The following is a 56,600-nucleotide window of genomic DNA, read 5'->3' on the forward strand; positions in this document are numbered from 1 at the left end:
CCGGCCAACGAAGCCGACATCCTCGTCCACGACGCGCACTCCGCGTCCCCGACGACGGCCTTCGCCCTCTCCCGCCTCGCCGACCCCGACACCCTCCACCAAACCCCCATCGGCGTCTTCCGCAGCATCGAGCGACCCGTCTACGACACCCAGATGGCCGACCAACTCGAAACCGCGATCGAGCAGAAAGGCAAGGGCGACCTGTCCGCCCTCCTCACCGGCGGCGACACCTGGACCGTCGTCCCGTAACGCCACGCCGTCGTCCCGTACGCCAGCATCCCGTAAACGAGCTGGTCAGGGGGCTCCAACCCTTCTCCCCCGTTTCTTCAGCGGCCTGGGCCATGATGCAAGCAGTCAGCCGTCCCCGCCGCAGAGGAATCCGCCATGGGAACTGAGACCGCCCCCACCGCTCCGGCCCCCGCCACCTCGCCCTTTCTGGGCCCGCACCACCTGGTGCACCGGCCGGACACGCCCGAGGCCTTCGCCTTGGACTCCGCGTCGCCCGTACGGCAGGACTTCGTCTTCGCGGCCGAACTGCCGGAGGATCACCCGCTGTTCTCCGACCATTCGGCTCCCTTCCACGATCTCCTCTTCCCCGTCGAGGCGCTGCGGCAGGCGGCGCTGTTCGCCGCCCGGCACTACTTCGGGGTGCCGGCGCACCGCCGGATCGCGGTCGCCTCCTGCGGGGTGGAGGTCGGTGACATCCGGCCGTGGCGGCGTACGGGCGGGGCCGCGGCGTTCTCGCTGGGGCTCGCGCTGACGCCGCACGACGTCGTGGGCGGGGTGCCCCGGCGCATGGTGTGCCGGGGCACGATGGCGGTCGACGGCGTGCCCTGCGGTACCGCCGAGGCCACGCTGCTCTTCGTGATGCCGGGCGTCTACCGCAAGCACCGGGCGCAGGGCCGGCGCGACAGCGACCGGGTTCCGGCGTCGCTGCCGGTGGCGTCCGGGGCGCCTGCGCCGGGGCAGGTGGGGCGGCGTTCGGCGCGCAATGTGGTGATCGGGCGGCCGCTGGCCCGGCGGGAACAGGGGCTGGTGCTGCCCGTTGACGCGCTCGCGGCCCGCGCTGCCCTGCCGGGCGAGCCCGGTGAGGTACCGCCCGCGCTCTTCCTGGAGGCGTCCCGGCAGTCGGCGCTGCTCGCCGCGGCCGCGATCTACGGGTTCTCGCCGGATCATGCGCTGGTGACGCGCTGGGACGCGTCGTTCCGCGGGTTCGCGGAGCCGGATCTGCCGCTGGCGTGCACGGTGAGCCGGACGGCCCGGCGCGGGGTCCGGCCGGTCCGGGACGAGGCGGGCAGGCCGGTCGTGGACCTGCGGATCGGCTTCGTGCAGGGCGGCCGGAGTGTGGCGCGGGCCTCCGCGACGGTCCTCCAGGACTGCTGAGGCCTGGCCGGTCGGTCGGAGCCGGAAGTGCCACGGGGGAGTGGTCGGCTGACGGCGACGCGGCGGGATCCGTCCCGCTGCGGAGCGCTGATGTCACTACGGGCAGGCGAGCCCGGCAAGGATCGATCGGTCAGACCGGGGTCTGCGGCGTGTGCCGCGGGCCTCTGGAGGGAGTACCACCGTGCGTTTCCGCGTTCTCGGGCCCGTCCGGATGAGCCCGCGCACTCCGTCGGCCACCAAGCCCCGTGCCGTGCTGGCCACCCTGCTCGTCCAGTTCAACTCGGTGGTGTCCACGCACACCCTGATCGACGAGCTGTGGAGCAGTGATCCGCCGCGTACCGCCGCCACGACGCTGCAGGTGTACGTGTCGCAGCTGCGCAAGGCGCTGCTCGCGCACTCCGCGGAGCAGCCGCTGGTGACCAGTCCCCCGGGGTATCTCATCCGGGTGGCTCCGCACGAGCTGGATCTGGTCGCCTTCGAGGAGCTGCGGGCGCAGGGCCGTGAGGCGTTCGCCCGGGACCGGTACGAGGAGGCCTCTCCCCTGCTGGCCTCGGCGCTGGAGCTGTGGACCGGACCGGCGCTGTCGGGGGTTCCGCACGGGCCGGTGCTGGAGTCGAGTGCGATACGGCTCGACGAGCTGCGGACCGAGGTGCTGGAGCAGCGGATCGCCGCCGATCTGAAGCTCGGCAGGCATCAGGAGCTCATCGGCGAACTCCTGGCGCTGGCGCACGAGCATCCGCTGCGCGAGACGCTGCACTGCCAGTTGATGGTGGCGCTGTACCGGTCGGGGCGGCAGTCGGATGCCCTGCAGGCGTTCCAGCGGGCCCGGCGTGCGCTGGTCGAGGAGCTGGGGGTCGAGCCGGGGGCGGAGCTCACGCGGCTGCAGCAGCGGGTCCTGGCCTCGGATCCGTCGCTCGTGTGGCGCGGCGGGGCTTCCGCGCGGCGGGCCGCCGCCGCGTCGTCGCGTCCCGCGGGGCCGGTGGTGTGGCTGCCGCCCCAGGTCGCGGACTTCACCGGGCGGGAGGAGGAACTGGAGTCCGGGGAGCGGCTGCTGCTCGGGCGGGCCGGGGTCGCGTCGCGGGTGCTGGCCGTGTCGGGCCGGCCCGGTACGGGGAAGACGGCGCTGGCGGTCCGGCTGGCGCACCGGACCGCCGAGTTCTTCCCGGAGGGGCGCGTCCTGCTGGCGCTGCGCGACGCGGGCGGGCCCGCGGTCGCCCCGGCGGCGGCCATGGCGACGCTGCTGCGGCGTCTGGGCCCGCCGGAGGAGGCCGGGGGCGGGGGTGCGGTCGCCGTCCCGGCGTCCGAGGGGGAGCTGAGCGATCTGCTGCAGTTGCGTACGCGGGGGCGGAAGCTGCTGGTCGTGCTGGACGACGCGGTCTCCGAGGCGCAGGTCAGACCGCTGCTGGGCGCGCTCCCGGACAGCACCGTGCTCGTCACCAGCCGGCAGGCGCTCGGCGCGCTGGAGGGTGTCCGGCATCTGGTGCTGGCCGAGCTCGGGCAGGAGGAGGCCGAAGCGCTCCTCGTCGCGGCGGGCGGTCCGCGGATGGCCGGGGCTCCGGCCGCGGTGCGGGAGATCGCTGCGCTGTGCGGGCGGCTGCCGCTGGCGCTGCGGGTGGCAGCTGCTTCCGTCGCGGCCCGCCCGCACTGGACCGCGGAGGCGTTCGCGCAGCGGCTGCGGGACGAGCGTACCCGGCTGGCCACGCTGTCCTTGGGCGATCTGAACGTACGCGGGAGCTTGCTGACGGCTTATCAGGAAGTGGGGCCCGGGCTGCAGCGCGCCTTCCGGCTGCTGTCGCTGGCGCCGCTGCCCGACTTCCCGCTGTGGGCTGCGGCGGCGCTCCTGGCAGTGGACGAGCCGGCGGCCGAGCGGGACGCGGAGGCGCTGGTGCGGGCCCATCTGCTGGAGGCCCGGCGGTATCCGGACCGGCCGGCGGCCGTACGGTACGGGCATCACTCGCTGCTGCGGACCCTCGCACGCGAACTGCTGGACCAGGACGCGCCGGAGGCCGTGCCCGGGGCGACGTGGCGGCTGGGGCAGGAGCTGCTGGCCCGGGCCCGGCACGCCGATGCGCTGCTCACGCCGGGGCGGGACCTGCTGGCGCGGGGCACGGAGGCGCCGGCGGGTGCGGGCGGTGCCGTGGCGCCGCTGGCCTGGTTCCAGGACGAGGCGGGTGCCGTGGCCGAGACGGTGCGGCGGGCGCATGCGCTCGGGCTGTGGGAGCCGGCCTACGCGCTCGCCTCCGCGGTGGGCGGCTACTTCGAGACGTGCGCCCTCTGGGACGACTGGCAGTCCAGCCACGACCTCGCCGTCGACGCCGCCCGCCGGGCCGCCGCCCCGCACGCCGAAGCGGTACTGGTCCGCTCGCTCGGCGACCTCGCCTGGCAGCGGCGGCAGCCGGGCCGGGCCGTGGACTGCTACCGGCTCGCCCGGATGCTCTTCGAACAGTGCGGTGACCGTACGGGCGCCGCGCGCTGCCTTTCCGGCGAGGCCGACGCGATGCTGGGGCAGGGCCTGGCGGCGCCGGCCGAGCGGGCGTACGCGCAGGCGCTGACCACGGCGATCGAGGAGGGCGACGCGCGGGGCGAGACGGAGGCCCTGCGGGGGCTGGCGCTGGTGTCCCTCCACCGCGGCGAACGTGCGCAGGCCGCCGAGGTCCTGGCCCAGAGCGCGGCGGCGGCCCGGCGCCTGGGCGACCGCCGGCTGCGAAGCCATGTCCTGCGCCTCGCGTCCCGCGCCGCCGCGCCGGACGACCAGTCGGCGACGGTGGAGTCCCGCCCGGGAGTCTGGCTCCTCAACGCCCCGCCGCCCGGCTAGCCGCGGCGCCGCGGTCCGCGCGGCGGGTGCGGAGCATGCGGCGCCATTGTTCGGGGCTGTAGTGGGCCGGGGACGTGGTGGTGATGAAGTCGTGGAGGACGGACAGGAAGCGCTGGGGGTCGGTGCGGAACGGGAAGTGGCCCGCGTCCTCGAAGATCTCCAGGCGGCTGCCGGGCATGGAGACGTGCCCGAACCCGGCGTGCATCGCGGGCACCACCTGGTCCCGCGCGCCCCAGACCAGCATCGTGGGCATGCCCTGGGCGAGGTAGCAGCGGTCGAGCATCGTGCCGACCTGGCCGCGCCAGTCGACGACGGCCCGCAGCGTGCGGACGAAGGCGCTGCGGGCGGTCACGTCCGGCAGGGCGTCGACGACGCGCAGCAGGTCGGGGGCGTCCACGCCGAGGTCCGTGCCGAGCCTCTGCAGCAGCCGGACGGCCGTGGCGAACTGCCAGCGCAGGGGCGGCAGGTTGAGGGCCTGGATGAGCAGCTGTGCGCCGGGCAGGGACGCGGCGCGCAGGAGGGGCGTGACCTCGCGCCCGATGCCGCCCGTGCCGACGAGGACGAGGCGTTCGCAGCGCTCGGGGAACTGGTAGGCGAACTGCATGGCGACGGCGCCGCCCAGCGAGTGCCCGACGAGGGTGGCGCGTTCGATGCCGAGTACGCCCAGGAGGTCGCGCATGCCGTTGGCGTAGGCGGCGAGGGAGTAGTCGGCTCGCGGTTTGGCGGATTCGCCGTGCCCGAGGAGGTCGGGGGCGACGACCCGGTAGTGGCGGGCGAGGTCGGGCAGGACGTCGCGCCAGGTGTCCGAGGAGTCCCCGATGCCGTGGATCAGCAGGACGGCGTCGCCCTTGCCGGCCATGCGGAAGGCCCGCCGGTGGCCGTGGACGGTGCGGTGCCGCAGCCGGATGCCGGGCGCCGGGCCCTTGACGGGGGCGTCATCGGTCGTGGTCACAGTGCTCGTACCTCCGTATGGGCGGGCCGGCGGCGGCCGGTTCGTCTTCCGCGGGTTCCGCCGCCAGGTCGTTCTCGCTGATGCCGAGTGAGGCGAGGGTCTTCCAGGGCCGTACGGTGGCGGCTCCGCGCCGGACGGCGAGGGTGTGGCTCACCGGGCCCTCCCCGCCGCGCCGCGCAGGTGGCGCAGGCCCAGGAGCCGGCCGAACAGCCAGCGCCGCACGGCGCCGAGGTGCGCGGGCGAGCCGTGCACGTCGTCGAAGGTCTTGAACCGGACGTCGTGGCCGTACCGCCGCAGCAGGGCCTGCTCGCGCGGCGGGATGATCTCGTCGCGGCTGCTGGCGACGTAGCGGACGGGGACGGCGGCGGCGCCGATCTGCCCGGGGGTGAGGGCGAACTGCGGGAGCAGCCGGCGCAGTGCGGCGCGGTCCGCGGAGCGGGTCAGCCGGACCAGGGTGGCGGTGGTGATCCCCGGCACGCGCGGCCACCAGAGCTCGTCGGTGAAGAAGTCGGCGACGGGCGCGCCGACGGTGAGGATGCACCGGATGCGCGGGTCGTCGGCCGCGGCGCGCAGGGCGAGGTGCCCGCTGAAGCTGAGGGCCAGCAAGGAGGCGTCGGTGACGTCGGCGCGCCCGGCGAGCCGGTCGAAGAGGTGCGGCAGCATCCGCCAGGAGCCGGGGCGGTACGGGAGGGTGTTCTCGCCGACGCCCGGGAGTTCGGTGACGACGGCCGCGAAGCCGAGCCGCGCGAGCTTGGGCAGGAGGGGCGCCCACTGTTCCTTGACGCTGACGATGCCGCCCATGACGACGACGAGGGGGCGGGGCCGCTCCGCGTCCAGGCCGGCGGCCCAGCAGCCGAACGAGGCCCCCTCGTAGGCGATGTCCAGGCGCTCGATGCCCGGCCGCCCCTCGCTCCAGGTACGGAAGGTGCCGGCGCACAGCCGCTGGGCGAGGGCCCGGCCGGGGTCGCCGTGGTGGGGGAACCGGGCGAGGGCGTAGTGCCGGCAGGCGTCCAGGGGCCGTCCGGCGGCCGCGGCCTCCCGGCCTTCGGCGGTCCAGACGGCGGCCCAGGACCGCGGGTCCCCGGGGGTGTCGTTGGCGATGCGGCGCAGGACGCCGTCGGTGCGGCGGGCGGAGAGGCCTTGGCCGCGGGCGTGCAGCCGGGCGAATTCCTTGAGTTCTTCGAGGTGGTCCATGCTCACCGTCCCGTCGTCGGAGCCGCCTTGGGGCCTGGCTCCCAGTGAAGCCGCGGCCCCTTGCGCGTCCGTGTACGTACGGTTGAGCGCCGCTTGTACGGCGGGTGCGGCGGCCGGGTCACCACCACCCGTCGTCGGGGACCGTCTCCTTCTCCTCCTCGCCGAGCGCTTCCGTGAGGGCGTCGACGATGCCGCCGTCGAGCATGGTCCCGGCGGCGGTGTCGTCGGTGGCCCCGAAGCCGGCGTCGCCGACGGCGACGCTGACGGTGAAGCGGCCGCCGGCGACGAGGTAGGTGCGGAAGGCCCATTCGCTGCCCGTGCCGGGGCTGTCGTCGGGGCCGCGCACGGCCGTGGGCGGGTCGTCCGCGCCGAACCCGAAGTCGGTGAAGCGGAACTGCATGCCGAGCCCGATGGCCTTGCTGTAGGCCTCCTTGAGGGTCCACAGCCGCACGAGCGCGGGGTCCCGCTCGTGCCGGGGCAGGGCCTCGATCCGTTCGACCTCGTGCGGGGTGCACAGGTGGCGGCCGAGCCCGGGGCCGTAGAGGGCGCGGTCGCTGCGCTCGGCGTCCACGCCGATGACCCCGCCGGTGGCCAGGCCCACGAGGAGCAGGTCGTCGGTGTGGCTGAGGCTGATGTGGACGCCGTCGTAGCCGCGCAGATACGGCCGGCCGGTGCCGGTGTAGCCGAGTTCGACGGCCTGGGGCGGTACGCGCAGGGCGACGGCGGCCGCGAACTTCAGCAGCACCCGGGACGAGGCGAAGCGGGTGCGGACGTCGGGGTGGGTGAGGCCCAGGAAGCGCTCCCAGTCCCGGCCGAGGAGCGCGCGCAGCCGCGGGCCGCCCGCCCGTTCCGGACGCCAGTCGTCCAGGCGGGCGTACAGCACCGCGGTCGCGTGCCGGTCGAGGTCAGCGCGTACCCTGCTCCAGTCCCCGCGCGGTCCGGAGATCGCGATCGGCTCCCCGAAGGTGCGGCTCGGGGACGGTTTCCCGGGCGCCGTCATCGAAGCCCTCCAAGGTGTGTCGGAGATCGCCGAGCACATCGGCGGCGGTCGCCCCGTCGATGACCCGGTGGTCGAAGGTGAGGCCGAGCCGCATCACGGGCGCCGGGACGATACGGCCCTCGCGCACCACGGCCCGGTCGGTGATCCGGCCGAGGCAGAGGGTGACGGCGGTGCCGCCGGCGGAGTGGAAGCCGTCGACGGAGCCGTGGCCGAGGGAGCTGACCGAGACGGTGCCGAGGACGGCGGCGCGGCGCCGGGGGGCGTGCAGGGCGGCGGCGAAGGCGGCCCTGCCGAGCGGCACCGGCAGCCGGCCGAGCCTGCGCACGCCCTTGAACTCGTCCAGTCCTGCGGCCTGTTCGCCCCGGTAGCGGTCGATGTGCTGCTGGATCTCGCCGAGGGTCGCGGTCTCCAGGCCGGGGACGAGGGCGGACAGGACGGTGCGCTCGCCGTCGACGCGCCGGTCGAGGGCGAGCTTGGCGGTGACGGTGCCGAAGCGGGCGATCCGGGGCGGGCGCAGCGGCGAGGGCCAGCCGGGGGCCAGCGCGGCGTTGGCCTCGGGGTGCCGGGCGAGGGCGCGGCCCGCCGCGTGCAGGACGTAGCCGACGACGGAGTAGCGGGTGCCGGCGGCGCGGGCGGCGGCGCGGTGTTCCTGGATGCGCGTCATGTCGACGTCGGTGTCGAGGTGGACGGGGCGCTGGGCGGCCGCCCACTCCAGGAAGTAGAGGGTGTGCCGGCGCCGGCGCACCGTGTGCACGGCGGCGCCGGGGGCGGCGGGAGGCCTGGTCACCCGCCCACCGCCAGGGTGTGGATCTCCTGGAGGCTGCGGGTCTGCAGGAGCTTGTCGACGGCGAGGCGCCGTCCTGTGGCGAGTTCGAGGGCGGTGACGAGCTTGAGCAGGTAGAGCGAGTCCCAGGCGGGCAGCTCGTCGAAGTCGCTCGCCAGGCGGTCGGCGGGGACGTCCAGGCCGATCTCGTCGCGCAGGAGGCGCGTGTAGGCGTCGATGCTGAGGGTCTTGTCGGTCATATCTTCTCCAGGGCGAAGCCCGCCTTGATCCATTTGCTGGACTCGATGGCGACGGCCAGCGCCCTCTCCCCCGCGGACATCCGCGTGAGCAGCTGTTCGAGCTGGAGGAAGGGCAGGGCGTTGCCGTTGTTGCCGGTGTCGGCGACGCAGGAGATCTCCCGGGCGCCGGGGACGTCGAGCTGTTCGGTGATGCGCCGGGTCATCCGGCCGGACAGCTGCGGGGGCAGCAGGTAGTCGAGCCGGTCTGCGGACCATTCGAGGTCGTCGAGGAGTTCCCACAGGATCTCGACGGCCATGACGGGGACGGCTTCTTCGATGGCCTTGTAGTCCTCGGTGACGGCCTGGCGGTCGTCGTGCCGGTCGGCGAGGCCGAACCATTCGATGACCTGGCCGGGTGCGCGGCCGAGGCCGGTGAACCGGTTGAGGGTGCGGCGCAGGGCGACGCCGGCGCCGCGGGGTTCGTCGGTGATGACGGCGGCCCCCGCGCCGTCGCCGAAGAGCACGAAGTTGACGAGGTCGCTGGGGGCGGCCGAGGAGAGGTCGCGCTGCAGGTCGAGGTGTTTGCTGCAGACGTCGCCGCCGATGACGAGGCCGGTGCGGTGTTCGCCGGAGGCGACCATGGTGCGGGCGACGCTCAGGGCCTGGACGGCGCCGGCGCAGCCGGACTGGAGCTGGAAGGTGGGCACGTGGTCGAGGCCGAGCCGGTCGGCCACGTGGTTGACGGTGGCGGGCATGAGGGTGTCGGGCGTGGCGGTGCCGAGGACGATGAACTCGATCTCGGACGGGTCGGTTCCGCCGGCGGCGAGAGCCCGTTCCGCGGCCTGGGCGCACAGGTCGGCCAGGGACCAGCGGACGGTTCCGGTGGCGAGGTCGCGGGCGAAGTGCCGGGTCTTCGTGCCGATGAAGACCTCGATCCACTCCTCGTTGACGCCCAGGGCCTTGGCCAGGGCGGCGTTGTCCACGGGGTCGCCGGGCAGGGCGGTGCCGGCGGATGCGAGATAGGTCTGCCGCGGCTGCGGGGCCGGCGGCGCCTGGGGGTGGTCGGTCATGCGGTCCTCTCCTTCGGGGTCCAGCCGCTTCCGGCGGCGGTCTGCCGGCCTTGGGGATTGCATTCGCGCAGGAAGGCGACGAGGTCGCCGAGGGTGGCGAGCCGGGGCAGGAGGTCCTGCACGGTCAGCCCGCCGGTGCCCGGCAGGAGCTCGTCCAGACGGGTCTTGAGTTCCATGACCATGACGGAGTCGAAGCCGAGGTCCTCGTAGAGCCGGAGGTGGGGGGCGAGTTCGCCGGTCTCGTAGCCGCCGACCTGTCCGACGGCCTCCAGGGCCGCGGCCCACACGGGCTCGGACTCCTCGGCCCGCTCCAGCACGAGGACGCCGGGCGGGGCGGCTGTGGGGGCGGGGGCCGGGGCGGCGGCCTGTGGTGCGGGGGCGGCCGGTGCGGTGAGGTGTGCGGTGTTGCGCGTCCAGTAACGGTGCGCGGTCGCGAAGGCGTACGGGGCGAGCCGCTGCGGCACCCGGTCCCCGGGGGCGGCGGCCGCGTCCCAGTCGGGGTCGAGGCCGCCGCGGTAGAGGGCCGCGAGCGCCTCGGCGAGGTCCTCCGCGCCGGATTCCGGGCCGCGGACGGGCAGGACGAACGCGGGCCGGGTGCCGGAGACGGGCGGGCCGAGCTTGCGCGCCAGGGCGGCCAGGACCGGCCGCGGCCCGGCCTCGACCGCGTGGGTGGGCCCGTCGTCGAAGAGCCGGCCGGCGGCATCGGCGAACAGGACGGGGCGGCGCACGTGGTCGGTCCAGTAGGCGGCGTCCATCGGCTCGTCGTCCGCCAGGAGCCGGCCGCGGAGGGTGGAGTACAGCGGGATCCGCGGCACGCCGCCGCCGACCTCGCGCGCGATCTCGGCGAAGGGTTCCAGCATCGGGTCCATGAGGGCCGAGTGGAAGGCGTGCGAGACGTTCAGCGGGCGGGTGCGGATGCGGTGGTCGGTGAGCCGCTTGCCGACGCGCATGAGGGCGCCGGAGTCCCCGGACAGGACCGTGGCCTTGGGGCCGTTGACGACCGCGATGCTCACCTCGGGCTCCTCGGCGGCGAACCCGGCGACCTCGTCGTGCCCGGCGAGGACGGCCAGCATCCCGCCGCCTTCGGGGAGCCGCTGCATGAGGGCCCCGCGCGCGGCGATCAGGCGGGCCGCGGCCTCCAGGGGGAAGACCCCGGCGAGGCAGGCGGCCGCGTACTCGCCGACGCTGTGGCCGAGCACCGCCGCGGGTGCGGCGCCGAGTTCGAGGAGGCTGCGCCCGAGCGCGTAGCCGACGGCGAACAGGGCCGGCTGGGCCTCGGCCGTACGGTTCACGGCCTCGTCTCCGGCCAGGACCAGGTCGCGTACGGAGTGCCCGGTGTGCGGCAGCAGCGCCGCGTCGGCCTCGTCGAAGAAGTGCCGGTAGAGCGCGGACTCCCGGTACAGGCCGGCGGTCATGGCGGGGTACTGCGAGCCCTGGCCGGTGAAGAGGAACGCGAGGCGGGGCCGGCCGGCGGGGGCCTGGGCGAAGCGGGCGAGCACGGCGTCGTCGGTCGCGGCGTCGCGCAGCAGGGCGGCGAGCTCCCCCGTGTCGCGGGCGGGGACCGCGAAGCGGTAGCGGTGGCCGGTCTTGGTCCGGTGGCTGGTCCAGGACAGCGGCCCGGCGGGCACCCGGCGGGCCGCGAGCGCGTCGGCCTGGGTGAGCAGGTTGCGGCGCAGGGCGTCGGCGGTGGGCGCGGTCAGGGTGAGGACGGGGACGCCGAGGCCGGCGGGGCCGGGCCGGGCGGCCGGTTCGGGGCGGGCGGCCCTCGGCGGGGCGGACTCCAGGACGGCATGGGCGTTCGTACCGCCCATCCCGAAGCTGCTGAGCCCGGCGAGAGTGGGTCCGGCGGGCAGCCGCAGGGGCGCCTTGAGAAGCCGGAGGCCCGCTTCTTTAAGCCGCAGCGCGGGGTTCTCCTTGGCCGCGAACCGGCTTGCGGGCACGGTCCGGTGGTGCAGGGACAGGGCCACCTTGATGAGGCCGGCGATGCCGGCGGCGCCCTCGGTGTGGCCGAGGTTGCCCTTGACCGAGCCGAGGGCCATCGGCTTGCCGCGCCCCTTGTGGTGGTGGGCGAGGGCCTTGACCTCCATCATGTCGCCGAGGGCGGTGCCGGTGCCGTGCCCCTCGGTGAAGGCGACGTCGGCGGGGGCGACCCCGGCGCGCCGGTAGGCGGCCGCCAGGACGTCCTGCTGGGCCCAGCGGTTGGGGGCGGTGAGGCCGTTGCTGCGGCCGTCCTGGTTGACGGCGGTGCCGCGGATCACCGCGTAGACGGGCAGGCCCCGCTCGACGGCGTCGGAGAGCCGGCACAGCAGGACGGCGCCGACGCCCTCGCCGCGGCCGATGCCGTCGGCCTCCGCGCTGAACGGCTTGCACCGTCCGTCGGGGGCGGAGAGGCCGGCCTGGGTGTAGAAGATGGACAGGGCGGGGGTGACGGCGACGTTGACGCCGCACGCGAGCGCGTAGTCGCACTCCCCCGACAGCAGCGCGTTGGCCGCGAGGTGCACGGCCACGAGCGACGAGGAGCAGGCGGTGTCGACGGCCAGGCTGGGGCCCTTGAGGTCGAGGTGGTACGAGATGCGGTTGGCGGTCATGCAGTAGCCGTTGCCGGAGCCGGCCTGGGCGGTGACGTGGGGGTAGTCGGTGAGGTGGACCTGGGCCCATTCGTTGCCCATGATCCCGACGTAGACCCCGGTGGCCGTCCCGGCGAGCCGCTGCGGGGCGAGGCCCGCGTCCTCGACCGCGCGCCAGGCGCACTGCAGCAGCAGCCGCTGCTGCGGGTCCATGGCGGCGGCCTCGCGCGGGGAGACGGTGAAGAACTCGTTGTCGAACGCGTCGGGCTCGTCGATGAACCCGCCCTGGGTGGTGTTGCTGTGTCCCGCCTCGCCCGCGGGCGAGTGGAATTCCGCGGCGTTCCAGCGCTGTGCGGGGACCGGCCCGACGCCGTCCCCCGAGCGCATCAGCAGGTCCCAGTAGGCGCCCGTGCCGGGCGCCCCGGGGAACCGGCAGTCGATGCCGACGATGGCGATCCGTTCCATGTCAGGCGGCTCCGCTCGCCGCGGCCTCGAACTCCGCCATCAGGTGGCCGGCGAGCGCCGCCACCGTGGGGTAGTCCCAGGCGGCCGTCGGTTCGAGGACGAGGTCGAAGTCCTCCTCGATGTCGCCGCACAGGCTGAGCGCCGCCACCGAGTCCAGGCCGTACTCGGCGAGCGGCACGGACGGGTCGATCTCGGCGGGGGAACGGCTGAGGTAGAGCGCGAAGCGCTCGGCGAGCCAGGTGGTCAGCGACTCGGTGGTGTGACCGGTGACCGGCACGGACATGGTGCACTCCTCGGCGTGGTGGTCGGTTTCCTGAGGGGCGCCGGCGGTCAGCCGGCCAGCGGGGTGTTGTACAGGTCGTAGCTCCTGCGCTCGTGGAAGCGCCGGAGGACTTCCGCGTGGACGGCCTCCTCGCACCCGCCGGGGAGGTCCGCGGGGCGGTGCCCGAGCCGTGCGGAGAGCCGGTGGAGGGCCGCCGCGGCCCATTCGGGGGCGGCGAGGAAGGGGTCGTCGCCCGCGGCGGCCGCCTGCTGCCAGACGCCGACGACGGAGGCGGCGGCGAGCAGCACCGCATAGCGGTCGGCGAGGGCGAAGCCTGCGGGGCTGGCGAGCGCGGTGCGGTCTTGCGGGGCGAGCGCGAGGCTCTCCTCCTGGACCTGCCGCAGCTCGTCCATCAGGCGCAGGGCCGTGCCGTGCACGGAGCGCTGCGCCGGGGTGCCGCTGGGCAGTTCGTCGATGGCGGCGACGAGGCGGGCGCTGAGCCCGTCGCGGCCGCTGGCCAGGGTGAGCCGGTCGAAGGGGATGCCGGGCAGGTCGCCCCGGAGCCGGAAGAGGGCGTCGGGGGCGGGGGCGTCGCGGAACCAGGCGCGGCGGGCCAGGCGGGGCAGCTGCGGGATGATCGTGGCCTGGCAGGCGGCGGATCCCGCGTGTCCGAGGCTGAGCACCGGCAGGTCGCGCACGTGCTTCTGGAAGATCCCGAACTCGCCCTCGCGGACGTAGAAGCGCGCGCCGAGCACGATGGACAGGTCGTTCATCGCGTCGGTGAGGGTCTTGGGCACGAGGTACTTCGTGGCGGCCGCGTAGACGCTGGTCTCCTCCGGCAGCAGGTGCACCGCCCGGGTGGCCGCGAGGGAGAGGCTGTCGCAGGTGAGCAGGTCGAGGAAGGCGTTGCCGAGGGTGGCCCGGGCGTGCGGGATGTCCATGACGGAGCGGCGGTAGAGCCGCCGGCCGAGGGCGAACCGCACGACGGTGCGCAGGCTGGTGTCGGCTGCGCCGAGCGCCATGCCGGGGACGGCGCTGCGGGTGATCTGGAAGGCGCGCAGGGCGAGTTCGACGCCGCGGCCCTGTTCGCCGACGAGGGAGGAGGCGGGTACGGGGCACCCGTCGAAGTCGAGACCGGAGAGGTGGCAGCCGCGGACGCCCACGGCGTCGTAGCGGGGCAGCACCCGGTAGGTGTCCCGGTCGATGCCGTCGCGCTCGACGAACAGGACGGAGTGGCTGCGGCTGCCGGGGCCGGGGTCGGTGCGGCTGAACAGCACCCAGGCGGCGGCCCGGTCGGCGTTGTTGATGACCTGTTTGGCGCCGTGCAGGACGTATCCGCCCGAGGCGCCGGGCCGGGCCTCGAACTCGTTGCGGACGAAGTCGTTGCCGTGGGCCAGTTCGTGGTACGCGACGGAGACCTTGCCGCCTGCGAGCAGCAGGGCGGCCAGGCGGCGCTGCTGGGCCTCGCTGCCGGACGACCAGACGTTGACGCCCGCCATGAAGGAGGTGACGCCGTAGCCGAGGCCGAGGGCGATGTCGCGGCGGAAGACCTGGCGCATCACCCGGACGAGGGTGTCGATGCGTTCGAGCCTGCCGCCGTGGGCGGCGGGCACGAAATCGGCGTTGAGGGCGAGCTCGTCGAGGAGGCGTTCCCCGGCCTCGGGCAGCTCCCCGGCCTCGTCGGCCTCCAGCAGCCGCGCGTACGTGAGGGCGCCGGCGGTCCCGGTCGGATCGCCGAATCGTTCCTCCAGTTCGGCGACCCGCGCCGCGGCACGATCCTCCTGGCCGCTTCCGGCCTCCGCCGGTCCGTCGTGCGTCCCCTGGGCCGCAGTACCGATCAGCATGGCGTCCTCTCAGCTCTTTCCGGTCGTTCCGGCCACGGTGCGGGGCTGCTGCGGCGCGGGGGCGGGCAGGCGCTGGGGCAGCAGCGAGAACAGCTCCCCCCGGCTGCGGGTCGCGCGCAGGTGCGCGAGCAGCTCCTCGTACGCCTGCGCCTCGTATGCCTGCGTCTCGTGCGCTCCCGTGCCGCCGGTGCCGGGCTCGCCGAGCCGGGCGAAGACCCGGTGCAGCGCCGCGGCGGGCCACAGCCCGTCCCGCCACAGGGCGCCGGTGGGCCCGTCCGCGCACGCATCGGCGCTGCGGGTCCACAGTCCGAGGGCGGCCGCCCCCGCGTAGCACAGGGCGTAGCGGCGGGCGGTGGCGAAGACCGCGGGCGGCACGTCGCCGACGACGTCCTGCTGACGGGCCATGGCGGCGTGCACGTCGCCGGTCACGGCGAGGAGCCGTGCCGCGGCGCCGGCCACGGGGCGCAGGGCGGGGTTGTGCCGGGCCCGCCGCGCGGTTTCCTCGGCGTTCTCCGCGAGCCCGGCGACGATGCCGCTGCCCTTGCGGGCGACGAGGGAGAGCCGGGCGGGGTCGAGCGGCGGCAGGGGGCGCGTCAGGTCGCAGGCGGCCGCGGCGCCCTCGGTGTCCCCGGTGCCGCGGCGGTGGCCGCGCGCCAGGCCGCGGAACTGGTTCACCAGGGAGTTGAGGTTGACGAGGGTGTTGCCGTCGAAGAGGCCGACGATGCGGTGGTCGCGCTCCAGCTTCTGGAAGCGGCCGCCCGCGTAGACGCCCTTGAGGAAGGCGCGGGCGCCGAGCAGGCGGGTGAGGGAGGAGAGGATCTGCTCGGTACCGGTCGGCAGCAGGTATTTGGTGACCGCCGCGGTGATGCTCAGCTCGGCGGTCTGGGTGTGCACGGCGCGCGAGGCGACCAGCGCCAGGGCCTCGTGCAGCAGCACGTCGGCGGCCGCCTCGGCGAGGGTGCGGCGGGCCTGGGGCAGGTCGATGAGCCGGCGTCCGTACAGGGACCGCTCCTCGGCGAAGTCGGCGGCGAGCTGCAGCCCGTGGTCGGCCGCGCCGAGGGAGAGCGAGGCGCACATGGTGCGGGTGAGCTGGAGGGCCTTGAGCACGGTCTCGATGCCGCCGCCCTCGCCGCCGACCAGGGCGTCCGCGGGGACGGGTGCGCCGGTGAAGGCGATGCCGGAGATGTCGGCGCCGCGGATGCCGTGGGTGGGCACCTTGGGCAGGTGGCGGTAACTGCCCTCCGGGAGGGTGCGTTTGTCGACGAGGAGGATGCTGAAGCCGCGCGGGCCGCCCGCCGGGTCGGTGCGGGTGAGGAGGGAGAGCAGGGTGCCCCGGGTGGCGTTGTTGATCAGCCACTTCTCGCCGCTGACGAGCCAGCCGCCGCCGTCCGCGCCGGGGCCCGCGGGGGCGCCGTGCACCTCGCCCGCGAGCAGGTCGCTGCCGTGGGCGCGCTCGGTCAGGCCGAGGGAGACCGGGAGGCCGGAGCGGATGTCGGCGCCGAGCCGGGCCGCCTGCCCGGCGGTGCCGGCGATCCACACGCACACGCCGCCGAGGTAGGTCTTGCCGTGGCCGATCGCGACGGTCAGGTCGCGCCGGGCCACGGTGCGGCTGAGCTGGAGCAGCTGCTCGTAGTCGGTCAGCCGCCCGCCGTGCTCCGCGGGCACGTAGTACGCGGTCAGCCCCCACTCCTCCAGCAGCCGGCAGATCTCCGCCGGGAACTCCTCCTTCTCGTCGAGCTCCGCGCAGCGCGCGTACGAGAACGGGCGCGCGGCGTCGCCGGGGTCCCCGAGGAAGCGGTCGAGGTCCTCGGCCAGCCGGTACGACGGGTGGGCCATGTCAGACCACCGGTTCCAGCGGCCGGGCACCGGCCGTGCCGGTGGCGTCGGTGGCTTCGGTGGCGTCGGCGACGAGCTCCCGGACGGCCGGCTCCAGCACCTCGTACAGGGGGGTGAGGGCGCCGTCCAGGAAGAGCTTGCGCATCAGCGTCCGGCGGATCTTGCCGCTGGTGGTCTTGCGGACGGTGCCGGGCCGGACCAGCAGCACGTTTCCGGCGGGGATGTTGAACTCCTTGCCGAGCAGCGCCTGGACGGCGGTGGCAACGGTGCGCAGGTCTGTGCTGAGGGCGCTGGCGCGCACCTCCTGGACGACGACGAGGTGCTCGCGGTCGCTGTCGACGGCGAACGCCGCGCCGGAGCCGACGCCGAGGGCCTTGTCGGACGCCTGGACGGCGCGCTCCAGGTCCTGGGGGTAGAGGTTGCGGCCGGCGAAGATGACGACCTCTTTGAGCCGGCCGGTGACGTAGAGGTGTCCGCCGTCCAGGGCGCCCAGGTCGCCGGTGCGCAGCCAGCCGCCTTCGCCGGTGCCGCCGTTGCCGCCGTTGCCGCCGGCGAGGACCGCGTCGAAGATCTCCTTGTTGGTGTCCGGGCGCCGCCAGTAGCCCGAGGCGACGCTCTCGCCCTTGATCCAGATCTCGCCGACGGTGCGCTCGGGGCGCTCCTCGAAGGTCTCCGGGTCGACTATGCGGACGTCGAAGTCCTCGAAGACGCCGCTGCTGACGAGGGTGCGGGTGGGCTCGCCCGCGCGGGGGGCGAGCACCTCGCCGCGCTCCAGGCCGGCCGAGTCGACGCCGGTCACGACGGGCCGGGTGCCGCGGGGGGTGCCGGAGACGAGCAGGGTGGTCTCCGCCATGCCGTAGCAGGGGAAGAACGCCTCGGGGCGGAAGCCTGCGGGGGCGAACCGCTCGGTGAAGGCCCGTATGGTCTCGGCCCGGACGGGCTCGGCGCCGTTGCAGGCGGCTTCCCAGCTCGACAGGTCCAGGCCGGCGAGCTGCTCGTCGGTGATGCGGCGCAGGCACAGGTCGTACGCGAAGTTGGGGCCGCCGCCGTGCGTCACGCCGTAGTCGCCGATCATCTTCAGCCAGCGGTGCGGGCGCTTGAGGAAGGAGACGGGGGACATCAGCACGGCGGAGGAGCCGAGGTAGAGGGGCTGCAGGATGTGCCCGATGAGGCCCATGTCGTGGTAGAAGGGCAGCCAGCCGCCGTAGACGGACGAGGGCGACGAGCCGACGCTGCGCCGGATCGCGGCCTCGTTGGCGAGCAGGTTGCGGTGCGAGACCATCACGCCCTTGGGGTCGCTGGTCGAGCCCGAGGTGTACTGCAGGAAGGCCAGGTCCTCCGGGCCGAGGGACGGCATCCGCCAGGCTCCGGCGTCCCCGTGGCCGGGCGCGTCCGTGGCCAGGCAGCGGACGCCGGACATGCCTTCGGCGGCCAGCCAGGCGGTGATCTCGGGGGCGTTGGCCGTGTCGGTGAGCACGGCGACGGCCTCGGCGTCGCGCAGGATGCCCGAGACGCGCGCGAAGTGCTGGCCCTGCTCGGTGGGCAGGGGCGCGGGCACGGCGACGGCCCCCGCGTACAGGCAGGCGGTGAACGCCTTGATGAACCCGGTGCCGGAGGGGTGGAGCAGCAGCACCTGCCGGCCGGTCGCGCCGGCGTCCTGCAGCCAGGAGGCGATACGGCGCGCCTCGGCGTCGAGGGCGGCGTACGTGAGGTGCTCGGGGCCCGTGCCGCCGGCGTCGTCGGTCAGGAAGATGAAGGCGTCCTCGGACCGTGACGCGGGCATCTGCGCCAGGACCAGTTCCGTGAAGGTTCGGAAGTCTGTCAACGTCTTTCCCTTGCCTCTGGAGAGATCCGCTGTGGCACGGAGCCGGCGAGCGGTGGGGACGTTCCCGATCCTGCGGACTGCGGCTAAGGGCTGGCTTGTGCAGTGCGAAAGCCGTTGCGGGCGGGGAAGAGGGCACGGAAAAGGGCGCGGGGAAAGGAGGCGGAAAAGGGCCTGCCGTCCAGCCCCCGGGGGAAAGGGCGGACGGCAGGCGGTCTGCGGGCGGCAGGGTCAGCTGAAGCGGGCGTCCACGTGGACGTGCCCGGGGCGCTCGGGAAGCTCCTCCAGGGCATGCTCGAAGAAGACCTCTGCGCCGTCCGGGGCTGCGTCGTCCGGGGCCGCGCCCCCGGCCGTCACCGTCGCGAATCCCAGCGAGGGGTAGAAGTCCCGTACCCGGTGGTTCTTGGCGGTGGGCCGGTAGCTCGCGCGGGCGGTGCGGGCGCCGGTGTCCCGGGCGTGGGCCAGCAGCGCGGCGAAGACGGACTGCTCGATGCCGCGGGCGAAGACCCGGCAGCTGAGCAGGGTGTTGTCGACGTGGAGGACGTCGCCTTCGCGGCGGGCGAAGACCGCGCCCACGACGCCGTTGTCGCCGAAGCGGTCCCGGGAGCGCACGGCGAGCACGAGGTGGCCGGGCGAGGCGAGCAGCCGTCGTACGTCGGCCTGCTGGAGCCGCCGGGTGGTGAGGTTGAACTGGTTGGTGCGCAGGGTGATCTGGGCGACGCGGGCGATCTCGTGGTCGCGGACGGGCGACAGCTCGACGCGGACGCCGAGGGCGTGCAGGTACTCCTCGAAGGAGCCGGTGGTGTCGAGGAGGCCCTGCCGCTCGGCCTCCGAGCGGTACTGTCCCGCGCGCAGCCGGTCCTCCGCGGTGAGCTCGCGGACGTCGAACCAGCCGTCGGCCAGCAGCTTGTCTATGTGCAGGGCGGGTTCCTCGTCGAGCCGGACCACGGACACGGCGGGCAGCGAGGAGGCGACGAGGCCGCACTCGAAGGGCGAGTCGTCGGCGAAGACGAAACTGTCCACGCCGAGGTTGAGCCGGGCGGCGATGTCCCGCAGGTTGCCGTCCTTCGGCTGCCAGTCGGCGTTGATCCGTACGAAGTCGGCCTCGCGCAGGGCCATGTCGGGGTGGTCGCGGAGCACGGCGAGGACGGGTTCGCGGTCGTTCTTGCTGCACACGGCGAGCAGCACGCCCTGGGAGCCGAGCTGCCGGACGGTGCGCTGGAAGGCGCCGAAGGCCTCGCCGCGGTAGGTCGTGGCCGCGGCGATGCCGTCGGGGCCGTCGTCGCCGAGGATGCCGTCCCACAGGGTGTTGTCCAGGTCCACGACGAGCACCTTCTTCGCGCGGCCGCGCAGCGTCCGGGCGAGGTGGCCGATCTCGCGGGCGTAGCGGCTCAGCAGCTCCTCGCCGAGGTGGACCTGGGCGTACGCGGCGAGCCGGCTGTCGCGTACGGGGCCGCCGTCGGCGATCAGCGGTTCGAGGTCGACGACGTGCAGCCGGGGGTGGCGCACGGCGAGGCGCAGGATGCCCGCGTTGAACTCGCGCCACAGGAAGGACAGCTCCGTGCGGGAGCGGTGGTCGACGAGCTGGTGCAGGTGGCGGCGGAGCAGGGGCAGGGTGTTGAGGACGAGCGTGCCGGTGCCGTGTTCCGCGTAGTGCCCGGCGAGCCGTTCGAGGAGGGCGAGCTTGGCCGCGACGGCGCGGGCCGCGTCCTCGGGTCCCCAGGGAACGGGCAGTTCGCCGAAGACGATGCGGTCGTCCAGCAGGCAGAGGGCGAGGTCCGTGCCGGGCCGGTACAGGGGGCTCGCGGTGTCCTGGAGGTCGCGCTGCCAGGCGTCGTGGTCGCCGGTCAGGGTCGTGAGGGGGATGCCGTGGCGGGCGAACTCCGCGGTGAGCGGGGCCGTGAGGGCGTCGAGCGTGCCGTGGCCGGTGATCGCGACGGTGGCGGGTGCGGCGCCGGGGTGCAGGGCGTGGATCGCGCCGGGGTCCTCGCGGGCGAGCAGCCTGCCCGCCCGCTGCAGGGCGGCGAACGCGTCGTCGCCCTGGGAGAGTTCGGCGAGCAGGGCGGGGACGGCGGGGTATTCGGCGGCGATCCTGCCGTCCGCGGCGAGGGCGCGCAGCCGGTCCGCCGCACCGGTGCGCCCGGGCTGCGGGCCCGGTCCGGGCCCGTGCGGCTCGTCGGCCCCCGGGGCCTTGGGTGTTGCCGGTGCGGTCACGGTCTCCCTCACTTCGCTGTCGCCCTGGCGCGGCCGGGCGGCCGCGTTCCGTGCAGCTCCTCCGTGGCGCGGCGGTGCAGGCGCGCGCCCGCCACCCGCCACAGCAGCCGTACGGGCACCGGCAGCCGGGCCAGGAACCGGGCCTGCCCGGACGGGCCGGCCGCGGCCGACAGGGCCCCGAGCATGTAGAGCCGGTGCGCCTTGGGTACGGCGGCCCGGCCGCGCTCGCTGAGCACCGCCCACTGCGCGGCCGTGAACCGGTCCGGCACCAGGGGCAGGACGTGCTCCTCCTCGTCGGCGAGGTGCTCGTCCAGAGGCGGCAGCAGGGCGGCGCACGCGTCCGCGACGGCCTCCCGCTGCACCGGGTCGGCGGTCCGGCCCCAGCGGGGCACCGCCTCGTCGAGCCGGTGCAGCGCGGCGGCGATCCGCTCGTGCTGCCTCTCCATACGGCGCACCATGGCGGGGTCGACGGCCGGGTCGGCCGCGAGCCGGGGCCAGACGAGTTCGTCCTCGGCCAGGTGGTGTTCCTCCAGCATGCGGCCGAGGGCGGCGAGGTGGGCGGCGACGGTGCGGCTGCGGCCGGTGTCGCCGGCCGGGACGCCGCTGACCAGCGCTGCCGCGGCCCGGTACTCCCGGCGGAAGAGCCGGTGGACGAGCACCATCTCGTCGGTGTCCGGCGTGCTGTGTACGTCCGCTGCGGTCATCAGCCCTCCTGCGTCTGTGGTCGGCGCCGGTCTGCGGAGCTGTGGCACCGAGCCTCGGGTCCGGTCCTTAAGCGGGGCTTGCGTGCGCCGTGGCAGCGCCCCCTGCGCACCGGGGGCGTGCAGCCGCAGGAGCCCTGCCCGCGGCCCTCCACCGCCCGCAAGCAGGCCTTTAGGCCGCGCCCGGATGCTCGCCGTGATCGTCCCTTCCGTGGAGAGGCAGGAAGATGGCAGCGGATCACCAGGCGCAGGTCTGTGTCGTGGGCGGCGGCCCGGCGGGGCTCACGCTCGCGCTCGAACTGGCCCGCCGGGGCGTCCCGGTGACGGTCGTGGAGCAGAGCGCGCGCTTCGACCGCTCGTTCCGCGGCGAGTCGATCTCGCCGGACTCGGTGTGGCTGCTGGAGCGCATGGGCATCCTGGACAAGGTCCGCGACGCCACGCTGGAGACCCGGCGCATGGAGATCGCCGAGGACGGGCGCCCGGTGCTCTCCGCCGACTTCTCCCGCTACGGCCGCCCGTGCCCGTATCCCATGGAGCTGCCGCAGCCGCCGCTGCTGACCGCGCTCGCCGAGGCGGGCGCGGAGCTGCCCGGCTTCCGGCTGCTGCGCCGCACGACCGCCACCGGCCTGCTGCAGGACGGGGCCGGCCGGGTCACCGGGGTGCGCTGCAAGGGCCCCGAAGGCGAGACCGAGGTGCCGGCGGTGCTGACCGTGGGCGCCGACGGCCGGTTCAGCAAGGTCCGGGAGATGTCGGGGCTGCCGTACGAGAAGCTGCCGCTGGAGCGGGACTTCGTGTGGTTCCGGGTGCCCCGGCCGGCGGTCTGGGACGGGCACACCTATCGCGTGCGGATCGCCGGGGACCGCCACGGCCTGTTCATCCCGACCGTGCCCGACCTGGTCCGGGTGGGGTTCAACATCCCCAAGGGGGGCCTGCGGGAGATCCGCAAGGAGGGCATCGGGGCGCTGCACGCCCGGATGGACGAGCTGGCCCCGGAGATCTCCGAGGGCGTACGGGCCTCGGTCACGCAGTGGTCGGACACGTCGATGCTGGACATCTTCACGACGGTGGTGCCCCGCTGGTCGCGGCCCGGCCTGGTGCTGATGGGCGATGCGGCGCACACCCTGACGCCGGTGCTCGGGCAGGGCGTGAACCACGCGATCACGGACGCCGTGGTGCTGGCCCGGCTCACCACGGCCGCGCTCGCGCGCGGCGGCTCCGGCGGCGCCCTGGACCTCGCCACGAAGCGGTTCCAGGAGGAGCGCGAGGCGCCCGTGGCACTCGCCCGCTCCCTGCAGCTCCGCCAGGAGCGGGCGTTCGCGCTGTCCGGCCGCATCCCGTGCGCGCTGCGCCGGTTCGGCTACCGCGCGGTCGGCTCCAGCGCCGTGGCGAAGGAGAGGATCCTCGCCCGCGTCTACTACCCGCTGCAGGACGCGCAGGCGCACCGGCCGCTGGACATTGCGCGCGTGCCGGCACCGGCGCCCTCCGCTCCTTGAACCGCCCCGGACACCCACCCTTCCGCTACAGCAGAGGACTTCATCATGACCGTGAGCCCCGAGGCCGCGCCGGACCCCCGAGGCGACGTGCCGGCCTACCCCTTCGAGCGGGCACCGGGCCTGCAGCAGTGCCCGATGTACGCGAAACTCCGCGAGGAGGAGCCGGTCGCGGAGGTCCGGATGCCCAGCGGGGACCACGCCTTCCTGCTGACCCGGTACGAGGACGTGCGCACCGCCCTGTCCGACCCGCGCTTCAGCCGGGCGGCCACCCTGGAGCCGGGCGCGCCCCGCCTCGCCGCGGCCCCGCAGCGTTTCAAGAGCCTGCTGAACATGGACCCGCCGGAGCACACCCGGGTGCGCAAGCTCGTCTCGCGCGAGTTCACCGCGCGCCGCGTGGCCGGGCTGCGGCCCCGCATCCAGGCGCACACGGACGCGCTGCTGGACGCGATGGAGCAGCAGGACCCGCCGGTGGACCTCGTACCGGCGCTGGCGTTCCCGCTGCCGGTGAGTGTGATCTGCGAGCTGCTGGGGGTGCCGTTCGAGGACCGGGAGAAGTTCGCCGCCTGGTCGAGCGTGTTCCTCGCGACGACGTCGCGGACGAAGGAGGAGATGCTGGCCGCTCAGGTCGCGCTGCGCGACTACCTGGCGGTGCTGGTGGCCGCCAAGAGGCGGCGCCCCGGCGACGACCTGCTGTCCGCGCTCGTCTCCATCCACGACGAGGACGAGGACCGGCTGCAGGAGGAGGAGCTGATCTTCCTGGGGATCAGCCTGCTGGTGGCCGGGCACGAGACGACCGTCAACCAGATCGCCAACAGCATGGTGGCGCTGCTGACGCATCCCGAGCAGCTGCGCCGGCTGCGGGAGACCCCGGAGCTGATCGGCAACGCCGTCGAGGAGCTGTTGCGGCTGCACCCGCCGGGTGACGAGGCGCTGCTGCGCATCACGACCGAGGACGTGGAGCTGAGCAACGGCGTGACGGTTCCGGCGGGCAGTGCGGTGCTGCCCGGGCTGAGCTCCGCCAACCGGGACGGCGCGCAGTTCGAGCGCCCGGACGAGCTGGATTTCGACCGGCCGGTCAATCCGCACTTCGCGTTCAGCCACGGGCCGCACTACTGCCTCGGCTCCGGTCTCGCGCGGGCCGAGCTGCAGATCGCGGTCGGCTCGCTGATCCGGCGTTTCCCGTCGCTGCGGCTGGCCGTCGCGGAGGAGGAGCTGCGCAGGCCGGAGGGGATGCTCGTGCACGGCATCGCCTCCCTGCCGGTCGCCTGGTGATCGGTCTTCTCGTACGCGTCCATCCGCCGTCCGGGGCCCTGGCGTTCGCGCCACGGGCCCCGTCGTGCACCCGCGGGGCGGTCAGCGGGCCGCTTCGATGCGGTCCTTCAGGGCCTTGTTCATCGCGTGGAACTGAGGGAGCGTGTCCTTGGTGAGCCGGTCCTGGAGGAACGGCACGAGGACGCCCGTGAAACGCTCGCTCTGGGTGAACCTGACGCGGTCGGGCGCGATGCGTTCGATGACGAAGCGGTGCCGGCCGTCGACGATCCAGCCCGGCCCGGCCTTCCCCAGCCAGCTCAGCTCCTTGCCCGCCACCAGCGACTCCACGCGCGGTGTGAACACCGAGTCGCCGCCGCGGTCGTGCATCCGGTTGCGCAGGGTGGCGCCCTCCCGGAGGCGGCCGCCCTCGGACGTCACCTCGGCCCGGGTGATGAACGGATTCCACCGGGGGTAGTCCTCAAGGGTCGAGAGCACCTTCCAGACCTGCTGGGGCGTGGCCCGCACCTCGGTCGACGCGGTGAGCTGCACGGGGCGCAGGTTGGCCCACGCCGCATAGCCCGCGAGGGCCGCGAGGAGGAGCAGGGCGGCGGTCAGGAACGGCCGCCTGCGCGGGCGTACGCGCCTGCGGCCGGTGTGTAAGGGAGCTGACGGGGCTTCGGCTTCTGTCACGGCGCTCACGAGGGTTTCCCTTCGGGTCCGGGGGCACGGGCTCCGGCCAGGACCTGGTCCACGAGCCGGGCCGGGTAGTCGCCGCCGACGGGTTCGCCGGTGACGAGGAGCCGGTAGTAGAGCGCACCGGCCAGCTGGTCGAAGATGACGTCGGGGCGGGCCCCGGGGCCGAGGTCGCCGCGCGCCTGCGCGCTCTCCAGCAGCGCCAGGGGCAGGGCGTTCCGGCGGGCGAACACCGCCCGGACGGCCCGGCCGACGTCGGGTCTGCGGGCCGCGGCCGCGACGATCTCGGCGACGAGCCCGGCGGAGCGGTCGTCCGGGCCGGCGGGTCTGCCGACTCGGCTCATGCGCGTCAGCCCGGCGGCGACGGCCTCCAGATAGGCCGTCAGGTCCCGCCGGATGTCGCCGGTGTCGCGGACGGGCACCTCGTCCTGGATCCGGGCGACGACGGCGACGATGAGGTGGTCCTTGGTCGGCCAGCGGCGGTAGAGCGTGGTCTTGGCGACGCCGGCGCGCTGGGCCACCTCGTCGATGGAGTAGCCGTCGTAGCCGCGCGCGAGCAGCAGGTCGCAGGCGGCTCCGAGGATGCGGTCGTCGGTGCCTTCGGCTCGCGGGCGTCCCCGCCGGGCGGCTGTGGCCATGATCGAACCCTTTCGATACCGGCGTTGCGTAATTCAGGCTAGCGGGCGCCCGCAGAATTACGCAACGCCCGTATCGATAAATCTTGTTGGGCCGCTCCGCCCGGCGCCCCCGGGCCCGGCGGGCATGCCGGAGCGGCCCGGTCCGCGTAGGGGACCGGGCCGCCGGCGACGGTGCGACGTCTGCGGCCGGAGCCGCCGGGTCAGGTGGTGGTGCCCGCGGTCATCCGGGGCTGCTCCCGCGCCCCGTCGTCCGCGGGAAACGGGCCGGTGGCGCCGGCCTCCCCGCCGGCCGGCGGCTCCATGCGGTCGAGCCGCAGCCGGCTGTGCAGGCGGCGCAGCGGGCCGGGGGCCCACCAGTTGACGCTGCCGAGGAGCGCCATCAGCGACGGCACCAGCAGGGCCCGGACGAGCGTGGCGTCGATCAGCACGGCGAAGGCGGTGCCCAGGCCGAGCTCCTTGACGAACACCAGCCGGGACAGGGCGAGGGCGCCCACGGCGAGGCAGAACAGTGCGGCGGCCGAGGTGACGATGGGGCCCGTCCTGGCCAGCCCCTCGGAGACCGCGGCCCGGTCGTCGAGCCCGGCCGCCTTCGCCTCCTTGATGCGGCCGAGCAGGAAGACGTTGTAGTCGGTCGAGAGCCCGAAGGCGAGGGCGAAGACGAGCACCGGGGTGGTCGTCTCGATGCCCGCCTGGGCGGCGAAGCCCAGGTTGCCGTCCTGGAAGACCCAGACGAGGAACCCGAGGGCGGCACCGGTGGACAGGGTGTTCATCACCAGGGCCTTGAACGGCAGGATCACGGAACCGGAGAAGGCGAAGAGCAGCAGCAGGGTGATCACGGCGAGCAGCCCGGCGGCCTGCGGCAGCCGGTCGCCGATGGACTCCTTCTGGGCGAGGAAGTCCGCGGTCAGGCCGGTGTAGCGGGCGGGGTGGGGCGGGGTGACGTCCCGGACCCGGCCGGCCGCGTCCTGGGCGGGCAGGTCCAGCGGGGCGCCCGCGAGCACGGCGTCGACCTCCCAGTGCCGTGTGTCGAGCCGGGCCGGCGGGCTCACCGACTCCACGCCCTTCACCTTGCCGATCTGCTGTGCGTACGCGGCGAGCCCGCTGCCGTCGGGGGTGTCGAGGACGATCTGTACCGGGGACGTCGACGGCTTCTCGAAGTCCCGCTCCAGGTCGGCGGCGACGCGCCCGGCGCTGGTCTCGGCCGGCAGCGTGGCCGCGTCCGCGCCGGTGAAGCGGATGCCCAGGACGGGCGTGGCGATCAGCACGAGCACGGCGGAGGCGACGACGGCCACCGCGCCCGGGCGGCGCATCACGGACGAGGCGATGCGGTGCCAGCGGTTGCCGGCGCTCTCGTCGGCCGAGAGGTCGCGCTGCCAGCGGCGCGGGGCCAGGGAGTTGATGCGCCGGCCGAGCACGGCGAGCAGCGCGGGCAGCCCGAGGAGCGCGAACAGGGCGGCGGCCACGACGGTGACGACGCCGGAGATGCCCATCGACCGCAGGTACGGGTGCGGGAAGACGGTCAGCGCGGCGAGCGCCGCGGCCACGGTCAGGGCGCTGAAGAGCACGGTGCGCCCGGCGGTCGCGACGGTGCGGCGTACGGCCTCGGCGGTCGGGCCGTGCGCCGCGAGCTCCTCGCGGTAGCGGGAGACGATCAGCAGGCCGAAGTCCACGGAGAGGCCGAGCCCGAGGGCGAAGGCCAGGTTGAGCGCGCCGGTGGAGACGTTCATGAACTCCGTGGCCAGCCGCAGCCCCGCGAGCGTGAGCAGCAGCGAGACGAGGGCGGCGACCACCGGGACCAGGGCGGCGACGACACCGCGGAAGACGAGGAAGAGCAGGATCAGGATGATGGGCAGGGCCATGCCCTCGGCCATCGCGAGGTCCTTGTTCGACACGTCGGCGACCTGGACGTGCCCCGGCGTCGGGCCGCCGAGCCAGGCGTGGCCGCGCAGCGCCGGATCGGCCTCGATCGCCTTCTGCAGGTCCTTCTCGGCGTCGACGGTGGCCGACTCCTTCATCGGCTTCACGGCGCCGATGACGACCGTCGCCCTGGAGTCCTTCGACAGCAGCGCGGGGTTGTGCGCGGAGGCGTAGTCGACGACCTGGCGGACCTCGGGGCGGTTCTTGAGCAGCCCGATGGCCGCCTGCACGGCCGGCGGCGGCGCGGCCGCCGGGTCGAGGCGCGCGTCCGTGCGCACCAGCACGGCGTACCCCTGCTGCGCGTCGACGCCGGTGGCGCGCTCGATGATCTCGCGGGCGGCGACGTTGGCGCCGCCCGGGTCGTCGTAGTCGGAGAGGCCGTTGGTCAGCCTCGCCTGGACCGTGCCCCCGAACAGGGCGGCCAGCACGGCGGCGAGGACGGCCAGCAGCAGGCTGATGCGCCGCTTGGCGTGCAGCGCTGAGCCCAGGGCAGAGAACATGGGGATCGTCACCTTCCGTCGGTCCGGCCAGGGTGCCGCGGAGTGCTTTAGCCCCGCTGAAGAGGAGCGCCGGACACTCGCCGCCGGGCTGCGTGCCGGCCGTGCGCGGTCGCGCGCCTCTGCGACGGGAGACCCAGTTGATCGACAACATGTTCGTCATCGATGCCACGGTGCACCCCTACAACCTGGCCGAGGAGAACCTGCGCCGGCACCCCAACGGGTTCGGCGGCCCGGACCTGCACGCCTTCGCGCTGCGGGAGATGCTGTGGGGCATGCACGAGCGCTTCGCCACGCCGGGCTCCGCCGTTCCGCGCGAGGCGTTCTGCACCGACTGGCCACCGGAGCTGCTGGCGTGGACGCTGTTCACCGAGTCCGGTGTCGATATGGCCGTGAACCACCGGCTGCGCATCGACAGCGTCTTCGAGGACGGCCTCTGCAACGGCGAGAAGAACCGCGTGCTCGCCGGGAAGTGGCCGCAGCGGATGATCCCGTACGCGGGGATCAATCCGCTGCTGGGGGCCGAGGCGTGCATGCGCGAGCTGCGCGCCCAGGTGGCGCAGGTGCCCGGCACGATCGGCATCAAGATCTACCCCAATGCCGGTTCGCCCGACCGCAGCTGGCGGCTGGACGACCCGGAGTTCACCCCCTTCTTCGAGCTGGCCAAGGAGCTCGGCATCCGGATCGTGGCCGTGCACAAGATCGTGCCCAACGGCCTGGTGCCACTGGCGCCCTTCGCCATCGACGACCTGGAGACGGTCGCCGTCCGGCACCTGGAGCTCTCCTTCGAGATCGTGCACGCGGGCCTTCCGCCGTTCGTCGAGGAGGTCGCCCTCGCCCTGATGCGCCTCCCCAACGTCTACGCCAACCTGGAGATCACCTCGGCCGTCCTCGCCCACGGCATGGGCTACGTCGAGGAGGCGCTGGCCCAGCTGATCTCGCTGGGCGGCGCCGAGAAGATCATCTACGCGTCGGGGGCGCTGCACTTCCACCCGCGGCCGGTGCTGGAGCGGATGGCCCGTCTCGCGTTCCCCGACCGGGTCCTGGAGCGGTACGGCATCGAGCAGATCACGCCGGAGCAGCGGGCCGGGTTCCTCGCCGGGAACTACGCGCGGATCGCCGGCATCGACCTGGCGGCGGCCGCCGAGGCGGTACGGGACGACGAGTTCGCCCGGTACCGCGCCGGGCACGGAGGCGACCGCCCGATGTGGGCCTACTGGCGGGAGTCCCGCCCGGAGCTGTGGACCACCGCGCCCGGAGCCGCCGCGTGAGCGCCGGAACGGCCGTGACGGCCGCTCAGGTGACCGAGGCGCTGGCCGGGGTGTACGACCCGTGCAGCCAGTCCTGGCAACGCCCGCTGAGCCTCGTGGACCTGGGCCTGGTGCGCGGCGTGGAGACGTCGGGCGCCCGCGCCACGGTGCGGATCAGCCTCACGGCGCCGTTCTGCATGGCCGTACCGGTGATCCTGCAGTCGATCGAGCGCCGGGTCGGCGAAGTGCCCGGCGTCGCCGAGGTGAAGGTCGAGATCGACGGCGGCACGATCTGGACTCCGGAGCTGATGACGGCCCGGGGACGCGAACTCCTGGCGGCGGCACGGGCGGGCGACGCCGGGCCGCCGGCCCGGCCGGCCACGGCGGGGTGACGGCTCCGGTCACGGGCCCGGTCGCCGGACCGGGCCCGTGACTCATACCCCGGCCAGCGCTGCCGTCGTCTCCCGCGCCGCGGCCCGCATACGGGCGAAGTCCAGGACCTGGTCCGTGAGGATGTCCAGGCGGCGGGCCGTGCGGGGGTCCGGGCAGGTGTCCTCGGGGGTGAAGACGGTGCCGGCCGGGACGACGACGGACATGGGGGTCGTCCAGGCGCGCAGGGAGTGGGCAGAGGCGCGCAGCGACGCGAGGGCGCCCGCGCCGGCCGTCTCGTTCCAGGCCACGGTGAGGCAGCCGGCGGCACGCCCGTCGAGGTAGCAGGGCGTTTCCCGGGCGAGCGCCTCGGTGTGGTCGAGGGCGTTCTTCAGCAGGCCCGACATGCCACCGTGGTACGTGGGGCTGGCCAGCAGCACGCCGTCGGCCGTCCGCAGGACGTCCAGCAGCCGCCGGACCCGGGGCGGGGGCCAGACGGCGCCGGGGTCGTAGAGCGGCAGGTCGAGGTCGGGGCCGCAGAGCAGGGTCACCTCGGCGCCTGCGTCGCGGGCCCGGCGGCAGCAGGCCCGCAGGGCGGCGGCGGAGACGGAGGCGGGGCGCGGTGAGCCTCCGACGGCGGCGATACGGATCGGGCGCATGCTGACTCCTGGGACTTCTGGGACTTCTGGGGTACGTGTCACGGTGCACGGTTCACAGGCGGGCCGCGGCCGCGTCGGCCGCGGCGACCCCGCTGAGCACACTGGCGTCGGCGAGGAGCCCGGCCGGGCCCACCCAGTCCCCCGCCAGGAACACCCCGGGCCGGTCCGCCGCGCGCACGCCCGGCCGGCCGGCGAGGCCTCCGGTGCGCGCGGCGGGGACGGCGCTCATCGTGGTGATCCCGGGCAGGAAGCGTTCGTGGACGAGGGCGTCGCGCCAGCCGGGCCGGCAGCGGTCGAGCAGGGCGTACAGCTGCTCGCGCACGCGCGCGGGGCCGGGCGCGGTGCCGTCGTCGTAGCGGGCCAGGTGCAGGACGCTGCCGCCGGGCGGGGCCAGGCGGGCCGTCACGGAGAAGTCCGAGAAGTAGACGGGCTCGTCGACGCCGAAGACGAGGGGCCGCAGCGGTTCGGGCGGCCGGCGCAGCGCCACGGCGAGGCAGGCGGTCCGCAGCGGGGGCCCGGCGTGCGCGGCGAGTGCGGGGAGGCCGAGGAGCGCGGCGGCGGTCCTCGGGGGCGGCCCGGCGACGATCACGGCGCGGGCCCCGGTCTCGGAGCCGTCCGCGAGGTGGACGCACGGCGCGGTGCCGCCTTCGACGGCCACGGCCCGGGCCCCGGTGCGCAGGTGAACGCCCAGCTCCGCGGCCCGGGCGGCGAGGGCGGCGACGACGCTGCCCCAGCCGCCGTCCACGTAGCGCACGCCGCGGCGGGCCCCGGCGAAGTGCGCGGCGAGGGCGTCGGCGGCGACGGCCCCGGGGCTGCCGACGTAAGCGCTGATGCGCAGCAAGGCGAAGGCGGCCTGCCGGGCTCGCGCGGAGGGCAGCCGGTCGGCGAGCCACTGTGCGGCGTCGGTGCCCGCCCGTCGCGGATCGGACCGGGAGCGGCACAGGGCCAGCAGCCGTGCGACGGCGAGGCGTTCGCGCGGGGACAGCAGGGGTGTACGGAGCAGGGCGCCGGGGGCGGCGTATCCGGGGTGGAGGGTGCCGTCGCGCAGTGCCCCGGCCCGCGCGAGGCCGGGCGTGCCGCCGGTGATGCGGATGCCGAGCGCCCTCAGCTGCCGTTCGGCGGCGGGGTACAGGGCCCGCGGACCGAGGTCGAGACGGTGGCCGCGGAAGGCGGTGGTGCGGGCACGCCCGCCGGGGCCGGCGCCGGCTTCGAGGAGCAGGATGCGCCGGCCGGGGCCTGTGGTGGAGGCTAGCCGGACGGCGGCGGCGAGGCCGGCGAGCCCGGCCCCGACCACGACGGCGTCGGCCCTTTCGCCGGGGGCGTTCACGTTCGGCCGCCCTCCCCGGGCCCGGGGAGGATGAACGGGAAGTCGTGCTTCCTCAGCTCCAGGGCCGCGTCCGTGACGGCGGTGACGAGCCCGTCGAGGTCCTCTTCGCTGTGGGCGCCGCCGGTGAAGAGCATGGGCAGGCTGAGCGTGTAGAAGCCGCGCTTGCGGAGCATCAGGGTCAGCAGGAAGAAGGCGATGGGGTTCACGGCCCCGGCGAACGTGCGGTAGTCGGCGTAGCTCTCGTGCTCCAGGAAGCCGAAGGAGCCGATGAAGTCGCCGAATCCCACGAGCCGCAGGGGGATGCCGGTGTCGTCCCGGAAGGCGGCCAGCCGCCGCCGGATCCCGGCGACCTTGGCCCGGGTCCGCGTGTAGTACGTGTCGCGCTGCTCGTGCAGGAGGCTCAGGCTCGCGTACGACGCGGCGAGGGCGAGGTGGTTGCCGGCGTGGGTGGTCTGCACGCAGGTCTTGCGGCCGATGTCGGTGAGCGGCAGGCCCGAGGTCTGGGTGTGGTCGAGCAGGTCGGCGCGGCCGCCGACGGCGGACAGCGGGATGCCGAGGGCGCTGATGACCTTGCCGTAGCAGTAGAGGTCGGCCTCGATGCCGAAGTGGGCACCGGCGCCGCCGGGTCCGTAGCGGAACCCGGTGAGGACCTCGTCGAGGACGAAGGGGATGCGCAGCCGGCGCGAGGTCTCGGCGACGGAGCGGATCAGCGGCACGGTGTGCTCGGCGAAGGGGAACGACGAGGACACGGCCTCGCCCAGCACGCACGCCAGCTCGTCTTTGTGCCGCACGATCAGCTCGTTCGCCCGCTCCGGGTCGTCGGGGAGGACGAGCAGGTCGCGCGGGTCCGCGGTGGGGACGCCGGTGAGCGCGGGCAGGGGCGTGACGGCGCCGCTCTCCTCGTGGCCGGGGAAGGGCCGGGCGGGGTGGCCGTGGTACCAGAAAGCGGTGTTGTGCATGCCGAGTTCGTGCACGCCGTGCAGGGCGCCTTCGAACTTGGCGACCATGCGCCGCCCGGTGTGGGCCCGGGCCAGGCGGACGGCGGCGGCGGTGGCGTCCGTGCCGGAGTTGAGGAAGGCGAACTTCTCGCAGTGCGGCACGAACTCCTTGAGGAGCCCGATGAGCTTCTCCTCGACGGGGTTGCAGTAGCCGTTGCCGGTCGTGGTCCCGGCCTGCTCGCGGACGTACGCGACGACCCGCTCGGGGCTGTGGCCGTGCAGGGCCTGGGCGCCGAAGCCGAGGTGGCAGTCGGTGTACGTGTTGCCGTCGGCGTCGGTGATGCGGCTGCCGTGGGCGCCGGTCACGACGAGCGGGAACTGGGGGGCGTGGAAGGGCCAGAAGGCGTGGTTGGTGACGTCGACCCGCCGCAGGCGCTGCGCCGCGGCGATCGATCCGGCCTGCCGCTCGGTCAGCTCGGTGAACAGGTCGACCAGCCACGGCTGGGTGAGCAGGTCGGCCACCAGGGTCTCGACGGCGGCGGCCGGTCCGGCCGGTGAGGTCATCGCGGGCTCCAGGAGGGGGTGGGGCGGTCAGAGGGGCCGGGTGGCGCGCAGCACGCCGTAGCGCATGACGCCGCGCTCGTAGGCCTGCTTCATCAGGGGCACGGAGTTAAGGAACCGGAAGATGTCCATCCCTTTGGCCCTGACCAGCTTCCACACCATGGACGGGTCGCGGACGACGGGCTTGACGATGTCGCTGGACAGCTTCCAGGTGTCGGATACGCGTTCGGACCAGTCGGCGGTCCGGACGTCCGTGAAGCCGAGACCGGCCGACAGTTCTGCGTAGTGGCCGAGCGGCAGCACGTGCGAGACGACGAAGTCGCGGTAGATGCGCCCCAGCAGCCGGGACTCGTCGGCGTCGAGGCGGTCGTCGCGGGCGCACCAGGTGGCGACGAGCAGCGTGCCGCCGGGCTTGAGCACGCGCAGGCACTCGGCGAGGAAGGCCCGTTTGTCGGGCATCAGCTCGCAGCTCTCCAGGGCCCAGACGACGTCGAAGGTGCCGTCGGGGTAGTCCGTGTGCAGGGCGTCGGCGAGACGGAAGGCGGTGCGGCCGGAGACGCCGCCCTCGGCGGCCTTGGTTTCCGCGCGGCCGATCTGCTCGGCGCTGAGGGTGATCCCGTCGACCCGGCATTCCAGCCGCTGCGCGAGGAGCACCGCGGAGGCCCCGATGCCGCAGCCGGCGTCGAGGACCCGGCTGCCCGCCGGCACGGGGCCGAAGCGGATCAGCTCCTCGACGAGCCGCACCTGGGCGGCGTGCCGGCCCGGGTCGGGCTCGCCCTCGGCCCAGTAGCCGTGGTGGATGTGCTCGCCCCACAGGCTCTCGTACAGCTCGATCAGTCCGTCGTAGTGGTCCTTGATGGCGGCGTGCAGGTCGGGCGTCGGCCACCGGGGCTGCAGTGCGCTGGTCATGGGGAGGTCCCCTCGGTTCAGATCAGATCAGGTCGGGTCGGGTCAGAAGCGGACGAGCGCGGACTCCATGGTCAGGCCGGGTCCGAAGGCCATGAGCACGGCGTGCTCGCCGGGCCGCGGGCGGCTCTCGCGCAGGATGTGGTCGAGGATGAGCAGGATGGTGGCGGATGAGCAGTTGCCGTGGCCGGCGAGGACGGCGCGCGAGGGGGCGAGCTGTGCGGGCGTCAGCGCGAGCCGCTCCCCCACGAAGTCGATGATCTTCGGGCCGCCGGGGTGGACGCCCCAGTGCGTGATGTCCCCCGCCTCCAGGCCGTGCGGCGCGAGGAGCCGCTTCACGAACGGCTCGATGCTCTCGGCCAGGTAGAACGGCACGTACGGGGAGAGGGTCATACGGAACGCGCTGTCCTCGATGTGCCAGCTCATCGCGTGCAGCGTCTCGGGGTGGGTCTCGGTGTGCGTGCCGAGGAAGACGGGGCCGGGCCCTCCGTCGCCGGTGCCGGTGCCGGTGTCCGTGTCCGTGTCCGTGTCCGTGTCCGTGTCCGTGTCCGTGTCCGTGTCCGTGCCGAGCAGCATCATCGCCCCGGCGTCGCCGAAGAGGGCGTTCACCACGGCCTGTTCGGCGGTGTGCTCGGGCCGCTGGTGGACCGAGCACACCTCGCCCGTGCCGGCGAGGACGAGTTCGCCGGGGCGGGCGGCCAGTGCGTCGAGGGCCGTCTTGAGCACGTTGAAGGCGGCGTTGCAGCCCATGTGGCCGATGAAGGTGCGGCGCAGGTCCTGGCGCAGCCCGAACTCCTCGGCCAGCACGATGTCGGGGGTGGGGCCCGCGTATCCCGTGCAGCTGGCCACCACGAAGCTGCCGACCCGCTCCCGGGCGCCGGGGCCCGCCGCCTCCAGGACGCCGCCGACGGTCCGCCGGCCCATCGCGAGGAAGTGCTCCTGCCACGCCTCCATCCGGGCCTTGATGGGCGGGTAGCCGCCGGCGTAGGCGGTGCGTGGGTCCCAGGCCATGCGGCGGGTGTGCACGCCCGAGCCGCGGAAGATCTCCTCGGCCCGGGGCACGGTGCGGAACATCGCGCGGTAGTGCTCGTCGTAGGCGCTCTGCTGGGGGACGGCGGTGGGCGGGGCGGCGGTGCGCAGCGCCAGCAGGCGGGCCGCGCTCACCCCTCCTCCACGCGCTGCTTGATCGCCGCGAGGAACCCCTCGGTGACCTGGTCGCTCTGCTGCCGGGCGAAGGGTTCGACGAGCGGCAGGACCACGGCCGCCACGTCGACGTCGGCCTCGGAGCGGGTGTCTATCTCCAGGTAGGTGCTGCCGGAGCTCGTGCCGGAGGTGGTGCGGAATTCGCCCCAGGAGCGGAAGTTGTGGCTGCCGACGGGCTCCCAGGTGATCCGGCCGGGGTCGCCGGTGTCGAAACGGGTGCGGTGGTCGGGGGTGTGGCTCACGGCGCCGTTGGAGAGCGTGGCGAGCCGGTAGTGGTAGATGCCGTCGCCCTCGTCGATGAGGGATTCGACGCCGGGCATCAGCAGGCCGCAGGTGACGACGTCGAGCAGCAGGCGGCGTACGGCGTCCGGTGCGGCACGGACCTCGGTCCCACGGGTGCTGGCGGAACGGATGGCGACCATGGCGTCCTTCGGGGTGTCTCGTGCGGGAGGTTGATGGCAGGGCCCGGTCAGAGAGCCTGAGGGGCCCTGACGGCGTGGCCGATGTAGCTGGCCGAGGTGTCGCCGGTGAGGGCGAAGGCCCCGAGCCTGCGGTGGCGCAGCAGGCCCGGCAGCAGCGCGGGCAGGGGGCGGGCCGGGCCGAGGCCGTGGAAGGCGCCCGGCCGCATTCCGTGTGCGGCCAGCAGGGCGCGCAGTTCGGCGGGGCGGATGAACATGCGCCAGTCGTGGGTGCCGGGCCGGATGATGCCGAGCAGCTTCTCGGCGAGCAGGATCAGCAGCAGGTAGCTGCGGACGGTGCGGTTGACGGTGTCGAAGAGCAGGACGCCGCCGGGGACGAGCAGCCGGCTGATCTCGGCGAGGGCGGCGGGCAGGTCGTGGAAGTGCTCCAGGACGTCGGAGGCGACGACGGCCTCGGCGCAGCCGCCGGGGAGTCCCGTGCCGTACGCGGAGCCGACGCGGTACGTCACGGTGACGCCGCCGGCCGCGGCGTGCCGGCGGGCCGCCTCGACGCTGCCGGGCGAGAGGTCGATGCCGGTGACGGCGTAGCCGCGGGCGGCGAGGTCCTCGGAGACCAGTCCCCCGCCGCAGCCGAGGTCGACGACCCGGATGCGGTCGCGGGGAACGCCGGGGTGGTGCTCGCGCAGGACGCGGTCGAAGTGGCCGGTGCGGGCCGCGTTCATCTCGTGCAGGGCGCGCAGCGGGCCCTCGGGGTCCCACCAGCCGTCGCCGACCTGCTCGTAGTAGTCGTTGTCGATGCGTACGCTGCCGCTGCGTACGCGGCCGGGGGCCGTCGTCATCACAGCCACCTCGGGGTCTCTACGGGGCTGATGCCGAGCGTGGCCTTGCCGATGTGCTCGCGGGCGAGGTCGTTGGTGAAGGGCAGCAGCGGCCCGGCCTTGACGTCGCGCCAGATCTGGCCGATGCGGGAGCCGTCGCGGATGCCGGAGCCGCCGATCACCTCGAAGGCGGTGGCGACGACGTGCTCGGCCTCGTTGGTGATGAAGTACTTGGGGATGCAGGTGTCGGCGACGAAGGCCGGCAGGTCGTCGCCGGGGTCGGCGTGACGCGTGGCGTACTCGGTGAGCAGCGCGTCCATGGTGGCCAGCGAGGAGCGCATCCGGGCGACGGCGAACTGGATGCCGGGCAGCCGGGCGAGGTCGCCGACGGCGGTCGTGGACCGGCCGCGGGTGCGTTCGACGGCGAGCGCGTAGGCGCGTTCGGCGAGGCCGAGGAAGACGGCGGCGAAGCAGTAGTGGCCCCACTGCTGGCGGGCCATGACGAAGAGCGGGGTGAGCCCGTCGGGGAAGACGGAGTCCTCGGCGGCGACCCGCAGGCCGGTCAGGGCGAGGGAGTGCGAGCCGGTCATCGGCAGGGCGAAGCCGCGCCACGGGGCGGTCACGGCGATGCCCTGCCGGGGCTTCTCGACGAAGAACGCGGCGAGGTTGAAGGGCGGTTCGAGGTGGGCGTCGTCCAGGCCGGCCGTGAGGACGAGGTGGGTGGCGGCGTCGTACCCGGTGGCGAAGTGCTTGAGCCCGTCGAGGACGAAGCCGTCGCCGTCGCGCCGGGCCACGGTGGAGGGCCGGACCCAGTTGCCGCCCGAGCCCTCGTCGGTGAAGGGGCCGGCGAGGAACGCGCCGTCACGGACGGCCGTGAACATCCGCTCGCGGACGGCGGCGCCCAGGTCGCTGCGCAGGGAGCCGGTGAGGACGGCGTGGATGGCCAGGGTGAAGGCGGTGGAGCCGCAGCCTCCGGCGATGATCCGCAGCAGCCGGGTGTTCTCCTCCAGGGTGGCCTCGAACCCGCCCATCTCGCGCGGGACGTTGACGGCGGTGATCCCGGCGTCGGTGAGGTCGCGGAGGTTGCGGGCGACGAACGCGCCGCTCTCGTAGTTCTCCCCGGCGCGCTCGGCGAAGCGCTCGGCGAGCTCGTGCGCGCTGTCGCACAGGCGCTGCCATGCCGCGGCCCGCTCGGGGGCCGTAAGGGCAGCGGAGGTGTCGGGAGTCGTGGGGGCCGTGGGCGCCAGGGGGGTCGTGGGCGCCGGGGTTGCGGTGTCGACGGCGGTCATGCGGTTCATCCCTCCCATCGGGGTTCGGCGAGGACCGGGACGCCGAGCGCGTGTTTTCCGGCCCACTCCGCCGTGACGTCGGAGTTCGGCGGTACGAGCAGGCCGGCCACCACGTCGCGGTACATCCGCTGCAGGGGGTGGCCGGCGAGCAGGGCGGAGCCGCCCTGGATCTGCATCGCGAGGGTGACGACCTCGTGCGCGAGCCGGCACACGCTGTTCTTCATCACGCTCATGTCGATGTAGTGGCCGAGCGGGTCGGCGGCGACGGCGGCCTCGTGGTCGGCGCGCACCGCCTGGTACAGGTGCGCCTCGGCGGCCGCGAGCCGGGTCCGTGCCTCGGCGACCTTGAACTGGACGCCCGGCAGGTGGGCGACGGTGCGGTCCAGGACGTGCAGGGTGCGGCCGCGCTGTTCGCGGACGACGAGGCCGAGGGCGCCCCGGGCGATGCCGAGGAAGACGGAGGCGAAGCTGCACCAGGCCCAGTGCACGCCCTGGATGAACATCAGCGGCAGCGCCCCGGGTTCGCCGACCATGCGGCCGGCCTCCACGTAGCAGTCCTCCAGGACCAGGGAGTGGCTGCCGGTGGCCCGCATGCCCGCGGCGTCCCACTCGGCGGTGACGCGCACGCCCCGGCCGGGCTTGGGGACGAGGAAGCCCACGGGCTGCGGCAGGCCGCGGTCGTCGGTGCGGGCGGCGGAGAGGAAGAGCAGGTCGGCGGCGGGGAATCCGGTGAAGAAGCCCTTGCGGCCGTTGAGGAGGTAGCCGCCGGGGACGGGCCGGGCGCTGGTGGTGGGGTGCCACCAGTTGCCGCCGACGCCGGGTTCGCTGAAGCCGCCCGCGATCACGGCGCCGTCCTCGACGATCGCGCGGTAGGCCCAGGCGGCCTGGTCGCCGCCGATGCCCGCGATCATCGCGATGCCGTGGACGTGCATGTTGACCGCGAACGCGGTGCTCGCGCAGGCCGCGGCGAGCGTCTCCTGGGCGCGGCACAGCTCTTCGAGGCCCGCTCCCCCGCCGCCCCACGCGGCGGGCACCGTCATCGCGGTGTAGCCGGAGGCGACGAGATCGGCGATGTTCTCGTGCGGGAAGGAGCCGTCGCGGTCGTGGGCGGCGGCCCGGTCGGCGAAGGAGGCCGCCAGCTCCGTGGCGAGGGCGACGGGGTCCGCCGCCTTGAGCGTGCGGGCGGTCATGCCGGGCTCCCGGCCGGGACGAGTGCGGGCACGGCGCCGTCCAGGTAGCGCAGCAGGCTCGCCACCGTGTCGCCCTCCGCGCGGGTCGCGGTCGCCAGCCAGTCCGCGATGTCGATCGGGCCGAAGCGGTCCCGGATGCGTTCGAAGGTCTCGGCCAGGTCGACCGAGTCCATCCCGAGATCACCGGTGAGGGTGGAGCGGTCGGTGACCGTACGCTCGGCGATCTCGGGGCGTACGGCGACGATCTGCTCGATGAGCATCGTCCGGATGGCCTGGGCCCGGTGCTCGTGCACGTGTACTCCCCATGACGAAATGACGAAGTAGCTGCCGTTCCATGGAAACTGCTCTGTGGAAACCGCGCCGACATCGTGGCCCCGCCCTCTGTAGCCGCGCTTGCGTGCCGCCTTACAGGGGGTTGCGGGCACGGCGGAGGGCCCGGGCGGCCGTCCGGCGCCCGGGCCCTCCCCTCTGCCGCGGCGGTCAGCGTGCGGCCGCCTCCCGTTCCCGTACGGTGCGGATCAGTTCCCACAGCGTGGCGGGCGTGTCGAAGACGCCCGGGGCGAGGTCGTCGTCGGGGATGCCGATCCCGTACGCGCCCTCGATGCGGATCAGCAGCTCCACCATGGCCAGCGAGTCGAGGCCGGCGGCCTTCAGCCGGGTGCCGGGCTCGATCCCGCCCGGGCGGGCGAGCCGCGGCAGCGCCTCGCGCAGCAGTTCCTCGTAGGTGGCGTCCCACCGGTCGCTCATGTCAGCTCCTTGACGGGTATGGGGTCGGTGACCGGGGCGCCGGAGGCGCCGTCCAGTTCGCGGCGGTAGAGGGCGAGCCGGGTGGCCGAGACGACGTCCGTGCCGCGGAGGACGATCTCGGCGGGTGCCGGGTGGCCGAGGAAGCCGAGGAGGCTGGCCGTCAGGCCGTACGCGCCGACGTTGGGGAACTCCAGGACGGCGCCGGGCCGCAGCCCGGGCAGCTCGACGGACCGGCCGAGCAGGTCCGCAGGGGTGCACAGCGGTCCGGCGAGCGTGGCGCGCTGCGGCTCGTCGGGCACGGTGCCCGGCAGGGGCCGTGCGCTCATGGGCAGCAGCCGGCCGAGGCCGGAGAGCCCGCCGAGGTGGTTGATGCCGGAGTCGAGGACCGCGTAGCGGGTGCCGCGGCTGTCCTTGACGTCGGTGACCGTGCACAGCAGCCGGCCGCTGTCGCCGACGAGGTAGCGGCCGGATTCGAAGGCGATCACGGGCAGGCCCGCGCGCCAGCCGGGCAGCGAGGCGTCGAGCTCCTGCGTCACGGCGGCCCGCAGGCCGGGGTAGAGCGGCCGCTCGCCGGGCACGGCGTAGGGCGCGGCGAACCCGCCGCCGAGATCGAGCAGGCGCAGGTCGGTGCCGAGGCGGCGGCGCAGTTCGGCGGCGGTGCGGATGCTCTGGACGATCTCGGCGCACAGGCCTTCCTCGTCACGGGCGTTGGTGAGCGGGAAGAAGTGCAGGCCGATCACGCGGACGCCGGGGACGGCGAGCCGGCCGGGCTCCGCGAGCAGGGCTTCGGGGTCGAAGCCGAACTGGGAGGCGGTGCCGGTCATGCGCAGGCCGGCGCCGCCGGGTGCGCCCGCCGCGTTGATGCGCAGGACGCATTGCGCGCTCACGCCGTGGGCGTCGGCGGCGGCGCCGATCCGGGCGAGGTCGCCGAAGGACTCGGCGGAGAAGTGCCGTACGCCGTGCAGGACGGCTTCGCCGAGTTCGCCGGGGGTCTTGCCGGGGCCGGAGTAGAGGAGTTCGCCGGGCGGGCAGCCCGCTTCGAGGGCCGAGGCGAGTTCACCGCGGGAGGTCACCTCGGCGCGGGCGCCGCGGCGGCGGAGTTCGGCGACGAGCCGGGGATGGGGGTTGGCCTTGAGGGAGTAGTAGATGCGGGAGGGGTCGGGCAGGGCGGCGCGCAGGTCGTCGTAGGCCCGGCCGACGCGGCCGAGGTCGTAGACGTAGAGCGGGCTGCCGTAGCGGCCCACCAGCTCCGCGGCGGGGTCACCGGCCGTCATGGGCGTTCTCCAGGTACGTCTTGAGCTGCTTGCGGTCGGTCTTGCCGTTGGCGGTCAGCGGGAGGGCGGGCAGGACGTGGCAGGTCTCGGGCACCTTGGCCTGTTCGAGGCGCTCGGCCAGCCGGGCGAGGGTCTCGTCGGCGGTCAGGGTGCCGACGGTGAAGAGGACCATGTCGCGGCCGTCCTCGGGGACGAGCAGCGAGGCGGCCTCGACGCCGTCGACGTCCAGGGCCGCGGCCTCGATCTCGACGGCGCTCATCCGCAGGCCGCGGCGTTTGAACAGGTCGTCGCGGCGCCCCTGGAAGTAGAGGTGGCCGTCGGCGTCGAGCCGGCCGTAGTCGCCGGTGTGGAGGGTGAGCCCGCCGTCCCCCTCCGCCGCCCGGAAGCGCAGGGCGGTGGGCTCGGGCGCGTTCCAGTAGCCGGCCATGATGTGCGGCCCGCGGACGGCGATCTCCCCCGTCTCGCCCGGGGGCAGCGGGCGGCCTTCTTCATCGACGACGAGCACTTCGGTGCCGGGCAGCGCGGTGCCGACCGAGCCGGGCCGGGCGAGGTCACCGTCGGGTTCGAGGACGGTGATGCGCTTGCACTCGGTGGTGCCGAACATCGGGACGACGCGGGCTCCGGGGAAGCGGTCGCGCAGGCTTGCGATGAGCGGCGGGTTGAGTGCGGCGCCGGTGTTGGTGAACATCCGGATCTTCGTGGGGCGCCGGTCGCGCTGCGCGAGGCGGACGAGGAGCTCGCCGAGCGAGGGGACGAGCGGGACGACGGTGGCGCCGTGCTCGTGGGCGAAGCCGAGCAGCCGGGCGTGCCCGTCGGCGTCGGAGAGCAGCAGCTCGGCACCGGCGAGGGCGCACAGCAGCGCCTGGTAGAGCCCGTAGTCGAAGGAGAGCGGTACGGCGGTGAGGACGACGTCGCCGGGCCCGTAGCGAAGCCGTGCCGCGATGGCGCGGGCGGCGAAGGCGACGGGCGCGTGCGGGCAGGCGACGGCCTTGGGCGCGGCGGTGGAGCCGGAGGTGTAGATGAGCAGGGCGAGGCGGTCGTGCGGGACGGGCGGTGCCGGGCTGCCGCCGGGAAGGCCGGCCGGGGCCACCGGGGTGAAGTCGGTCTCCTCGGCCACCAGGACCTGCGCGCCGGCCGGCCAGGGCAGCCCTTCGGCGCCGTCGCGTTCGGCGGCCGTCACGACGACGACCGCGGGGTCGGCGTCGGCGAGCACGGACTTCAGGTGGAAGGCGCGCATGGCCGGGCTGACGGGGACGAAGACGGCGCCGTGGCGCCACGTCCCGTACAGCATGGCGAGGAAGGCGCGGGTGGAGCCGGTGCGGGCGAGAACGCGCTCGCCCGGCCGGACGCCCAGTTGCGTCAGGCGCTCGGCGAAGGCGCGGGCGGCGGCGTCCAGCCGGGCGTAGGTCCACACGCCCTCGCGGTCGCGGACGGCGGGGGCGTCGGGGGCCGCGGCGGCGGCCCTGCCGAGGAAGACGTCGGCCGCGTTCTCGACGCGGCTGGTCACGTAGGTGGTCACGGTGCCTCCACGGGCTCGGCCGGGCCGCCCGCGGGCCGGCCGGGCTGTCCGGTGATCTCCAGGACGGCACAGGTGCAGCTGAATCCCGAGCCGCCGCCGACGAGCAGGACCTTGTCGCCCTCCTTGACCTCGCCGCTGCTGATGAGGTGGTCGAGCCCGGCGAACTGGTCGCCTGCCCCCAAGTGGCCGACGCTGCGGGCGAATTCCCAGGTGGACCTGGCGAGCGGCACCCCGAGGAGGGCCTCGGCGTGCCAGTCCGTGCGGCTGCGGCCGCTGGCGGGCAGCACGAAGCGGGCGATCCCCCCGGCGTCGGTGCCCGCGTCCGCGAGGGCGGTGCCGATGCTCTCGCGGACGACGGCCGTGACGCGTTCGATGGCGGTGCGCAGGCCGGCGTCGGTCTTGGCGTAGTGCTGGACGCGGCCGGGCAGGTCGAGGGGCCGGTGGTCGGGTACGGGCAGGAAGCCGGGCCCTCTGACCACGGCCTCCAGGGAGTTGTCGCTGCCGGTGGCCGTGGACAGCAGCCGGGCGATCCCGGGCCGGCGGGAGAGCAGCAGGGCGGTGGCCCCGTCCCCGTAGACGAAGCCCGGTTCGCTGGCCCAGCGCTGCAGGTACGGCTCGCCGAAGCGGTCCGCGGTGGTGACCATGGCGGCCGCGGCCGGCGGGCCGGACTGCAGGTGCCGGGCCGCGACTTCGAGCGCGCCCAGGGCCGCGTTGCACTCCTGGCGCAGCCCGAAGGCGGTGACGTGGCGGCCGAGGGCCTGCCCGGCGACGTAGGACGCCGCGGGCCACATCTCCACGCCCTGGAACCAGATGCTCGTGTGGATCAGCAGCTCCACGTCCGCGGCGTCGAGCCCGGAGCGTTTGAGTGCGGTGACCGCGGCCTCCACGGCCATGTCGGGCGGTGCCGTGTCCTCGTCCGCCACGCAGACCGACACCAGGTCGTCGGCGGCGCACTGGTCGGGGTCGTACCGGCTGCTCTCCACGGCGGAGCGGGCGGTGACCCGCCCGGGCAGCCTGACCCCCGTGCCCGCGACATGAACGCCTTCCCAGCGCATGATCCTCCCCATCGTCGGTGACACCATCCGCCGGTACGACTTCGTGACCGCACCTGGGATGCGCGGTCGCGATGCTCCGCGCCCCGGCTTTGGCCCGGCTAAAGACCTTCGCGCCCGCGTCGCGCCCCGGCCCGGCCCAGCCCGGCCCGGAGTAATTGCTTCCGCACAAGCGGGGCTTCAGGGCCCGTGGCGATCGTGGACCGGCGCCTGCGCGCCCGGCGCCGGCGGGACGGGACGGAAGGACTGCCATGCCGGAGACGCCGGAGATACCGGAGATGCCGGGCACCGCCACCGCCACTGCCACTGCCACTGCAGGGCGGGAACGGGCGGTCGCGGCCGCACCGGATCCGCGGCGCTGGTGGATCCTGGCCGTGCTCTCCCTCGCCCTCTTCGTGGTGATCCTCAACAACGGGCTGCTCAACGTCGCGCTCCCGCAGCTGATGCGGGACCTGCACACGGACGTCCGCGGCACGCAGTGGATCGTCGACGGCTACGCCCTGGTCTTCGCGGCGAGCCTGCTCACCGCGGGCACGCTGTCCGACCGTTACGGGCGCAAGCGGGCGACGCTGCTGGGCGCGGCGCTGTTCGGGGCGGGTTCGCTCGTCGCGCTGACCGCGTCGGGGGCGGGCCAACTGGTGGGCGCCCGGGCGGTGATGGGCCTGGCGGCCGCGTGCGTCATGCCGGGTACGCTGTCGATCCTGGTCGGCGTCTTCCCGGCGGAGGAGCGGGCCCGGGCCATAGGGATCTGGGGCAGTACGTCCGCGCTGGGCGTCGCCGCGGGGCCGGTGATCGGCGGTGCGCTGGTGAGCCACTTCTGGTGGGGGTCGGTGTTCCTGGTGAACCTGCTGCCGGTGGCGGTGGTGCTGGCTGCGGGGGCGCGGCTGCTGCCCGAGTCGGCCGGTTCCGCGCCGCGCCGCGCCGACCCGGTGGGGGCGCTGCTGGGCGCGGCCGCGATGGCCGGGCTCGTGTACGGGGCGATTCATGCTGCGGGCGGCGCCTGGACGTCGGCGCCGGTCCTGGGGGCGCTGGGGGGTGCGGTGGCGGCCGGGGCGGCGTTCTGCCTGTGGGAGCGCCGGCATCCGAGCCCGATGGTGGACTTCTCGCTGCTGGGCAAGCGGGCGTTCCTGGGCGCGAGCGCCGGGAACATGCTGCTGTTCCTGGGCCTGGCGGGGACGTTGTTCGTCCTGACGCAGCAGCTGCAGTACGGGCTGGGTTACGGGCCGCTGAAGGCCGGCCTGGCCGTGGCGCCGCTGGCCCTGGCCGTCGGTGCGGGCTCGGCGCTGTCGCCGGCTCTCGCGCGGCGCGCGGGGGCCCGCGGCGCCGTCGCCACAGGGCTGCTGGTGTGCGCGGCCGGTGTCCTCGCCCTGGGTGAACTCCCCGGCGGGTACGGCCCGGTCCTCGGCGGTCTGGTCCTGGCGGGTGCGGGCATCGGCCTGGCGCTGGCCCCGGTGACGGACACGGTGATGGGGCTGGTCCCCGCGCACCGGTCCGGGAACGCGGCCGCACTGAACGACACGATGCAGGAGATGGGCAACGCGCTCGGCGTGGCCGTCGTCGGGACCGTCCTGGCCCGCGGCCTGGGCGGTGCCGCGCCCGGCGACCCCGCCCTGCACGAGGCCCTCGGCGGCGCGGCGGGCCCGGCCTTCCGGGTGGCGGCCGCGTGCGTCGCGGCGGGCGCGGTGCTCGCCGCGCTCCTGCTGCCGGGGCGGCCGGGCGGCCTGCCCGGCCCGGCGGCGGGGCGGACGCGGACACGCACGGGCACGGAACCGGATACGGAACCGGGCATGGAAGCGGACAGGGAAGCGGACAGGGAAGCGGACAGGGAAGCGGACAGGGAAGCGCACGACGAACGGGCATCGGCCCGTGGAGGAGGCTGAGATGCCTGTGACCGAGCAACGCTCGCTGCTGAGCCGCGCGTTCTACGTGGGCCCGCCGCTGCGGACGCTCCACGAGGAGTACGCGAAGGGCGGGCGGATCGACACCGCCGCGCCGGTGACGGCCGTCTGCGGGATCCGTACCGCCGCCCCGCCCGCGGTGGTGTGGCGGCTGCTGAGCGACCTGGACGGCTGGCCGGGCTGGGTGCCCGGGGTGGCGGCCATGAGCGGCGGCGGCCCCGGCGGCGCGGTGCCCGGGCTGTCCTTCCGCTGGAAGCTGGGCGGCATGACGATCCGGTCGACGATGGCCGTGGTCACCCCCGAGCGGGAGCTGTGCTGGACGGGGCTGCTGGCCGGCACGCGGGCTGTGCACCGGTTCCGGCTCGTGCCGCTGCCGGACGGGGGGACGGAAGTCGTCTCGGAAGAGTCCATCGGCGGCCCGCTGCTGGCCCTCTACTACAGCAGCGAGCGCCTCGAACAGGTGCTCCGCGCCTGGCTGTCCGCGCTCAAGACGCTTGCCGAGGAGCAGACCCGATGACCCTTGCCCTTGCCTACAACCCGGCCATGCTCGGCCTGCGCTTCGTGCTGGAGCTCTTCGCGCTCGGGTGCTTCGCCCTGTGGGCGTGGCGCAAGACGCCGTCGAAGGTGTGGCGCTGGGTCGCGGCCGTCGCGTTACCCGTCCTGATCGGGTGGGCCTGGGGAAGCTTCGCGGTCTCCGGTGACGAGTCGCGCTCCGGCGAGACCGACTTCGAGACGCCGGGGCCGCTGCGGCTGCTCCTCGAACTGGCCGTGCTCTTCGGCGCGGTGGCGGCGCTCCACCACCTCAAGCTGCGGCGTACGGCGACGTGGGCGCTGGTCGTGCTCGTCGCGTTCCACTTCGCGTCCTACGACAGGATCTGGTGGCTGCTCAAGCACTGACAACGCGTGATCGCCGGGCCGGGCTCTGCTGAGCCCGGCCCGGCGATGGCGCGCGATGGTCCGGCGATCACGCGCGACGTTCCGGTTACGTCAGCTCGCCCGCCAGGTAGCGGTCCCGCATCAGCGTCCGCTGGATCTTCCCGCTCGTCGTACGGTGCACGGTGCCGGGCGCCACCAGCAGCACCGTGTCGGGAGCCACCCCGAACTCGCCGCTCACCGCGCGCCGTACGCGGGCGAGCAGCTCGTCGTGGGCATGGGTGCCGTCCCGGAGCTCCTGGACGACGACGAGCCGGTCGCGGCCGTCGTAAGGGGAGGCGACGGCGAACGCGGCGCCCGTGCCCAGGGCCGGGTCGGCCGAGCGGACGACGGCCTCCACGTCGTGGGGGTAGATGTTGCGCCCGTTGACGATCAGCATCTCCTTGAGCCGGCCGGTGACGTAGAGCTCGCCGTCGTCGAGGGCGCCGAGGTCCCCCGTGCGCAGCCAGCCGGTGCTCTCCTCGTCCGGCCCGGCCAGGGCGGCCCCGAAGGCCTCGGCGGTCAGGTCGGGGCGGCCCCAGTAGCCGCGGGCGATGCTGGGGCCGCGCAGCCAGATCTCGCCGATGCCGCCTTCGGGCAGGGCGTGCCGGGTGGCGGGGTCGACGATGCGGATCTCGAAGTCGCCGGGGTGGACCCGGCCGGAACCGGCCAGGGTGCGCGTGGGGCGCCCCTGCTCCGGCGCCGCCAGCCTGCCCTGTTCGAGGGCCGCGGTGTCGACGGCGCGGGTGACGGGTGCGGTGCCGAGCGGAGTGCCGGAGACGAGCAGGGTCGCTTCGGCCATCCCGTAGCAGGGGAAGAAGGCCTCGCGCCGGAAGCCGGCGGGCGCGAACCGCTCGGTGAAGGCGCGGAGGGTGTCGGCGCGGACGGGTTCGGCGCCGTTGCAGGCCTGCTGCCAGGTCGAGAGGTCGAGCCGGGCCAGCTCGGCCTCCCTGACGCGGCGGACGCACATGTCGTAGGCGAAGTTGGGGCCGCCGCCGTGGGTGACGCCGTACGCGGTGATCATCTCCAGCCAGGCGGCCGGACGGCGCAGAAAGGTCTCAGGGGACATCAGGGCCGCCCGGGCGCCCAGCCACAGGGGGTGCAGGACGTGACCGATGAGGCCCATGTCGTGGTACACCGGCAGCCAGCTGCCCAGGCACGACTCGGCAGTCGAGCCGAGCGCGCGCTGGACGGCGGCTTCGTTGGCCATGAGGTTGCCGTGCGAGACCATGACGCCCTTGGGCGCGCTGGTGGACCCGGATGTGTACTGCAGGAAGGCCAGGTCATCGGGGCGCAGCCGCGGGGCGCGCCAGTGGGCGGGGTCACCTGCCGGGCCGGCGTCGGTCGCGAGGCACGCGACGTCCGGGAAGCCAGCGGCGGCGAGCCATGCGGCGATCTCGGGGGCGTGTTCCGCGGAGGTGAGGACCGCCGATATCCGGGCGTCGGCGGCGATCCGCGAGAGTCTGCCGAAGTGGCGTTCGCGGCCGGCCGGCAGCGGGGCGGGGACGGCCACGGCGCCGGCGTAGAGGCAGCCGGTGAAGGCGGTGATGAACTGCGGGCCGGGAGGCTCCAGCAGCAGGACCTGCCGGCCGGCGAGGCCGCGTTCCTGCAGCCAGGACGCGATGTCCTTGGCCCGGTGGTCGAGTGCGGCCCAGCCGAGCCGCTCCGGTTCCAGCGCCGTGCCGGTGTCGCGCAGGTGGACGAAGGCGTCCTGGCCGCCGCGCTCGGCCGCGCGCTGCAGGACGCGTTCGGTGAAGGTCTCCTGATGTGGCGTCATGGTGGCGGTGCCTCCTCAGGCGCTCAGCGCGCCCGTGAGCGCGGGGAGGGCCGCGGCTGCGTGGCGGCGCAGGACGGCGGCGAGTTCGCGGAGGAAGAGGTCCTCGTGGGCGCGGATGAAGAAGTGCCCGCCGGGCATGGTGCGGACTTCGCAGCCCCGTCCCGCGTGCCGCCGCCAGCTGACGATCTCGGGGAGGGTGACGAGCCGGTCGAGGGCGCCCCCGAACAGGTACAGCGGAACCCGGACGGGCTCGCGGTACCGGCTCGCGGCATTGCCGGTGCACAGCATCAGGTCGTCGCGGGCCACCGGCAGCAGGGCGGTGAGGAACTCGGGGTGGTGGAGCAGGGCCCGGGGGATGCCGCCGAGGTCGGCGAGGCTCGCGAGGAGTTCCTCGTCGCTCGCGTCGGGGGCGGCGATGGCGGGGGCGGGCAGGTGCGGTGCGCGGTAGGCGCTCAGGACGAGCGCCTGCGGGAGGGGGGCGCCGCGCAGCTGGCGGCGGTGGGTCAGCGCGTAGGCGATGAGGGCACCCATGCTGTGCCCGTAGAGGACGTGCGGCTGCTCCAGCTCCTCGTCGAGGTCGGTGTCGAGGTCCTCGGCCAGCGCATCGAGGTCGGTGAACCGCGGCTCGGCCGCCCGGCCCTCGCGGCCGGGGAGGTGGACGGGCAGGACGTCGACGCCCGCTCCGTGGGCGTCGAGGCCGCGTTGCCAGCGCCCGTAGGCCGAGGCGCCGCCGCCCGCGTAGGGGAAGCAGAGCATGCGCAGCCTGCCGCCCCCGGGGCCGTGGCCGTGGGTGCGGTGGGTGGACAGATAACGGGTCATGGGCTCCGCCTCGCTCGTCCGGTTCGGTGTGCCGGCCGGGCCCGGCTGCCACGCGCGGTTCCGGCGGCCGCCGGCCCGGCGGCACGGAGCCCGGCCCCGTCGTGCGGGCGCGGGCGGCGGACCTGCCGGGCCGGGCGGGCGCCCGGCTGCCGCGGTGGAGCGGGGCCCGGCCGGCACGGTCACCAGCGTGCGGCCCGTGGCTAAAAGGCGGCCAAACTGGGTACCGGGCAGTCCAGTTCCGGGTCGGCGACGAGAACGGAGCGGTGCAGCCGCTGGAGCCGCGGCGTGGGCTCGATGCCCAGCTCGCGGACGTACGCCTCGCGCAGTCGGCGGAAGACCTCCAGGGCCTCCGTGGTGCGGCCGCAGCGGTAGAGGGCGAGGATCAGCTGGCCGTGCAGCGTCTCGTGGAGCGGCAGCCTGCTGGTGAGCGCGGTGAGTTCGCTGACCAGCCCGGCGTGGCGGCCGAGGCGCAGGTCGGCGGTGACCCGGTTCTCCAGCGCGGTGATGCGCAGCTCCTCCAGGCGCAGCGCCTCGGCGCGCAGCGCGGGCCCGGTGCGCACGTCGGCGAAGGCGTTGCCGCGCCAGAGCGTCAGGCCCCGGCCGAGCAGCCGGGACGCCTCCTCGTCGTCGCCCTCGGCGAGCGCCCCGGTGCCGCGCCGCGCGTACTCCTCGAAGTCCCGTGCCTCGATGGACGCTGCGGCGGCCGGGGCTGCCGGGCCGGGCCGGGTGCCGTACGGGTTCAGCCGGTAGCCGGTGTAGGTGAGGCCGAGGATCTCCTTGGCCTCGTCCGCGCGGCCGGGCGCGAGCGCGGCGGCGATGGACCGGCGCAGCTGCTTGACGTAGGTCTGCACGACGCCGGAGGGGCCGCGCGGGGGGCGGTCCTCCCAGAGCTCCTCGACGATCTCCGTCATGCTGACGGGCCGGCCCGCGCTGGACGCGAGCAGCGCGAGCAGCTGCCGTGGTTTGGCCGCGCTGGGCACGACCGGGCTTCCGCCCACGGACATCACCAGCGGTCCCAGCACTCCGATCAGCATCTTCCCCGCTCCTTCCGCTGACTCCCCCGACAGTGGCACGCGGCGGGGCGCGCTCCCAGTTAGCGGGCCACGAGCGGTCCGTGAAAGATCGCACGGCCGGGGGGTGAGGAATTCACGTCGGTCAGTGCGCGGGGCTGTCAGTGCGCGGGCGGTACGGCCACGGCCATCGTCATCTCCACCGGCACGCCGCCGTCGTTGCGGTAGGTGTGGGGCACGCTCGCCTCGAACGTCGCGGAGGTGCCGGCGGGCAGGGTGAACTCCTCCCCGTCCACCACGAGGCCGAGCTCGCCGGCGGTGACGGTGATCAGTTCGAGCGTGCCCGGCGGGTGCGGGTCGGAGTCGCTGGCGTCGCCGGGGGCGATACGCCAGTCCCACAGCTCGACGGGCCCGCGGCCCTGCGCCCCGACGAGCAGGGTGGTGTGGCTGCCCGCCTCCGTCGACCACATCCGCACCGTCTGGTCCTTGGGCACGATATGGACGCGGCTGCTCTGCTCCTGGTCGAGGAGCGTGGTGATGCTGACGCCGAGGGCGTCGGCGAGCTTGACGGTCGTGCCCACGCTGGGGTTCGTGCGGGCCTGCTCGATCTGGATGATCATGCCCCGGCTGACCCCGGAGCGGGCCGCCAGCGCATCGAGGGTGAGGTGGCGCTCGCCGCGCCAGCGCTTGAGGTTGCGGGCGAGCGACTGGGTGAGCCGGTCGAGGTCCGTCGCCATGGGTGCGTCTTCTCTTCCGTCGTCTCTGCCGTCTGCGCCGTCCGCTGCGTACCGGCGCCGTCAATATTTTATTACCGAAGTCGAAGATACTGAACTACGGTGTAGTGCACTGCACCGTTCATCACACTGTACTGCGAGGTTTTCCCATGACGGCGGTCTTCGCCCTGACCACGAGCTTCCTGTGGGGGCTGGCCGACTTCGGCGGCGGGCTGCTGACCCGGCGCATCCCCGCCCTGACCGTGGTCCTGGTCTCGCAGCTGCTGGCCGTCGGCGCCCTGGGGGCGATCGTCGTCGCCACGGGCGGCTGGTCGGAGATCGGCCCCCAGCTCTGGTACGCGGTGGCGGCCGGCGTCGTGGGCCCGGCGGCGATGCTCGCCTTCTACCGGGCGCTGGCGCTGGGCCCCATGGGAGTCGTCTCCCCGCTGGGCGCACTCGGCGGCGTCGCGGTGCCGCTGGGCGTGGGGCTCGTCCTGGGCGAGCGCCCCGGCATCCTGCAGGTCGCGGGCATCGCGGTGGCCGTGGCAGGCGTGGTGCTCGCCAGCGGCCCGAGCAAGAGCGGCGCTCCCGTCCAACGCCAGACCCTGATGCTCACGCTCGTCGCCGCCTTCGGCTTCGGCTCCGTGATGGCCCTCATCGCCGAGGCCTCACACAACCTCACCGGCCTCTTCCTCGCCCTGTTCGTCCAGCGCGTGTGCAACGTGGCAGTGGGCGGCGGCGCGCTGTACATCTCCGTCCGGCGCGGCGCCCCCGCCCTCCCGGAGAACGGCTGGGACGGCGTCCGCTCCGCCCTCCCCTCACTCGCCTTCGTCGGCCTCGCAGACGTCGCAGCCAACGGCACATACTCCATCGCCGCAAACAGCGGCCCCGTAACAGTCGCGGCCGTGCTGGCCTCGCTCTACCCGGTCGTCACGGCCCTCGCCGCACGGGGCGTTCTCAGCGAACGGCTCAGGACGGTGCAGGCGGCGGGCGCAGGCCTGGCCCTGGCAGGAACGGTCCTGCTCGCCGCCGGTTAACTGGGCACCCTGACGCGGTTGGAAGCCACGTTCGGCTTCCAACCGCGGCTGACCCCCGCCGTCCTCGTAGCCGCCCGGCCCGCAGGAGCTGGCGCTCAAGCGGGCCGCCGGGCATGCGCCAGCAACTGCTTGCGCTCGTCAGGGGCCAGCGCAGCATCGTCGTCGCGATCTGGCAGGTGGTCCACATCAACGGGGAGAAGCAGCGCACCTCCTCCTCAGTGTTCGCACAAAACCCCAACGAGCCGCCACCGAGCGGCGCGGTGTACTACTTACAGGCCCCGATGGAAGTCGTCCCCCTGGTCGCGCTCCTCGCGCCGCTCCGTGTACTCGCGCAGCTTCGCACGGATCTGCTGCAGCGTCCGCTCGACGTCCGATCCGCCGCCGAACTCGCCGGTGCCCAGGTGTTCGTCGTAGTGGATCCCGACCATCGTCTCGATCTCATCCGAAGCGACACGCAGCCGGAACCACTGTTGGGTAGTGAAATGCATAACCTCCTGCCTCGGCAAGGAGTCGCTTCTGTCCGCGCTCTCCGAGAGGGGGAGATTCAGTGGCGTGCGGCGCGTAGTGACCCGGTCGCTCATTGTCGCCAGGGACACCAGGTCGCGGTACGCAAACTCCTTCGTCTCGTCGGTCAGCGTGTAGCCGTGTTCCATTTCGAAGAGGCACCGGTACACGCACAGATGCCACTTTGTCAGGAAGAATACAATGATGTCGTAGTGCGTGGAACGCAGTTGCCCGTCACGCCCGTAGGCGAGGAGATAGTCCACGGAGTCGTCCGGCAGCCCGTAGATGACGAGCGGATCAGCATCGGAACCACCGTGCATGTACGCGGCTTCGTCGGCATGGACCAAGTGCAGCCGCTGTCGGGCCACGTGGATGATGTCCGACTTGCCCTCCGTGTAGAGCCATTCGTCCATCTGCCAGTCGGACGCCTTCGGTTCGGCCCAGGCCAGCGCCCGGCGGTTGGCGCGTGCACGTGAGAAGTGATGCCAACCGCCACGCCCCACCAACAACGCACCGCCCAGCACTCCACCCAGCGCCAAGTACACGGTTGTCCCGCCTGCTGCGGCCCCGACACCCGCCCCGATGCCCGCTGCGGCACCGGCGCTTATGCCGAAACCGATCAGGGCAAGGCCCAGCAGCCACAGCAGCACCGGGCCAGCGACGGGCTGCCGGGCTGGCGTTGGCCGGAAGTAGCGGCGTACCGCAGCCCCGCGGTTGGGCTGACGGGTATACGGATGCCTGGTCATTGAAGCCTCCTGCGGTCGAGCTGTTCCCAGGTGGGGGTCTCCGGGGCGGGCACGAGTGCGCAGATCTCGTCGGCGTGCGCGATCGACGTGCGGGTGACCGTGTGGCGCAACTCCTCGGCGTATGGCTGTCGGTCGCCGAGGCCACGCCCGATGAAACCGTCCTCCTTGAGCACAGCCCAGAGCGCCAGGAGATGGGCTGAAGCCGTGCCCTCTTCGTACGCCGCCCGGAACCGCCGGTCGATCCGCGCCAGAGCGTCCCCGACCGCCGGGTTGCGGGGGCGACGTCCGCCGAGTGCGGTGAGCGCTGCGTAGTAGGCGACGTCCGGGTGTTCGGGCGTGAACTGCAACAGTGGGGCGAGACAAATGCGTGCGGTGTCGAAGTCCGGGGCGCGTCTGCCGCCGGGACCGCGTCGGTTGAGAGCGGCAACGGCGCGGGTCAGGGCCGGAGGGACTGCGCTACCGACGTCCAGACGGGCGGCGATGTCCAGGGGGAGTCGCTCGCGCAGAGTACGGGCGAGCACACAGTAGGAGATGCGCTGCTCCTGTTTAGCGAAGGCGGTCATCGCGACGACCGCGCCGGTCCGTTCGTCGACGACGGGGCCGCCGCTGAAGCCCGATGCGACGGGGACGCCGTGTGGGCCGGTCGACTGGCACTGAAGGAGCCGACCGTAGAAGTCCACTCCCTGCGCCGTGACGGCGGCCCACACTCCGGGCCCCATCGACTCATCGGGGCGGCGGCCCCGGCCAGGGGCTCCGAAACCTGCGGGGAAGCCGAACGCGGACAGAGCAGCGCCCGGCTGCGGCGATTCGCCGTCGGCCAGAACGGCCGGGGGCACGAAGGGAACCGGCGCCGCGAGGGTGAGTACGGCGAGGTCGCGGCTCATATCCCCGCGCCAGCCGGGCAGGGGGGCCGCCGTGGCGCGGATGCCGTTGGCGCCGCCTGCGGCGAGATCGACCAGCACATCGGCAGTACCGTCATTCTCGGTCACCACATGTGCACAGGTCAGAGCCGTGTCGGGCAGTATCAGGAAACCGGATCCCAGGACGGCTCCGCCGTCCCGGGCCGTGGCGCGGATCCGCAGGCGCCAAGGGGCTGCGGGAGGCCCGGTCACGGTTCGGTCTTCCGGTGCCAGGTGAGGTCGATAGCGAGGTGGCCTTCGACCGCGGTCTTCGCGATCACAGCCCCGGCCTCGGCGGTGAACTTGACCCCGAACGACACCTGAATATCGTCGGGGCCGAGGGAGTCGCGCAGTTGCACGAGGGCTTCGGCGACAGCCTGCTGGATGTCGGCGAGGCGGTCCGTGAAACCGGTCGCCGCGTCAAGCACGCCGTCGGAGCGTCGGCCCACCTGGGAGAGCCCGCCCGACACCTCGTCGGTCTCGACGACGACGCCTGGGCCGTGGGACAGGGTGAACCGGATCAGGTCAGTCATTGCTGCCTCTTCTCGGGCGTGCGGGGCAGATCGGTCCGGGTTGGTCTAGGGCTTCTGATCGGCAGCGGGGCTCCGGCTGTCAGCATGGTGCCACCGAGCCGTCGGTCGGATCCGAGCTCAGCGCCGCGACCGTGACATAGCCAGCGCCGCCAGAGATGAGACGCAGACGCGCCCATACGTTGCTGGCGGCGCCGTTGGCTTGGGCGGCTTCGCCGTACGTGTAGCACTTGGCTGGGTAACTTCGGACAACTCCCGGCGGACAGACAGGAGGATCGGCAACACGATTGACTTGGGCTGATCCTGCAGAACGGCGGGCCACTCAAGACAGTTCGACAAGGTGTTCAGTTCCCTCTCTTGCCCCCGATCCGTGATGGGCAGCTAAACAGCTCAATGCTCTGCTATCTGCTGTTCGGAGGCATTGTGGCCCATCGCTGCCAGCTATCCGTAGGTCACTTGGCGATTCACGAGTACCACCATCGCGCGACCGATTCGCTCACGCCCATAATGTCGACCCGGTCAGTCCTTGCCCCCCGCGATCCACGACATGCCCCAGCCGTACTCCACGTCGACGGCCTCCTGGTTGAACATGCCGGGTGGTACCCGGATGTACTTGGCCTCCCGCCGGACGATCAGCTCGCCGCCCACGTTCTCGATCAGGGCGATCACCGCGACGGGCGAGGGGACGGTGCACTCATCCAGGTGCACCTCGATGGGCAGCCCCGTCGGTGGATACAAGGTGGCGACGCCGTCCAGGCCCGTGAAGCTCTCTGCCCCCTGGTAGATGTTTACGAACACCAGGAGGCGCTTGATCTCCGCCGCATGGTCGAGGTTGACCGTGAGGTTCTCCCCGGTGCCGCTGCCGCCGGTCCGGTCGTCGCGGTCCAACAGCACGTAGGGCGGCTGGTTGAAAGAGCCGTACTCGTTCCCGATCGGGTGGACGACGCCTGTCTCTCCATTGCGTAGCTCCCACAGACAGGAGAGGTCCAGATCCAGATCCTCGAGCAGGGCGGCGTCCTTGCCCTTGCCCGCCCTGCCGCGTGGCGGCTTGCGGGAGCTCCAGGTGAGGTTCACCCGCAGGGCACCTGAAGTCACGCCCTGCTTGGTGAGCGACACTGCCGGAGCTGCCTTGGTCAGCGTGATCTTCGAGAGTGACACCGGCGGAGGCGGCGGGGTCGGCTGCTGTACGGGCGGGGGCGCGGGAGCCGGCTGCTGCACCGGCTCGTCGACGCTGATGCCGAAGTCGGTGGCGAGCCCTGCCAGGCCCGTCGCGTAACCCTGACCAACTGCACGGAACTTCCACGTGTGGTTCCGGCGATAGAGCTCCCCCAGCACATAGGCGGTCTCCGACGTGGCGCCGGTGCTGTCAAACCGCGCCACCTCGGAGCCGTTCGCCGCATCCAGCACCCGGATGTACAGCCCGCGCAGCTTCCCGAACGTCCCGCCGTCAGTGGAAGCCGCGAGCACCACAGTCCCGATCACCGGCTCCACTGAGGCCAGGTCCACCGCGAACCTTTCCCGCACCTGCGCGCCGTCCCGGCGCTTGCCCTCGTGCCGGACCGCACCACCAGGGTGCGAAGGCTGGTTGTAGAACACGAAGTCGTCGTCCGATCGGACCTTGCCCGCCGCTGTCAGCAACAGCGCTGAGGCATCCGCGTCGGGTGCCCCCGGCCCGTGCTGCCAGCCCAGCTCCACCCGTACCCTCGCGACAGGCACCGGCACATTGGCGCCTTTCTGCATCGGCATCCGCCCCCCCGGTTACAACAACGCTGCGTCAGTTCGCAGGGCCGTCTTAGCAGCGCCCTGCGGTGCGGTCTGCTCGTTCCCGCATGGTGAGTTCGCGAGCATACGAAATCCATGCTTGGGCTGCCGCGGCGTGCATTGACAGAACTGCCGCCTGTTGCCCACTGCCAGTGAACATGGTGATGCCCTTCCTGTTGCCCGTCGAGTTGTCGATGAGCAACAGGTGCCGCTCCGCAAAGCCATTGCTACGCGCCAAGGGACCGTTGGTATGGGGTCCGTCATGGGCGGGGCTCCCTATGCTCCGTATTCGAGGTCTTCGTCGAGATCAGGATCCGTGGGATCAAACCCCGGTCCTGAGTAGTCACCAGGGCGGTAGAGCTGGTCGAGATCACTATGGATAAGGTTGCGCAGGCCGGCGGGCGCCGGGTGATGCTCCTCGGGATCAGCGGGTGATGATCACTGGGCACCGGCTGGTCGTGCGGTGCGACGTTGTGGTCGTGCGTCAGCGCTTCGCAGGGATGGCGTCTGTCGTGATGCGGACCCGGGTGGAGTTCGACCCAGGCTGTGTTGCCGTCCGATCCAGTACGGAAGTCGGTGTTCCTCCCGAAAAGATGGCCGTAATGCCACACGTCATGAGTGTCCAGGTAGACGACGACAGTTCCCGGAGGGGGTAGCGGACCGGTCAGGGGAACGCTGATCGCTACGAGGCTGGAGTGTGGTTTCGCATGAAGGACCGTGTGCGCGAAGTTCTGTTGGCCGACAGGCCAGTAGACGGTCACGCGGTCGTCACGGTGGTAAACGTGGGAAAAATTGTCACTGTTGGGAACGTGGGGACATCCTCCCCCGACCATGAATACCCCCGGTCTTGGTTGTCG

The 56,600-nt window shown here is 73.8% G+C and carries 49 protein-coding genes and 1 pseudogene; 11 read left to right on the forward strand and 39 right to left on the reverse strand.

Features of this window, described 5'->3' with window-relative positions; all coding sequences use genetic code 11:
• From IE241_RS29545 to IE241_RS34710, 3 genes and pseudogenes are all read left to right on the forward strand, one after another.
• Positions 1-249, forward strand: a pseudogene (locus IE241_RS29545) (2-oxoacid:ferredoxin oxidoreductase subunit beta); the annotation flags it as partial.
• A 135-nt stretch (positions 250-384) separates the two neighbouring features.
• A complete protein-coding gene (locus IE241_RS29550; protein WP_190024921.1) occupies positions 385-1,383 on the forward strand; it encodes an AfsA-related hotdog domain-containing protein in 999 nt (332 codons plus the stop codon).
• A gap of 181 nt (positions 1,384-1,564) precedes the next feature.
• On the forward strand, positions 1,565-4,198 hold the full coding sequence (locus IE241_RS34710) for an AfsR/SARP family transcriptional regulator (protein ID WP_190024922.1): 2,634 nt from the start codon (positions 1,565-1,567) through the stop codon (positions 4,196-4,198).
• Here IE241_RS34710 and IE241_RS29560 read toward each other — a convergent pair.
• From IE241_RS29560 to IE241_RS29625, 14 genes are all read right to left on the reverse strand, one after another.
• On the reverse strand, positions 4,176-5,150 hold the full coding sequence (locus IE241_RS29560; RefSeq protein ID WP_229900005.1) for an alpha/beta fold hydrolase: 975 nt from the start codon (positions 5,148-5,150) through the stop codon (positions 4,176-4,178). The genes IE241_RS34710 and IE241_RS29560 overlap by 23 nt on opposite strands.
• The gene (locus tag IE241_RS29565; RefSeq protein ID WP_190024923.1) at positions 5,134-5,304 is read right to left on the reverse strand and encodes a hypothetical protein; all 171 of its coding nucleotides are present in this window, start codon (positions 5,302-5,304) and stop codon (positions 5,134-5,136) included. Before IE241_RS29565 ends, IE241_RS29560 begins: the two co-directional genes overlap by 17 nt.
• Positions 5,301-6,344, reverse strand: coding sequence for an alpha/beta hydrolase (locus tag IE241_RS29570; protein WP_190024924.1), 1,044 nt, complete (start codon positions 6,342-6,344; stop codon positions 5,301-5,303). Before IE241_RS29570 ends, IE241_RS29565 begins: the two co-directional genes overlap by 4 nt.
• Positions 6,345-6,462: 118 nt before the next feature.
• Positions 6,463-7,344, reverse strand: a complete 882-nt coding sequence (locus IE241_RS29575; RefSeq protein ID WP_190024925.1) for a 4'-phosphopantetheinyl transferase family protein — start codon at positions 7,342-7,344, stop codon at positions 6,463-6,465.
• Positions 7,250-8,131 (reverse strand): 2-oxo acid dehydrogenase subunit E2, encoded by an 882-nt coding sequence (locus tag IE241_RS29580; protein ID WP_229900007.1) that lies wholly within the window; start codon positions 8,129-8,131, stop codon positions 7,250-7,252. Before IE241_RS29580 ends, IE241_RS29575 begins: the two co-directional genes overlap by 95 nt.
• A complete protein-coding gene (locus tag IE241_RS29585) occupies positions 8,128-8,367 on the reverse strand; it encodes an acyl carrier protein (RefSeq protein WP_190024926.1) in 240 nt (79 codons plus the stop codon). The genes IE241_RS29580 and IE241_RS29585 overlap by 4 nt, the downstream gene beginning before the upstream one ends.
• Positions 8,364-9,416: a 3-oxoacyl-ACP synthase III family protein gene (locus tag IE241_RS29590; protein WP_190024927.1), complete on the reverse strand. Its 1,053-nt coding sequence runs from the start codon at positions 9,414-9,416 to the stop codon at positions 8,364-8,366. Before IE241_RS29590 ends, IE241_RS29585 begins: the two co-directional genes overlap by 4 nt.
• A complete protein-coding gene (locus tag IE241_RS29595) occupies positions 9,413-12,448 on the reverse strand; it encodes a type I polyketide synthase (protein WP_190024928.1) in 3,036 nt (1,011 codons plus the stop codon). The genes IE241_RS29590 and IE241_RS29595 overlap by 4 nt, the downstream gene beginning before the upstream one ends.
• 1 nt (position 12,449) lies before the next feature.
• Positions 12,450-12,731, reverse strand: coding sequence for an acyl carrier protein (locus tag IE241_RS29600; protein WP_190024929.1), 282 nt, complete (start codon positions 12,729-12,731; stop codon positions 12,450-12,452).
• A 47-nt stretch (positions 12,732-12,778) separates the two neighbouring features.
• Positions 12,779-14,554 (reverse strand): acyl-CoA dehydrogenase family protein, encoded by a 1,776-nt coding sequence (locus tag IE241_RS29605; protein ID WP_190024930.1) that lies wholly within the window; start codon positions 14,552-14,554, stop codon positions 12,779-12,781.
• A 9-nt stretch (positions 14,555-14,563) separates the two neighbouring features.
• On the reverse strand, positions 14,564-16,390 hold the full coding sequence (locus tag IE241_RS29610; protein WP_190024931.1) for an acyl-CoA dehydrogenase family protein: 1,827 nt from the start codon (positions 16,388-16,390) through the stop codon (positions 14,564-14,566).
• 1 nt (position 16,391) lies between these two features.
• Entirely contained in the window at positions 16,392-18,215 is a 1,824-nt protein-coding gene (locus tag IE241_RS29615; protein WP_190024932.1) for a fatty acyl-AMP ligase, read from the reverse strand.
• A gap of 228 nt (positions 18,216-18,443) precedes the next feature.
• Positions 18,444-20,330 (reverse strand): HAD-IIIC family phosphatase, encoded by a 1,887-nt coding sequence (locus IE241_RS29620; protein WP_229900045.1) that lies wholly within the window; start codon positions 20,328-20,330, stop codon positions 18,444-18,446.
• A 104-nt stretch (positions 20,331-20,434) separates the two neighbouring features.
• Entirely contained in the window at positions 20,435-21,130 is a 696-nt protein-coding gene (locus IE241_RS29625) for a hemerythrin domain-containing protein (protein WP_190024934.1), read from the reverse strand.
• Positions 21,131-21,354: 224 nt separating this feature from the next.
• Here IE241_RS29625 and IE241_RS29630 point away from each other — a divergent pair, with 224 nt between their 5' ends.
• Positions 21,355-22,620, forward strand: a complete 1,266-nt coding sequence (locus tag IE241_RS29630) for an FAD-dependent oxidoreductase (RefSeq protein WP_190024935.1) — start codon at positions 21,355-21,357, stop codon at positions 22,618-22,620.
• A 45-nt stretch (positions 22,621-22,665) separates the two neighbouring features.
• Positions 22,666-23,892 carry a cytochrome P450 gene (locus IE241_RS29635; protein ID WP_190024936.1) on the forward strand — a complete coding sequence of 409 codons (1,227 nt, stop codon included), beginning with the start codon at positions 22,666-22,668 and terminating at the stop codon, positions 23,890-23,892.
• Positions 23,893-23,973: 81 nt separating this feature from the next.
• Here IE241_RS29635 and IE241_RS29640 read toward each other — a convergent pair whose 3' ends face one another.
• From IE241_RS29640 to IE241_RS29650, 3 genes are all read right to left on the reverse strand, one after another.
• The gene (locus IE241_RS29640) at positions 23,974-24,570 is read right to left on the reverse strand and encodes an SRPBCC domain-containing protein (protein WP_190024937.1); all 597 of its coding nucleotides are present in this window, start codon (positions 24,568-24,570) and stop codon (positions 23,974-23,976) included.
• Positions 24,567-25,202 (reverse strand): TetR/AcrR family transcriptional regulator, encoded by a 636-nt coding sequence (locus tag IE241_RS29645; protein ID WP_190024938.1) that lies wholly within the window; start codon positions 25,200-25,202, stop codon positions 24,567-24,569. The genes IE241_RS29640 and IE241_RS29645 overlap by 4 nt, the downstream gene beginning before the upstream one ends.
• Before the next feature lie 200 nt (positions 25,203-25,402).
• Complete coding sequence (locus IE241_RS29650; RefSeq protein ID WP_190024939.1) at positions 25,403-27,619, reverse strand: MMPL family transporter; 2,217 nt, start codon at positions 27,617-27,619, stop codon at positions 25,403-25,405.
• A gap of 137 nt (positions 27,620-27,756) precedes the next feature.
• On the opposite strand from IE241_RS29650, the gene IE241_RS29655 reads away from it, so the two are divergent.
• Together IE241_RS29655 and IE241_RS29660 are read left to right on the forward strand one after the other, a co-directional pair.
• On the forward strand, positions 27,757-28,887 hold the full coding sequence (locus IE241_RS29655) for an amidohydrolase family protein (RefSeq protein ID WP_190024940.1): 1,131 nt from the start codon (positions 27,757-27,759) through the stop codon (positions 28,885-28,887).
• Positions 28,884-29,258, forward strand: coding sequence for a metal-sulfur cluster assembly factor (locus IE241_RS29660; RefSeq protein ID WP_190024941.1), 375 nt, complete (start codon positions 28,884-28,886; stop codon positions 29,256-29,258). Before IE241_RS29655 ends, IE241_RS29660 begins: the two co-directional genes overlap by 4 nt.
• Positions 29,259-29,300: 42 nt before the next feature.
• Here IE241_RS29660 and IE241_RS29665 read toward each other — a convergent pair whose 3' ends face one another.
• From IE241_RS29665 to IE241_RS34435, 14 genes are all read right to left on the reverse strand, one after another.
• The gene (locus IE241_RS29665) at positions 29,301-29,894 is read right to left on the reverse strand and encodes an NADPH-dependent FMN reductase (RefSeq protein WP_190024942.1); all 594 of its coding nucleotides are present in this window, start codon (positions 29,892-29,894) and stop codon (positions 29,301-29,303) included.
• A 52-nt stretch (positions 29,895-29,946) separates the two neighbouring features.
• Positions 29,947-31,221, reverse strand: a complete 1,275-nt coding sequence (locus tag IE241_RS29670; protein ID WP_190024943.1) for a phytoene desaturase family protein — start codon at positions 31,219-31,221, stop codon at positions 29,947-29,949.
• A complete protein-coding gene (locus IE241_RS29675) occupies positions 31,218-32,723 on the reverse strand; it encodes an aminotransferase class III-fold pyridoxal phosphate-dependent enzyme (RefSeq protein WP_190024944.1) in 1,506 nt (501 codons plus the stop codon). Before IE241_RS29675 ends, IE241_RS29670 begins: the two co-directional genes overlap by 4 nt.
• A 27-nt stretch (positions 32,724-32,750) precedes the next feature.
• Positions 32,751-33,629, reverse strand: coding sequence for a methyltransferase domain-containing protein (locus IE241_RS29680; protein WP_190024945.1), 879 nt, complete (start codon positions 33,627-33,629; stop codon positions 32,751-32,753).
• 42 nt (positions 33,630-33,671) lie between these two features.
• The gene (locus IE241_RS29685; protein ID WP_229900009.1) at positions 33,672-34,790 is read right to left on the reverse strand and encodes a type III polyketide synthase; all 1,119 of its coding nucleotides are present in this window, start codon (positions 34,788-34,790) and stop codon (positions 33,672-33,674) included.
• Positions 34,787-35,251, reverse strand: a complete 465-nt coding sequence (locus tag IE241_RS29690; protein WP_190024946.1) for an SRPBCC family protein — start codon at positions 35,249-35,251, stop codon at positions 34,787-34,789. The genes IE241_RS29685 and IE241_RS29690 overlap by 4 nt, the downstream gene beginning before the upstream one ends.
• Positions 35,252-35,298: 47 nt before the next feature.
• Complete coding sequence (ubiG, locus tag IE241_RS29695; protein WP_190024947.1) at positions 35,299-36,087, reverse strand: bifunctional 2-polyprenyl-6-hydroxyphenol methylase/3-demethylubiquinol 3-O-methyltransferase UbiG; 789 nt, start codon at positions 36,085-36,087, stop codon at positions 35,299-35,301.
• Positions 36,087-37,355 (reverse strand): acyl-CoA dehydrogenase family protein, encoded by a 1,269-nt coding sequence (locus IE241_RS29700; RefSeq protein ID WP_190024948.1) that lies wholly within the window; start codon positions 37,353-37,355, stop codon positions 36,087-36,089. Before IE241_RS29700 ends, ubiG begins: the two co-directional genes overlap by 1 nt.
• Before the next feature lie 5 nt (positions 37,356-37,360).
• On the reverse strand, positions 37,361-38,545 hold the full coding sequence (locus IE241_RS29705) for an acyl-CoA dehydrogenase family protein (RefSeq protein WP_190024949.1): 1,185 nt from the start codon (positions 38,543-38,545) through the stop codon (positions 37,361-37,363).
• A complete protein-coding gene (locus IE241_RS29710) occupies positions 38,542-38,838 on the reverse strand; it encodes an acyl carrier protein (protein ID WP_190024950.1) in 297 nt (98 codons plus the stop codon). The genes IE241_RS29705 and IE241_RS29710 overlap by 4 nt, the downstream gene beginning before the upstream one ends.
• A gap of 187 nt (positions 38,839-39,025) precedes the next feature.
• Entirely contained in the window at positions 39,026-39,292 is a 267-nt protein-coding gene (locus tag IE241_RS29715) for an acyl carrier protein (protein WP_190024951.1), read from the reverse strand.
• On the reverse strand, positions 39,289-40,566 hold the full coding sequence (locus tag IE241_RS29720) for a type III PLP-dependent enzyme domain-containing protein (protein ID WP_190024952.1): 1,278 nt from the start codon (positions 40,564-40,566) through the stop codon (positions 39,289-39,291). The genes IE241_RS29715 and IE241_RS29720 overlap by 4 nt, the downstream gene beginning before the upstream one ends.
• Entirely contained in the window at positions 40,553-42,085 is a 1,533-nt protein-coding gene (locus tag IE241_RS34430; protein ID WP_229900011.1) for a class I adenylate-forming enzyme family protein, read from the reverse strand. The genes IE241_RS29720 and IE241_RS34430 overlap by 14 nt, the downstream gene beginning before the upstream one ends.
• Positions 42,082-43,140, reverse strand: a complete 1,059-nt coding sequence (locus IE241_RS34435; protein WP_229900013.1) for a ketoacyl-ACP synthase III family protein — start codon at positions 43,138-43,140, stop codon at positions 42,082-42,084. The genes IE241_RS34430 and IE241_RS34435 overlap by 4 nt, the downstream gene beginning before the upstream one ends.
• Before the next feature lie 248 nt (positions 43,141-43,388).
• On the opposite strand from IE241_RS34435, the gene IE241_RS29730 reads away from it, so the two are divergent.
• Genes IE241_RS29730 through IE241_RS29740 form a run of 3 tightly spaced genes read left to right on the forward strand, consistent with a single transcriptional unit; the run spans position 43,389 to position 45,932 of the window.
• The gene (locus IE241_RS29730) at positions 43,389-45,017 is read left to right on the forward strand and encodes an MFS transporter (protein ID WP_229900015.1); all 1,629 of its coding nucleotides are present in this window, start codon (positions 43,389-43,391) and stop codon (positions 45,015-45,017) included.
• A gap of 1 nt (position 45,018) precedes the next feature.
• Positions 45,019-45,552, forward strand: coding sequence for an SRPBCC family protein (locus IE241_RS29735; RefSeq protein WP_190024953.1), 534 nt, complete (start codon positions 45,019-45,021; stop codon positions 45,550-45,552).
• Positions 45,549-45,932: a YrdB family protein gene (locus IE241_RS29740; RefSeq protein WP_190024954.1), complete on the forward strand. Its 384-nt coding sequence runs from the start codon at positions 45,549-45,551 to the stop codon at positions 45,930-45,932. Before IE241_RS29735 ends, IE241_RS29740 begins: the two co-directional genes overlap by 4 nt.
• Positions 45,933-46,017: 85 nt before the next feature.
• On the opposite strand, the gene IE241_RS29745 is transcribed toward IE241_RS29740, so the two are convergent.
• The 4 genes from IE241_RS29745 to IE241_RS29760 form a co-directional block, all read right to left on the reverse strand.
• The gene (locus IE241_RS29745) at positions 46,018-47,724 is read right to left on the reverse strand and encodes a fatty acyl-AMP ligase (RefSeq protein ID WP_190024955.1); all 1,707 of its coding nucleotides are present in this window, start codon (positions 47,722-47,724) and stop codon (positions 46,018-46,020) included.
• 15 nt (positions 47,725-47,739) lie between these two features.
• Entirely contained in the window at positions 47,740-48,543 is an 804-nt protein-coding gene (locus tag IE241_RS29750) for a thioesterase II family protein (protein WP_229900017.1), read from the reverse strand.
• Positions 48,544-48,743: 200 nt separating this feature from the next.
• Positions 48,744-49,577 carry an AfsR/SARP family transcriptional regulator gene (locus IE241_RS29755; RefSeq protein ID WP_190024956.1) on the reverse strand — a complete coding sequence of 278 codons (834 nt, stop codon included), beginning with the start codon at positions 49,575-49,577 and terminating at the stop codon, positions 48,744-48,746.
• Between the two features lie 137 nt (positions 49,578-49,714).
• A complete protein-coding gene (locus IE241_RS29760; RefSeq protein WP_190024957.1) occupies positions 49,715-50,290 on the reverse strand; it encodes a helix-turn-helix domain-containing protein in 576 nt (191 codons plus the stop codon).
• Between the two features lie 146 nt (positions 50,291-50,436).
• Here IE241_RS29760 and IE241_RS29765 point away from each other — a divergent pair, with 146 nt between their 5' ends.
• Positions 50,437-51,303 (forward strand): EamA family transporter, encoded by an 867-nt coding sequence (locus tag IE241_RS29765; RefSeq protein WP_190024958.1) that lies wholly within the window; start codon positions 50,437-50,439, stop codon positions 51,301-51,303.
• A gap of 269 nt (positions 51,304-51,572) precedes the next feature.
• Here IE241_RS29765 and IE241_RS29770 read toward each other — a convergent pair whose 3' ends face one another.
• The 4 genes from IE241_RS29770 to IE241_RS29785 form a co-directional block, all read right to left on the reverse strand.
• Entirely contained in the window at positions 51,573-52,553 is a 981-nt protein-coding gene (locus IE241_RS29770) for a hypothetical protein (RefSeq protein ID WP_190024959.1), read from the reverse strand.
• Positions 52,550-53,665: a S1 family peptidase gene (locus tag IE241_RS29775; protein WP_190024960.1), complete on the reverse strand. Its 1,116-nt coding sequence runs from the start codon at positions 53,663-53,665 to the stop codon at positions 52,550-52,552. Before IE241_RS29775 ends, IE241_RS29770 begins: the two co-directional genes overlap by 4 nt.
• Entirely contained in the window at positions 53,662-53,985 is a 324-nt protein-coding gene (locus tag IE241_RS29780; RefSeq protein ID WP_190024961.1) for a CU044_2847 family protein, read from the reverse strand. The genes IE241_RS29775 and IE241_RS29780 overlap by 4 nt, the downstream gene beginning before the upstream one ends.
• 516 nt (positions 53,986-54,501) lie before the next feature.
• Positions 54,502-55,722, reverse strand: a complete 1,221-nt coding sequence (locus IE241_RS29785; protein ID WP_229900047.1) for a TerD family protein — start codon at positions 55,720-55,722, stop codon at positions 54,502-54,504.
• Between the last annotated feature and the right edge of the window lie 878 nt (positions 55,723-56,600).

This window comes from Streptomyces hiroshimensis (assembly GCF_014650335.1).
GTDB classification, from domain to species: Bacteria; Actinomycetota; Actinomycetes; order Streptomycetales; family Streptomycetaceae; genus Streptomyces; species Streptomyces hiroshimensis.

Bases quoted from the DNA above. Each gene is read 5' to 3' on its own strand.
- IE241_RS29690 (WP_190024946.1), bottom strand. From the start codon at position 35,251: ATGGTCGCCATCCGTTCCGCCAGCACCCGTGGGACCGAGGTCCGTGCC.
- IE241_RS29665 (WP_190024942.1), bottom strand. From the start codon at position 29,894: ATGCGCCCGATCCGTATCGCCGCCGTCGGAGGCTCACCGCGCCCCGCC.
- IE241_RS29715 (WP_190024951.1), bottom strand. From the start codon at position 39,292: ATGAGCGACCGGTGGGACGCCACCTACGAGGAACTGCTGCGCGAGGCG.
- IE241_RS29585 (WP_190024926.1), bottom strand. From the start codon at position 8,367: ATGACCGACAAGACCCTCAGCATCGACGCCTACACGCGCCTCCTGCGC.
- IE241_RS29760 (WP_190024957.1), bottom strand. From the start codon at position 50,290: ATGGCGACGGACCTCGACCGGCTCACCCAGTCGCTCGCCCGCAACCTC.
- IE241_RS29765 (WP_190024958.1), top strand. From the start codon at position 50,437: ATGACGGCGGTCTTCGCCCTGACCACGAGCTTCCTGTGGGGGCTGGCC.
- IE241_RS29730 (WP_229900015.1), top strand. From the start codon at position 43,389: ATGCCGGAGACGCCGGAGATACCGGAGATGCCGGGCACCGCCACCGCC.
- IE241_RS29675 (WP_190024944.1), bottom strand. From the start codon at position 32,723: ATGACCTCACCGGCCGGACCGGCCGCCGCCGTCGAGACCCTGGTGGCC.
- IE241_RS29735 (WP_190024953.1), top strand. From the start codon at position 45,019: ATGCCTGTGACCGAGCAACGCTCGCTGCTGAGCCGCGCGTTCTACGTG.
- IE241_RS29550 (WP_190024921.1), top strand. From the start codon at position 385: ATGGGAACTGAGACCGCCCCCACCGCTCCGGCCCCCGCCACCTCGCCC.
- IE241_RS29605 (WP_190024930.1), bottom strand. From the start codon at position 14,554: ATGCTGATCGGTACTGCGGCCCAGGGGACGCACGACGGACCGGCGGAG.
- IE241_RS29570 (WP_190024924.1), bottom strand. From the start codon at position 6,344: ATGGACCACCTCGAAGAACTCAAGGAATTCGCCCGGCTGCACGCCCGC.
- IE241_RS29630 (WP_190024935.1), top strand. From the start codon at position 21,355: ATGGCAGCGGATCACCAGGCGCAGGTCTGTGTCGTGGGCGGCGGCCCG.
- IE241_RS29745 (WP_190024955.1), bottom strand. From the start codon at position 47,724: ATGACGCCACATCAGGAGACCTTCACCGAACGCGTCCTGCAGCGCGCG.
- IE241_RS29770 (WP_190024959.1), bottom strand. From the start codon at position 52,553: ATGACCAGGCATCCGTATACCCGTCAGCCCAACCGCGGGGCTGCGGTA.
- IE241_RS29750 (WP_229900017.1), bottom strand. From the start codon at position 48,543: ATGACCCGTTATCTGTCCACCCACCGCACCCACGGCCACGGCCCCGGG.
- IE241_RS29635 (WP_190024936.1), top strand. From the start codon at position 22,666: ATGACCGTGAGCCCCGAGGCCGCGCCGGACCCCCGAGGCGACGTGCCG.
- IE241_RS29740 (WP_190024954.1), top strand. From the start codon at position 45,549: ATGACCCTTGCCCTTGCCTACAACCCGGCCATGCTCGGCCTGCGCTTC.
- IE241_RS29575 (WP_190024925.1), bottom strand. From the start codon at position 7,344: ATGACGGCGCCCGGGAAACCGTCCCCGAGCCGCACCTTCGGGGAGCCG.
- IE241_RS29785 (WP_229900047.1), bottom strand. From the start codon at position 55,722: ATGCAGAAAGGCGCCAATGTGCCGGTGCCTGTCGCGAGGGTACGGGTG.
- IE241_RS29595 (WP_190024928.1), bottom strand. From the start codon at position 12,448: ATGGAACGGATCGCCATCGTCGGCATCGACTGCCGGTTCCCCGGGGCG.
- IE241_RS29680 (WP_190024945.1), bottom strand. From the start codon at position 33,629: ATGACCAGCGCACTGCAGCCCCGGTGGCCGACGCCCGACCTGCACGCC.
- IE241_RS29610 (WP_190024931.1), bottom strand. From the start codon at position 16,390: ATGGCCCACCCGTCGTACCGGCTGGCCGAGGACCTCGACCGCTTCCTC.
- IE241_RS29755 (WP_190024956.1), bottom strand. From the start codon at position 49,577: ATGCTGATCGGAGTGCTGGGACCGCTGGTGATGTCCGTGGGCGGAAGC.
- IE241_RS29705 (WP_190024949.1), bottom strand. From the start codon at position 38,545: ATGACCGCCCGCACGCTCAAGGCGGCGGACCCCGTCGCCCTCGCCACG.
- IE241_RS29650 (WP_190024939.1), bottom strand. From the start codon at position 27,619: ATGTTCTCTGCCCTGGGCTCAGCGCTGCACGCCAAGCGGCGCATCAGC.
- IE241_RS29600 (WP_190024929.1), bottom strand. From the start codon at position 12,731: ATGTCCGTGCCGGTCACCGGTCACACCACCGAGTCGCTGACCACCTGG.
- IE241_RS29645 (WP_190024938.1), bottom strand. From the start codon at position 25,202: ATGGCCACAGCCGCCCGGCGGGGACGCCCGCGAGCCGAAGGCACCGAC.
- IE241_RS34435 (WP_229900013.1), bottom strand. From the start codon at position 43,140: ATGCGCTGGGAAGGCGTTCATGTCGCGGGCACGGGGGTCAGGCTGCCC.
- IE241_RS29780 (WP_190024961.1), bottom strand. From the start codon at position 53,985: ATGACTGACCTGATCCGGTTCACCCTGTCCCACGGCCCAGGCGTCGTC.
- ubiG (WP_190024947.1), bottom strand. From the start codon at position 36,087: ATGACGACGGCCCCCGGCCGCGTACGCAGCGGCAGCGTACGCATCGAC.
- IE241_RS29720 (WP_190024952.1), bottom strand. From the start codon at position 40,566: ATGACGGCCGGTGACCCCGCCGCGGAGCTGGTGGGCCGCTACGGCAGC.
- IE241_RS29625 (WP_190024934.1), bottom strand. From the start codon at position 21,130: ATGACCGCAGCGGACGTACACAGCACGCCGGACACCGACGAGATGGTG.
- IE241_RS29590 (WP_190024927.1), bottom strand. From the start codon at position 9,416: ATGACCGACCACCCCCAGGCGCCGCCGGCCCCGCAGCCGCGGCAGACC.
- IE241_RS29700 (WP_190024948.1), bottom strand. From the start codon at position 37,355: ATGACCGCCGTCGACACCGCAACCCCGGCGCCCACGACCCCCCTGGCG.